Here is a 55,875-nt window from a genome sequence, read left to right on the forward strand (position 1 = left end):
CCTGTACTCGCTGGTCGGCGGCCGGCTGATCGCCCGCGGTCACCCGTCGGACGCGGTGATGGGCGTGCTGTTCGGCGGCGCGGCGCTGCTGGTCCTACCCGTGCTGCTGCCCGGCGACGCGCGCTGGGTCCTCTCACCGCGCGGCGCCGCGGTGGCCGGGTACCTGGCCGCGGTGACGACCTTCCTCGCCTACCGCCTCTTCGGGCACGGGCTGCGCCACACCACCGCCCAGACCGCCACCACGCTGACCCTGGCCGAACCGGCGGTCGCGGCCGTCCTCGGGGTGGCCGTGCTGGGCGAGCGCCTGCCGGTGGCGTCCTGGTGCGGACTGGCCGTGCTCGGCGCCGGGCTGGCCGTCCTCGCCCTGCCCGCCGGGACGCGCCGCCGTCGGCGCTGACGGGTCGGTCCACTCGTCCCGTCCCGTCCCGCCGCGGGCCGGGACGGAACGAATGAACCGACCGCACGTTCCCCGGGACCCACCGGTCAGTCGCTGTCCTCGTCGACGGCCGCGTCCACGGTGTGTCCCACCGCGCGGACCGACACCACCCGGACGGACCGCTTCGTCCACCAGTCCCCGACGGATGCCACCATGCCGATGAAGTACGGATGCTCCTTGTCGAACACGGCGGCTCCCAGCTGCGGGGGATCGCCGACCGGGTCGTCGACGTGCAGCTCCCACCAGGGCCCCCGCTTGCCCAGCACCGTCGCAGGCCGGACCTCTTCGACCACGCGCGGCGGGAGGAGGCGTCCGTCGTACTCCGGGCGCAGCCCTGCGATCCGGACCCGGTCACCGGCCTTGCAGCTCCACCAGGAGAGGACGTCCGCATGCGTCGGGGCCTGCAGCCGGTAGACGGCGATCGCCGGGTAGGCCGCTTCGCCGACGTGGCCTGGCGGAAGGTCGGGGTAGGAGGTGACCCGGGAGACGGCGAGCTCGAATCCCTGCCACTTGACCACATAGCCGTAGTCGGGAGCTGCACTCGCGGGGGCGGCGATGGCCTCGTCCCGAAGCAGGATGCCGTTGCAGGCCCACTCGGCGGCCCGGCCGCCCGGGTCACTGCGGTAGACCGCGACGATGTTGTCGAACAATCCGTCGCACTCGGGCTCGGTCACGGCCTCAGCCTCGCCCTCGGCGTCCGGTGCGCCGTGAGGCTCGTGGCCGGCACCCGGCGACGCCCGTAGCCAGAGCCGGCGGACTCGCGCGATCGTCGCTTCGTTGCTCTCCGGCGCTGGACCCGGGGCCATCGCCAACAGGGCCGCCACCAGCGACACGACACTCGGCCAGCGTGGATCGCCTGCTCCGAGCAACAGCCGGCGGATGCCCTCGTGGCTCACGGTGGCAGGCAGGCCGTCCTGGTCGCGGATCCTGGTACTGATCTGCTTGAGCGGTGGTTTCCCGCCTGTCCGTAGAGCGTGTGCAGCTCGCTGACGAATTCTCGCAGTGGCCCGCGGGGCAGGTCCTTCTCATCGGGAAGTGTGACGCCGGTCAATGGTTCCCCTTCGGCGTTGGCGCTTCAAGCTACATCAACTCCCGTCAACTTCACTGTGGTTCTCGAACGATGACGCGGGTGGACTTCAACTCCAGCCAAGGGAGATCAACTTCGGACTTCCCCGCCGGTAGGCCCCTGATCCTGGTGAATGTCCCCTTTCTCCGATCCGACCGTCCGGAGGGCCTGTTATGGCATTGAACCCGCGTACCCGCTCCACCCGTTCCGTGCCGGAGCGCAGCCACCTCGTCGACGGTGCCGTGCTGCTGCTCCTGCTGGTCGTCTCGGCGGGCGTCTACGCCATGGCCGGGGCGGCCGGGCTGTCGGCCGTCGCCGGTGCGAGCGGCGGCCTCTTCGCCGCGTGGCGGTCGCGGCGCAACTGACGTACGGGTGGACCTGCCTCCGGAGCCGAAGCCGGAGGCAGGAGTTAATTCGAGTGACGGTCGAACCGGGGCGCTGATAGCTTCCGGGTGTGGCAAAGCTGAACCAGATCATCGCCGTCGAAAAGGGCGTCAAGTCGAAGTCGTTCCAGGAGCTGACGCAGGCTCACCAGGACCTGCAGAAGCCCGCGCTGCTCGCCGGCATCTCCCGGACGTACCAGCCCAAGGACGAGGAGGGTGAGCAACTGCCGCCCGAGTCCACCCGGGTGCAGGTGAAGGCCGAGGACGTGCTGCGCTCCACCGCCGCGACGCTGACCCGGCTGTTCGACGTGACCGCGACCAAGGACTGGGCCAACACCGAGGCCCGGGCGGACGTGGTGGTCGACGGACGGACGCTGGTGACCGGCGCGCCGGTCACCTACCTGCTCTTCCTGGAGAAGCAGCTGACGGACCTGCGGACCTTCGTCCGGAAGCTGCCGGTGCTGGACGCCGCCGAGGCGTGGAACCACGACGCCTCCACCGACTCGTGGAAGACCGAGGCGGTGCGCACCATCCGCACCAAGAAGGTCCCGCGCAACCACGTGAAGGCCGAGGCGACGGAGAAGCACCCGGCGCAGGTCGAGGTGTACTACGAGGACGTCGCCATCGGGTACTGGACGACGGTGAAGTTCTCCGGAGCCCTCCCGGCCCGGCGGGTGAACGAGCTCCTGGAGCGGGTCGAGAAGCTCCAGCAGGCCGTCCAGTTCGCCCGCGAGGAGGCCAACGGTGCGGAGGTCACCGACCGCCGGATCGGCGACGCGGTGTTCGGCTACCTGTTCGGGTAGCCCCATGATCGCCCCCGGGTGAGACCGGGGGTGGCGCGAAGAGCGCAAGCTGATACTGAGGTTGAAGCTGACATCGGGGATCAGGTGGAGGTTCGAGTCCTCCCCCCGGCACCACGTGCCGGGGTGGCCCAACACGGCAGAGGCAGCCCCGTGAAACTCAGACTCTCGCTCAAGTCTCAGCATTCGCCGCCGAGCGCCGGATCGACCGGTCAGGGGCCGAGAACGTCGGATGCGGGTTCGATTCCCGCCTGCGCCTCTCCGCGGCGCGGTAGCTTCAACGGCAAAGCACGACGTTGTGAGATTGACCCCTGGCCTTAAACGTGCCGGTGCAGAGCAATTGGGTGGCACACCAGGGGCCCGGGAGCTGGATACCGCTCCCGGGCCCCGTCACGTCCGTGCCGGCCCCGAGCGTGGCCGGCGCCCGGCCGGAGCCGGCTCCGGTGGTGTGTGGTGTCAGGACTCCTTGACGACGACCGTCTTGGCGGCCTTGTCGTGCAGGGCCTGCTGGAGGGGCTTGTCCCACAGCGGCCAGAGGACGTTCAGCAGGGCGAACAGCGAGCCGATGCAGTAGACCGCGCCGGGCAGCGTGTACACGGCGGCGCGGGCCAGATAGCCGCTCTCGGTCGCCTTGCCACCGTGCCCGAGGTCGACGGCCCGCAGGCGCATGGCCTTCTTGCCGAGCGTCTGGCCGCCCTGGGTGATCAGCATCACGGCTTCGTAGCCGAAGGCGAGCAGCGCCGTGGCGACGGAGAGCAGGAAGGAGTTCTTGACGGCGAGGAAGAGCACGATGTTCGGGATCAGCAGCACGGCCACGTCGATCAGCCGGGCCAGCAGCCGCTCGCCGATCGGTGCGAGCTGTCGGCTGCCCGGTATTGGCGCGCTGCCGTAGGGGCCGGTCGGCGGCAGCCAGTGCGGCCACCCGCCCTGCGGCTGGCCGTACGGAGGCTGGCCGTACGGAGGGGGAGTGCCGTAGCCGTCCTGCGGCTGCTGTCCGTACGGCGGCTGCTGTCCGTAGGGGCTCTGGCCGTACGGGGGCTGCTGGCCGTGGCCGCCGGACTGGTCGTAGGGGTTCTGGCCGCTCGGGTAGCCGTACCCCGAGGGATCGTTGCTGCTCATGGTGTGCGCTGCTTCCGTGTTGCGGACGAGGTGTTGCCGCCCGTTCTACCGGGTGGCGCTTCCGGTGGCCGAGGCGGGGGTGGACCCTTCGTCGGCGGACGGCGGGCCGACGGCGCGTCGGGCGCCGCCCGGGTCGGCCTCCGGGAGCGGTGTCCGCCCGGCCGCGGAGGCTCCGACCCCCGACCGCACGGGCTGACGGAACACCACCAGGGCCTGGTCGGGCAGACCTTGCGCCGATGGAAGCGTACATCTACAGGACTGTAGAGTTAAGCCTCGGCAAAGGGCGGCCCGGCCGGTACCGGGTGCGCGTCCGTCGGCCCCGAGCCCGGAGGGGCGACTGTCCGCGCCGGAGGCCCGGGCGGCTGGATAGGGTACGAAGCGCCGGGTGCTCCGCGTGCACCCGCCCCCGCACCGTCGAAGGGACCTCGCCATGCCGGCCGCACCTGCCACCGGACCCACCGCCAGGCCGCCGCTCACCCGGTTCGGACTGGGCACCGCCGCGGTCGGCCGGCCCGGCTACATCACCCTCGGCCGCGACCTCGACCTGCCGGCCGAACGCACCGTCGAGGCGCTGCGCCGGCGCACCCACGACCTGCTCGACGCGGCCTACGCCGCCGGGGTCCGCTACTTCGACACCGCCCGGTCCTACGGCCGGGCGGAGGAGTTCCTCGGCGACTGGCTCGCCACCCGGCCCGAGGCCGCCGCAGAGGTGACCGCCGGCAGCAAGTGGGGCTACACCTACACCGCCGACTGGCGGGCCTCCGGCGTGCCGGTGCACGAGGTCAAGGAGCACACGGTGGAGGTGTTCGACCGCCAGATCAAGGAGACCCGTGCGCTGCTCGGCACACACCTGGACGTCTACCTGGTGCACTCCGTCACCCCGGACAGCCCCGCGCTGACCGATCCGGCCCTGCACGAGCGGCTGGCCGGCCTGGCCGCCGAGGGCGTCCGGGTCGGGCTCTCGACCAGCGGACCGGCGCAGGCCGACAGCGTTCGCGCGGCGCTGGAGGTCTCGGTGGCCGGCCGTCCGCTGTTCGCCGCGGTGCAGTCCACCTGGAACCTGCTGGAGCCGTCCGCCGGGCCGGCCCTCGCGGCGGCCGCCGAGGCGGGCTGGCTGGTGGTGGTGAAGGAGGGTATGGCCAACGGCCGTCTCGCCGACCGCAACGCGACCGGTCCTGACACCGCCGCGCTGCGCGCACTCGCCGCCCGGACCGGCGCGAGCTGCGACGCGCTCGCGCTGGCGGCGGTGGCCGCCCAGCCGTGGGCGGACCTCGTGCTCTCCGGCGCCGCCACCGCCGGGCAGCTCGCCTCCAACCTGGCCGCCGCCGACCTGGACCTCACTCCGGCCGACCTCACCGAACTGTCCGTGCTCACCGAGCCCGCCGAGGCCTACTGGCACACCCGCGCGTCCCTCCCCTGGGCCTGACGGCACGTGCGACCCCCGTAACGGGGGCGGCGCTGTGCCGGGGTGCCCGGGCCCGCCCGGACAACCCCGGCGGCCGTCAGCGCCCGCGCCCGCGCGGGGTGAGTCCGGTGAGGGCCCGGTCGAGGGTGTCCGCGAAGAAGTCGGCGGCCGGGCGGTCGATGCAGAGCGGCGGCTTGATCTTCAGCACGTTCAGGTGGTCACCGGTCGGCTGGACGACGACGCCGAGTTCGAGCATCCGGTCGCAGAGCTCCGCGGTCTCCTCGGGGGCCGGTTCGAGGGTGTCGCGGTCGCGGACGAGCTCCACCCCGAGGTAGAGGCCGGAGCCGTGCACCGCCCCGATGAGGGCGTGCCGGTCCGCGAGGGCGCGCAGCCGGTCCCGCAGGTGGCCGCCGACCCGGACGGCGTTGCCCTGGAGGTCCTCGTCGCGCAGGACGTCGAGGACGGTGAGCCCGGCGACGCTGGAGACCGGGCTCCCGCCGGTGGAGGAGAAGAAGTAGCCCTGGTCGCGGTAGCGCTCGGCGACGGCCTGGGAGGTGATCACGGCGCCGAGCGGGTGCCCGTTGCCCATCGCCTTGGCCACGGTGACGATGTCCGGGACGACGTCCTGCTGCTCGAAGCCCCAGAACCAGGTGCCCAGGCGGCCGTAGCCGACCTGGATCTCGTCCGCGATCGTGAGGCCGCCGTGGCGGCGCACCGCCGCGTAGACCTGCCGGAGGTACCCGTCCGGCAGCGCGACCGCCCCGGCGTTGCCGTAGAAGGACTCGGAGACGAAGGCGCCGGCGGGCCGGCCGGAGGCGGCGAGTTCGTCGACGACCCGGACGGCGTCGGCCGCGTAGCCGACCGCGTCCGCGCCGCGCAGCCGCCCCCGGTACGGGTTGGGCGAGTCCACCGTGTGCACCCAACTCGGTCGGCTGCTCAGCGCGTTGGGGTTGTCGGCGATCGAGGTGGAGACGGCGTCCGAGGCGTACGTCCAGCCGTGGTAGGCCTCGCGCAGGGCGACCACGTCGTGGTGGCCGGTCGCGCCGATGGCCAGGCGGAGGGCCAGATCGACCGCCTCGGAGCCCGAGTTGACCAGGAACACGGTGTCGAGCGGGGTGGGCAGCAGGGCGGCCAGGCGCTCGGTGAACTCCACCACCGAGGCGTAGTGGAAACGCGAGTTGGTGTTCAGCCGCCGCAACTGCCGGGCGACGGCCCGCTCCACGCGCGGGTGCGCGTGGCCGAGCGGCGTCACGTTGTTGACCATGTCGAGGTAGACCCGGCCGTCCGTGGACACCAGGTGGTGCCGCCAGCCGCGTTCGATCCGCGGCGGCTCGTCGTAGTAGTGCTCCTGCACGGTGGCGAACGCCGCGCCGCGCCGGTGGAGGAGCTCGGCGGGCGAGGTGGATGCGCCGGCGGCCGGCAGGCCGATCAGCCCGGCGGGGTCGGCGGTCAGCGCGAGCCACCCCGCCGCGTACTCGGGCCGGACCAGCGCCGGCACCTCGGGGCCGCGCCGGCGCCGCAGGGTGAGGCGGAGCCGGGTACGGGCCGGCAGCGATGCCAGCAGGTCGCCGGCGTTCAGCGGGGAGCCGGCGGGTGCGTCGGGGGCGGTCGGTGTCGCAGGGGCGGAGGGGCAATCGGGGGTGGCGGTGGTCCAGGACAGGTCGAGCAGGTGGAGGCCACAGGTGAGGACCACGCGGCCGGGCGAGGCCGCGACCAGTTCGCCGTCGCGGGGGGCACGCAGCTCGGCCGGCGCGCCGACCCAGAGGTCGACCCCGGTGGCCACGGTGGCGGGCGACTCGGCGGTCAGCGGGGTGGCGGCGGTCAGGCGGGACTGGCCGTAACGGGTGGCCACGGCGGCGCTGCCGCGTGCCAGCAGCGCGGCCGCGAGCCGGTCCTCGATGCCCGGCTCCAGCCAGGCGCCGTGGTCCATCGCGTCGGCCTCGGTCGACAGGTCGAGCAGCACGATCCGGGCGGGGGCCAGGCCCGCGACGACAGGCCGGCCCACCGGCAACGAGGGCGCCGGCCGGACGGGGAGGCCGAGGGCGTCGACGATCAGGGCCGACATCACCGCGGACGGGACTGCGACGGCCTGCTCGAAGATCCGCCACTCGCCCTCCAGAGCCGTGACGGCGTAGGCGTTGTCGCCGTCGACGGCCGCCTGCTGCCGCCCGCTGACGACGAGCGCGGCGGCCCGGAGCACGACCAGCGGCCACAGGGCCGCCGCCTCGTCGGCGGAGAGCGGACGGAGGGCGTGGAAGGCGCGCACCGCGGGCAGGACGTGGTGCGGCTCCGCACCGGGGTGGCGCAGCACGGAGGAGAGGCAGACGGCGAGCTCCGCCACTGCCCAGCTGGTGGTGAGGTCGCCGAAGTCGATGATCCCGTCGGGGAGGCCGAGCGGGCTCTCCGGGGAGCGGACCAGGTTGTCGTCGGTGAGGTCGAGGTGGACCGCCTGGCGGGGCAGGCCGTCGGCCACCACGCCGAGCTCCGCCCAGGCCGCGGCCGCGGCGGCCTCGACGGCGGTGCGCCGCTGCGGCTCGGCGACGTGGTGCACCAGGTCGGCGACCACGCGCTCCGCGTGCTGCGGGTCCCACTGCAGGACGCGGTCCAGGCCGGGGTGGCGGAAGTCGCGCAGTGCGGCGCTGACCCGGCCGGCGATGGCGCCCATGGCCGCCACCGTGCGGGGAGGGAGGTGATGCGGCCCCGAGAGGGCGCCGCCGGGCAGGTACCTCAGCAGCCGAGCGGTGACCGGCCCGTCCGTGGTGGGGACGGTCGCGCTGCGGCGGTCTCCGGCTCGGTCGCGCAGCACGGTCGCCACGCGCAGCTCCGGGTGGGCGCCGGCGATGAGGTCGGCTGCGGTGTCCTGGGCCTCGATCTCGGTGGGGCCGAACGCCGGGTTGGCGATCTTGAGCACGGCCACGGGAGCGCCGGCGTCGTGGTGGAGGAGGAAGTTGGTGTCCTGCTGGCTGCCGAGGGGGTCCGCGCGGACGGTGAGGCCGAAGGACTCGGCGGCGATGCGGTCGGCGTCGTCCGCGGTGATCCGCGGGGCGGGGAGTGCCTTGCGGGCGAAGAAGTCGACGCCGGCGGGGCGGGGGTGGGGGTGCTCGTGGGACATGCTGAGGGTCCTTGTCCGGGGCGGGCACGGCGGGTCGGCGTGCGGTGGGGTGGCACGCCGAGACGGGGCGGGGGCGGTGCGAGGGCGGGCGGGGCGAGGGCGGGCGGCGGCGGAGCCGTCAGCCGACGTCCCAGAGGAAGCGGTGCGTGTGGATCCCGAAGTAGGGGAAGTTCTCGACGGCCGTCACGCCTTCGACGGGACGCACCACGTCGTTGATGAAGTCCAGCAGCTCGGCCGGGCCGGGGCAGACGACCTCGGTGAACAGGTCGAAGGCGCCCGAGGTCAGCACGGCGTAGACGACCTCCCCGTGGCGCGAGAGCGCATCGGCCACCGCACGGGGATCGCCGTCGACGCGGACGCCGAGCAGGGCCATCGCCTGGCCCCCCATCGCCATCGGGTCGGTGACCCCGACGACCTGGACCACTTTGGCGTCGATCAGCCGCTGGAGCCGCTGCCGGGCCGCCGAGGGCGACAGCCCGACCTTCGGTCCCAGGTCGGCGTACGGGATGCGGCCGTCGGTCTGGAGCTCGCGCAGGATCGCCCGGTCGATCTCGTCCACGCCGCTCACCGCCCCGCAGGCCGGTCGGAGCTGCGGGCGGACGCTGCCACGGCGGCGGGCGCCGGCGGCGGGAGGTATCGGTCCATGGCGAGTCCTTTGACGCGGTCCGGTTCGGCCTGGCTCGACTCTACGATCGATTCGAGCGTGATGGCAATGCACGGCGCTCGAATCGATTGCTGCTACGCGTGTAGCGATCGCCTCGGGGTCTGCTGCGCACCCCGTCGTTCCTCGGGGACTCCGGAAACCCGGCCGGACCCGGGCCCGCGACCGGGGCGTCCCGCGGGTGCCGGCAACAGCCCCGGACCGGCTCCTCGGCTTCGGCACTCCCGGGAGCATGTCCGGGCTGGGGCGCCGAGCCCTCGGTGTCAGCCCAGCTCGGCCTTCAGCCAGTGCCGGACCTCCGGGGTCACCGGGTCGGTGATGTCGGTGAAGTCGTCGTGCTTGGTGAGGAACTTGGCGACGTACGGGCAGATCGGCACGATGCGCCGGCCGGTGGCGCGCACGTCGGTCAGGGCTTCCCGGACCAGTACGGAGGCAAGGCCCTGGCCCGCGTACTCCTCGTCGACCACGGTGTGGAAGAACACTCGCTGCGTGCCGTGGTCGCGGTACTCGGTGAACCCGGCGGGCTTCCCGTCGACGAGGATCTCGTACCGGTTGCGTTCGTCGGCGGGCCGGACGACGTGGGTGGCGGACGGCTGGGTCATGGCGGACCTTCCGGAGGTGTCGGCGCGCGGAGCCCGCGCGCGGGGCGGCGTACTGCCGCCCATCATGCCGGAGCCCCGGCCGTAAACGATCACCGCTCCGTTGGTCCGTTGGTCTGATGGTCCGTTGGTCTGTTGGTCCGGCGGGTCTGCGGATGGGTCATCGGCCCGTCGTGGGCCCGGTCCGACCGGACGCCGCGCCCGGGTGAGCAATGCCGCCGCCGTCGGCTGAGTAGGAGTACTCATGACAACCGCCGTGGGGCGGGGCAGGATGCGGTCATGAAGATGATCAAGGGGGCGGGAGTTCGGGTCGGCGTGCCGGCGGCGCTGGCGGCGCTGGCCGTGTCGGTGGCCGGGTGCGGGACGCAGCGGTCGGGGGAGGCCGCCGGCGCCGGCGGCGGACCGGCGCGTACCGCGACCGCGGGGCCGGGCACGCCGCTCGACCCGTCGTGCCCGGGTGAGACGCCCACGCCGACGCCGACGCGAACGTCCACCGGCTCCGCTCCGAACCCGGCACTCGGCGACCACTACGCGGAGAACAACGGATTCAAGGTCCCCCTCCCGCTGCACGGCCGGCACCGTTGCGAGGGGCTCGCGGCCGCGGCCCGCATCAGGAGCGCGCTCGAACCGCTGCGCCTTCGCGGCGACTTCACCCCCGAGAGCAGCCGCAACGCACTCACGTCCCTCGGCTACGCCGAGGGAAAGGTGCAGGTGCACCAGAACGGGCCCGCCGGGATCTCCTTCCTCGTCGACGCCTCGCCGCTCTGCCTGGAGGGCAGGATGGACGCGGCCGTCACCAGGACGGAATCCTTCGGCGGCTACCCCGACCACACCGGCTGTGACGTCCCTTCGGGCGGTCACTGACACCGCGCGGACCCTGAGGCGGTCGAGAGCACCCGTCGCGCATCGGGCCTTCCCGCTCGGTGGGGGCGTGCTCGCCCCCGGAAGCCGGTGGCCGCTACTCGTGCTCGGGGGCGAAGGGGCCCTCGTCGACGAAGCGGCGCAGCTGACGTGCGAAGGCCCGGGCCTCCTCCGGCGGCCAGGCGGCCAGTGAGGACTCGATGCCGGCGGCCATCCGCCGCCTGGTGGCCGACACGACGTCGTGGCCCTCCTCGGTGAGTGCGAGCAGGGTCGCGCGGCCGTCGGCGGGGTCGGGCTGGCGCTGGAGCAGGGCGGCCCGCTCCAGCCGGTCGGCTCGGCGGGTCACGGTGGTGCGGTCCAGGCCGATCTCGCGGCCGAGGTCGGCGGCGCTGCACGCCCCGGCCCGGGCCAGGCCGCTGAGGACGGGGTAGGTGAGCTCGTCTACCGCCTCCCCGAGCCCGGCGGTCAGCCGGGTGTAGAGGTGTGCGCGGGTGCTGCGGCGCAGCAGCAGGCCCAGCGCTTCGGCGATGTCGTGTCCGGTCGAGTTCTCCACCCCTCCAGATTAGCGTGCGCGGCGCACGCTTCTCCTGTACAGTCATAAGCGTGCTTGAGGCACGCATATTCGATCGACCGACGGCGGGGCACCCCCGCACGCAACCGAAGGAATCCCCGTGAACCGCACCGACATCCGCGCCGCCCTGACCGACCTGCTCCTCACCCCGGGCCTCGACCTGGACGAGGCCGCCGACCGGCACTTCGCCCCCGACTACCGCCAGCGCACCGACGGCGAGTGGGCCGACCGCACCGAGTTCCTCACCCACATCGCCCACCTGCGCAAGGTCGTGGCCGGCGGCACGGTGGAGGTGCACGACGAGCTCGTGGTGGGCGACCGCTACGCCGACCGCCACACCGTGGACGTGACCAAGACCGACGGGTCCACCGTCCGTATGGAGGTCTACCTCTTCGGTGAGTTCGCGCCCGACGGCCGCTTCCGCCGGATCGAGGAGACGACCCTCATGCTCGCAGGCGCCGAGCACGACCGGAACCTCGGCAGCGCCCGCTGAACACCGGCCGCCGGGAGCCGACCGTGCGGGGGAGCGGTGGGCGGGGCTCGGTCGGCCCGCTGCTCCTCCTTCGGTCCGGGCCTGCGTCGCGGCCGGGGGGAGTCCGGCCGCGACGAGGTGCACCGCTGCCGCCTCGATGTCAGGTGTCAGCTGTCAGGCGTCAGCGCTGCGGGCCGGGCGGGGTGGTGGTCGGCGGGGCCGTGGCCGTCTCGGTGGGGTTGCCCGGCTCCGGCTCCGGCTTCGGCGGCGCCGGGTCGGGGATGAAGGCCATCGGCAGGGGCAGCTTGGGGGCGCCGCGCAGGGCCTGGTTCATGGCGTCCCGCCAGATCGGCCCGGGCCCGTCGGCCCCGAACACCTCGTCGTGGTGCTTCCCGTTGATGGTGATGTTGCGCATCTCGACGCCGCCCGCAGGGCCGCCGAGCCAGACGGCGGTGGCGAGCTGCGGCGTGTAGCCGCTGAACCAGGCCGCCTTCTTGTGGTCCGAGGTGCCGGTCTTGCCGGCGATCTGCCGGTTGCCCTCCAGGTTGAGCGCGGCGCCGGTGCCGTTCTCGGCGGTCACGCCGTTCAGGACGGTGTTCAGCGCCTGCGCCGTCGAGCCGGAGAACACCTGCTGGCAGTGGCCGGCCGGGGTGGGAACGTCCTTGCCGTCCACCGTGGTGATCCTGTTGATGGCGATCGGGGCGCAGTACTTGCCGCGGGCGGCGAAGGTCGCGTAGACGTTCGCCATGGTGAGGGGGCTCAACTCCTCGACGCCGAGGGCCATCGCGGGGACCTCCTCCAGCGGCTTCCCGCTGGCCTTGGCGTTGATGCCGAGTTTGTTGGCCATCTGCTTGACCGCGCAGAGGCCGATCTCCTGTTCCATCTGCACGAAGTAGGTGTTGACCGAGAGGGCCATCGCCTTCTTGAGCTGGTACGGCCCCTTCTCGTTCGCGGATTCGTTGGGCACCACCGTCCTGGGCCGGGCGTCGTTCCTCCAGGTCCCGTCGCAGGTCTTCATCGTCGGGTATTCGAGCCGGTTCGGCGACGAGTACTCCCGGGTCGCCGGCAGGCCGGCCTCCAGTGCCGCGGCCGCGACGACCGGTTTGAACGTCGAGCCTGGCTGGAAGCCGTTGCCGCCGCCCATCGCCTTGTCGACGTTGAGGTTGACCATCGTCTCGTTCTTGGCCGTCTCCACGCCGTACGGGCGGGTCTGGGCCATCGCCAGGATCTTGCCGGTGCCCGGCTCCATCATGGTCGCGGCGGCCGAGACCGGGTCGGTGACCCGCACGTTGCTGCTGACCGCGTTCTGTGCGGCGGCCTGCTTGTCCGGGTCCAGGGTGGTGTGGATGTTCAGGCCGCCCTGGTCCCAGAACTTCTTCCGCTCGGCGGCGGTCTTGCCGAAGACCGGGTCGTGCTTGACGACCTCGCGGACGTAGTCGCAGAAGAAGCCCATGCCGGCGTTGGCGGTGATGCAGCCGTTCTGCGGCGTCTTGTACCTCAGGCCCAGCGGTGCCTCCTTCGCCTCCTTGGCCTGGTCCGCGGTGATGTGTCCGGCTTCGAGCATCTTGTCGATCACCACGTTGCGGCGGGTCTGCGCCGCTTGCGGGTGCTGCCTCGGGTCGTACGCCGTGGGGTTCTGCACGAGGCCCGCGAGGGTGGCGGCCTCGGCGACGGTGAGGTCCCTGTTGCTCTTGCTGAAGTACCGCTGGGAGGCGGCCTCCACGCCGTAGGCGCCGTTGCCGTAGAAGGTGATGTTCAGGTAGTTGGTGAGGATCTGATCCTTGCTCAGTTCCTCCTCCAGCTTGATCGCGATCTTCAGTTCCTGGATCTTGCGGCCCAGGGTCTTGCGCTGCGCCTCGCGCACGGCGTCCGGGTCGTCGCCGGCCTTCTCGACGTTGACGTTCTTCACGTACTGCTGCGTCAGCGTCGAGGCGCCCTGTGAGGCGGTTCCGCTCTCCGCGTTCTTGCCGAGGGCGCGCAGGATGCCCTTGAGGTCGATGGCGCCGTGCTCGTAGAAGCGGGCGTCCTCGATGTCCACCTGCGCCTTGCGCATGTAGGGCGACATCCGGTCGGCCGCGAGGACGGTGCGGTCGCGCTCGTAGACCTTGGCGATCAGCGCGCCCTTGGCGTCGAAGATCTGGGTCGCCTGGGTGAGCGGCGGCGTCTTGAAGTCGTCGGGGATGTTCTCGAAGCCCTCCGCCGTGTCCATGGCGGTCAGACCGAGCGCCCCGGCCGCGGGCAGGGCGATGCCCGCCAGGAGCACGCCGGAGACCACGCTGACGCCCAGGAAGGTCGCACCGTGGCGGGCCAGTCGAAGCGGCGACGTCCTGGCCGGAGGGACGGCTGGGTCATCGGTGGAATTCCCGGTCGGCGGGATATTTGAGGCCATGTCCGAATGCTAGCCTCCGTATCCAGTGCATCGAACGAATTGCCGGCTGTTTTTGTCGCGACCCTGTAACAGGTGATGCCGCCTTGCTCGCAAGGCATCGAGCGTATACGTACTCACTGGTCGAAGATTGCCGTCGACTTGGCGGTCGGATGTTTTCCGTTGATGGGGTGTGCTCGAATCAGGAATCGCCGGGAGAATTCCGCTGCCCGTCGGCATGTGCCCTGTCGGCTCCGTCCCTTGCCCCTGTGTCCGCGTCCTGGCGCCCGACGCCCCTCCCGTCCAGTGGTCCTGACACTCTTGGAGACGCCGCGGGTGGGGCGAAATGTTGCGTGCACATCGCACCTGGTTGTGTGACGGCCTGTCGTGGCCGCCGTCGGCGGCGCTGCGCCCTCTGTCCGCGCGTGCTCGTGGCCGCCTCGTGTGGCGGCCGGGCTGGCGTCTGCGGGTGGGTCGTCGGGTGGGCCTGTCGGTGGTCGGTCGAGGCCTCGGATCGCGGGCCGTCGGGTCCTTGTGGTTGGCGTGCGCGACCCGCTCAACTAAACGGATGCCTATCCGGTAGTGCTAGCGTATGCATCAAGCGGATAGGTATCCGATTTGGTCGGCGTGATCGTGGGAGGTTGGGGCTGTGGAGCAGCGGGCAGTGGTGACGGCGGGAACCGGCGGCATCGGGTTGGAGACCGCGCTGGGGCTGGCGGCGCGTGGGTTCGCAATGACGGTGGTCGGCCGTGACGCACGGCGGGGTGCAGGCGCGGTCGAGCGGATCTCGGAGGTGTCGACCGGGGGCGAACCCCGCTTCGTGGCGGCCGACCTGGCCTCGCTGGGCGAGGTTCGGGCGCTCGCCGTCCGGCTGGCGGCGGAGGGGCCGCTGAAGGTGCTGGTCAACAACGTCGGCGCGATGTTCGCGCAGCGGCAGCGGACCGTGGACGGGATCGAGGCGACCTTCGCCGTCAACCACCTGTCGCCGTACCTGCTGACCGAGCTGCTGCTGGACCAGCTCCGCGCCGGCGGGCCGAGCCGGATCGTGAACGTCGGCTCCGCGGCCAGCACCCTCGCCAAGCGCACCTTCGCGGCCGTCGAGCCGCCCGGCGGCTACTACGGCTTCCACTGGTACGGCCGGGCCAAGCTCGCCAACCTCGCCTACGCCCTCGACCTGGCCGAGCGGCTTCGCGGCAGCGGCGTCAGCGTCTTCGCGGCCGACCCGGGCGGCGCCGCGACGGATATGACCAACGGCACCCTGAACTCGCCCGCGATCGTCTCGCCGCCCCTGCGCCTGCTGTGGCCGCTGGTGCGCCGGCGGTTCGAGCGCTCCACGGCCGGCCCCGCCTCCGAGGCTGCGCGGTCGTCCGTCGCCGCCGCCACCGACCCCTCGCTCCACGGGCTGACCGGCCTGCTCATCGGCCCGGGTGCGCAGCCCGTCCCGGCCTTCCGCGGCGCCACCGACCCGAAGATCGTCTCTGACGTCCTCCGGCTCAGCCGACAGCTCACGGACCGATGGGTGGGCGTGTGACGGGGCCGCCGAGGTCATGGCGGGTCATCAGGACGCCTGCGGCGCAGCCGCGTCCTTGAGGCGCCCGATCGGCCGGCCGCCGTCAGCGCGGCGGGCGCAACCCTTCCAGCAGGACGTCGAGGTAGAGCTCCCGACGGGCTTCGTCGTAGTCGCCGGAGCGCAGCGCGTGCTCGATGCCGCAGAGCAGGCGGCGCACGTCGCCGGGCCCGAGGTCGCGCCGGACGGCGCCGGTCAGGAGGGCGCGGTCGAGCAGCTGCGCCACGGCCCGGTCCAGCTCCGCCTTCAGGGCCGCCGTCTCCGGCTCGGTGTCGCTGGCGGACTCCAGCACGGAGGCGAAGCCGGTGTCCTCCAGCGCGCGGCCGAGGGTGAACCGCAACAGCCGGTGCAGGCCGGCCAGGGCGTCCTCGTCGTCGGCCGCGGCCCGGGCCTCGGCCACCAGCTCCCGGAACCGTTCGGCCGACAGAGCCTCCATCAACGCGAGGCGGTTGGGGAAGTGCCGGTACACGGTTCCCACGCCCACGCCGGCGAGCCGGGCGATGGTGTTCAGCTGGAGCGAGTCGTCGCCGGCGGCCAGCTGCTCGCGGGCGGCCTGCAGCACCCGGGCGCGGTTGCGTGCGGCATCCGCCCTCAGTACTGGCACCTGCTCGGCCTTCGGCGTCATCGTCCCAGCATAATCGGCCCCTGCCCCGGCCCGGCGAGGAGCGCCGGCCCCGGGGTCAGCCGCTGTCCGCGGAGCGCTGTCCGGGGACGGACCGGCCCCGGTCGTGCTGCAGCGCGCGGAGGTCGGCGAACATCCCCGGTGCTGCGGCCAGCTCGTCGAAGCCGCCCTCCTGGATCACCCGGCCGTGGTCGAGCACCACGATCCGGTGCGCGACCCGGGTGTTCTCCAGGTTGTGGGTGACCAGCACGGTGGCGCAGTTCCTCGCGATCTCGGCGAGCCCGGTGAAGATCCGGTGCTCGGCGCGCGGGTCCATCGCGCTGGTCGGCTCGTCGAGGATCAACAGCGTCCCGCTGCGCGCCCGGTGGAAGGCGGCGGCGGTGACCACCCGCTGCCACTGGCCCTCGCTGATCTCGGCGCCGCCCCAGAACTCCTTGGCCAGCAGGGTGTCCAGGCCGTCGTCCAGCTCGGCGATCACCTCGTCGGCGCCGGTGGCGGCCGCGGCCTGAAGCACGGCCCCGTCACCGTCCTCGCGGGGCTGCCCCAGGGTGATGTTCTGCCGCACGGTCAGCGGCCAGTGTGAGAAGTCCTGCTGCACCAGCGCCGTCTGCCGCCACAGCAGGTCGGGGTCCATCGCACGGGTGGAGACGTCGTCCCAGGTCACCTCCCCGGCGTCGGGCAGGGTGAGGCCGCACAGGAGCTTCATCAGCGTGGACTTCGCCGCCCCGTTGACCCCGACCACCGCGACGATCTCACCCCGGCGGACGTGGAAGTCCACCCCGCGCAGGGCGACCCGGTCCGAGTTCGGGTAGGCGAAGGTGACGCCCTTCGCCTCGATCACCGACGTGGCCGGCGGCGGCGCTGCGACGCCCCGGTCGAGTCGCTGCGCGCGGGCCATCCCGGTGAACCTCTGCCAGTCCCCGACGTACAGCCCGGTGCGGTGGACGGCCGCCGAGTAGTTCGCGGCCGAGTGCAGATCGGCGGCGGCCGACCGGAGCGCGATGACCGCCGTACCGGCCGAGGCGAGGGTGACGTGGCCGTTGGCCAGGAGCCAGGCCAGGCCGCCCCAGACCAGGAACGCCCCGGCGCCGGAGGCGACCGCCCCGTAGAGACCGAGCACCGCGCTGCGCTGCGCGGCGGTGTCCGTGGCGTCGGTGACCTTGGCGGCGGCCCGCCGGTAGATCCGCAGCAGGAACGGCGCGAAGGTGTTGGAGCGGACCTCGGCCGCCGAGCGGCGGTCGCACAGGTGCCAGCGCAGGACGTTCGCCGCACGGCTCGCGCCGAAGGTCGCCATCATCGCCCGGTAGAAGGCGTTGGCCGCCGCCGTGCGCGCGAGGGCCTGCGGGATCACCGCGACCACGAGCAGCGGGAGCAGCACGGGGTGGATCGTGGCGATCACGATGCCGGCCGCCGCCAGGCCTGCGGTGTGGCCGATGACGTCGCGGGTCTGCGAGAGCAGGTCCCGGGTGGCACCGGCGCCCCGGTCGCCCGCGTCCCAGGCGGCCTGGAACCTCGGGTTGTCGTAGGCGACGACCTCGGCGCGGGTGGCGGCGTCGATCAGCTCCAGCTCGGCGGCCCGCGCGATCTTCGGGCCGATCCGCTCGGCGGCCCACTCGCTCGCGATGCGCAGCAGGGCGGCCGTCCCGGTCATCGTGGCGAGGAACACCACGGACGGGACGGAGCGGGTCAGGCGGTCGGCCACGGTGCCGGTGCCGGTCACCAGCTGCGTGATCATCCCGGTGGTGGCCAGCAGGCCGAGGGCCTGGGCGGCGGCCGACGCCACCGCGCAGCCGAGGAGCACGACCAGGGCGCGCCGGTCGGCCTGCCGTCCGAGGCGCAGCGCCAGGACGAGGAGCCTGGGGAGGGCGCGGGCGGTGGCCCGCAGGGTGGTCTTGCTGCCGTCGATGATCTCGGCGTCGCTGCCCGGGGGCTGCCACTCCATCATCGCGGAGTCGTCCGTGCCGTCGTCCGTTGCGGTGGTGGCGAAGGTGCTGGCGGTGGTGCTCAAGCGGCGGCCCCCCCGACGTGAGCTGGTGAACTCAGATGATTTACAAGGAAGTTGATGGCGCTCCAGGGGTCTTCCATGGCGCTGCATCCTGCCGCTGTTCGATCGGGGCGTTCAACCCGGGCGGTTCCGGGCGAGCCTCGGCCGAAGGGTGGGATTTCGATTCCCGGCCGCCGCCCGTCGTTCCCCGGCGGTCCTCGGCCGGCCACGCTGTGACTGCTCACGCTTGTTGGCGATTGCTCACGTCTGTTGGCGAAACCGGCCATGGAGCCGATCAGGTCAGTGCGACGCTTCTAGATAGGTGACACCTGATCGCGACGGTTGACACTGAGGTCTGGAGGCGGGCTGTGCCAGACCCCAACGTGGTTGGAGGTGACTACCAGAGCCAGCGGTCGAGGAACTCGGCCCAGATGTAGCCGTCGAAGGCCGGTGGGTCGATCATCTTGAGCTCCTCCGCGAGCAGGCCCAGTTCGGCGAGAGCCTCCTCTTCTTGGTCGTCCGGATCGCTGAGGATGTCCGACTGGCTGACACGCAGGCCGTAGTGGTGCAGGCTCTGCAGCCACAAGTGGATGGAGGAGTTGGCGAACCATGCCTCACCCCCGGGTAAAACGTAGTAGACCGTCCCCCTCCCGGGTTCGACACCTTCTCCACTCCTGCCCAGGCGGTGACGGCGCCGGAGTAGATCCGGCCTTTGCCCAGCCTCGGTGCGGCCCGTCGGCAGCAGGGTGTAGTTCCACGCGCCGCACTGCTGGTGGGCTTCGATCGGCAGCGCCTTGGCCTCGGCTTTGCTCACCGCGACGCCCAACGAATAGACGCCGGTGTCCAGTTCGGCCTCGATCCGCAGCCCGGTTCGAGCGACTTGGTGGTCCACCGCAGCGGAGACATCGGATCACCGCGCTCATCCGGTTCCACCACTGCCATCAGTGCAGGGAGCAGGCCCGGATCCACCTGCTCTGCCCGCCTGCGTCCACCCCCGGGTCGCCGGACGCGTCCCTGGGCGAGGGCCCGGTCACCCGACTCCAGTTCGAAAACACCGCTGCGGACGGTGGTCTCGCTGTCGCCACTGATCCGCGCGACCGTACGGACGCCGCCGTGCCCGATCAGCCTCGCCTCGGTCGCGAGCAGCAGACGCCGCTGCCGCTCGTCCAGGACCGGGAACAACACCTCGAAACGCGCAGTGAGTTGACGGCGCACGGCCTCCGATATCGCCATACCACTTCAACGACCTCGCAGCGGAAAGGCGACAGGTTGATTCTTTACGGCCGCACCTCATGCGGGCATCGTTTCGATACGCGGCCCGCCAGGACTGGGACAAGACCTCCCGCGCGCTCAAGCCGATCTACACCGCGCCGACTGCCGACGCCGCCGAGGAACGCTTCCCGGAGTTCCAGGAAGAATGGGGCGCCAAGTATCCGGCGATCGTTCGGCTCTGGTCGAACGCCTGGGCCGAGTTCGTGCCGTTCCTGCAGTTCGACGCGGAGATCCGCCGGGTCGTCTGCACAACCAACGCGATCGAGAGCGTGAACGCCCGCATACGCAAGGCCGTCCGCGCCCGGGGGCACTTCCCGAACGAGGCCGCCGCGCTGAAGTGCGTCTACACGGCCGTCATGAGCCTGGACCCCACCGGCCAGGGACGCAAACGCTGGACCATGCGCTGGAAGCCCGCGCTCCAGGCCTTCGACATCGCCTTCGACGGCCGACTCTCCGTCGGCCGCCGGTAACCCACACAGAACGAGATACACCAGTCGCTGGACACACCCGTTGCTCGGCTGGATTCGACACCCACGAGCTGTGCGGGAGGCCCCACTTTCATGCCCTCCCGACCAGAAGATCACCCGACCGAGACGGCAGACTCGAACCCACGATCACCAAGCTCGATTGAGCAACGGCTAGTTCTTCTCACCAACATTCTTCGGCCTCCCGGCCGACGGGTGCTGCTGGAACCCACCAACAAGTGTTCTCACTTGCAACCTACGCAGCCAGGTACTGGACCCGGACCAGCGTGTTCGCACAAATACGCCCCGCAGGACCCGCAGGTGAACTCCGAGTCCCACCACAACGCATCATGCAGGACAAACTGGTTCACTTGCCGGACCGCCATGCTGCCGCACTTGCAACGCGACGCGGTCTTCGCCGCCTGACCAGTCACCAGGGCTCCTCGATGTTCCACTCCCGCGGCAAATCCTCGCCGCAGAAGACGCAGACGAAGTCCTCCTCGCGCACGACGTTGAGCTCCCGGCAGGAGCGACAAAGGCGGAAGACCACCTCGTGCGTGAACCCGGACGGGTGCTGGATCCCGATCCGATCCAGGGCCTCGGCCACAGCCAGCCATGAGCCGACGTCCGGGCAGTAACCGGTCGACTGGTTGGTGACCTCCTCGATCACCCACCGCCCGGACTCCTCACGGAAGCTCATCTCACCGGCGCTCAGCACCTCTCCGCCCCCAGCGCACACCACGTGCTCGCTGCGGCGCGGAGCCAGGCGCACCACCCCGGCGCCATCAACTACGAACGTGAACGGCTCGGCCAACTCTTCCGGGGTCAGCGCCGAGGCCCACTCGCCGAAGTCTGCCAACGAGCGGATACTCCGACCCTCACCCCCCGGCCGGACGAGTGCCTTCAGCTCAGCCGGACCCACATACCGGTACCTCTGCCCCCGCATCTCCACGCGCACCAACCTAATGGTTCACACGGCAGTTGGCGTGCTGGGTCACAGCTCTCCGTGACCGAGGCGAGCCTTGATTCGCCAACTATCGCGAGCGAGACGCGCCAACTGGGCTGTGCAGAACGCGCCGCAAGCAGGCACGATGTCGGTCGCACTCGCCAACAAGCGTGAGCAGTCACAGCCGTGCGCGGTGGCAGGGGGGACGGTGGCTGTCGTGGTTGCGCCGCTCGCAGGCACCCCGGTGGGCCGGGCGGCGGCCGTCTCCGGCCCGGGGCGGGTATTCCCTCGTCGGGAGGAGCGGTCGGCCTCCTGCGGGCCGGGCGTCACCCCGGTCGTCCTCGACGGCATCGACCTGTTCGGCCACCCCGCCGCCGACATCCCGGACGCCCCGGGCCACGACCTCCCCCGGGCCGCCGGCTCGAACTCCAGCGCCGTCGCGGCTGCCTGGCGGCCGTCCGCCTGTGTGTCACCACCGGGTGCGCAGGCGCGGGGTGGGCAGCGGGAGGGCGAGCGGTGCGGGCTTCCGCGCACGCTGGTGAGGGCCGCGCCTGCGCCACACGCGTCAGCGCGAGACGCGGGCCTCGATGCCGTCGAGGAGGAAGTCGAGGCCGGCCCGGAAGGTCTGGTCGGCGTCCAGGTGGGGCCCGTCGCGCACGACCGTGGCCAGCGCGGGGAAGCGGCCCGTCGCGAAGGTCCGCTCCAGGTAGGGCCCGAAGGCGGCCTGCCACTGCTTCTTGTCCATCCCGGTGGCCCGCTCGGCGCGCCGCTCGGTGATCTCCCGGCGTACCGCGCCGATCACGTACGCGTTGACCGCGGCGATCGCCGGCACGGCGGTGTCCAGGTCGACGCCGCCCGTCGCGGCCGCCACGGCTTCCCCGCAGGCCAGCGTGTGCGGCCCGAGCTGTGGCCGTCCACCGATCAGGTCGGCGAGCCATTCGTGCTGGTGGACGGCCTGCCGAGTGGCTTCGGCAAGGGAGTGCAGGACTTGTCGCCAGCCGTCTCCGGCCGGCCGGATCTCGGCGTGGACCGCATCGACCATCAGGTCGAGCAATTCGTCCTTGGTGGCGATGTAGCCGTACAGCCGCATCGGCCCGACGTTCAGCGCGGCGGCGACCTTGCGCAGCGACACCGCCTCCAGGCCGTCCGCGTCGGCCAGTCGGATCGACGCCCGTACGATCCGCTCGCGGCTCAGCGGGGCCGGCGACGGTCGATCCAGCGGCTCCGGCCGCTCCCACACCAACATGCCGCCGACGATACATCGTCAGTGATACGGTGCCGTCGGGGAATACAGTGTATCGACCGATACGGTGAATCGGGGGATGTTCATGACCATCGCCATCGTCGGAGCCGGCCTGGGCGGCCTGGCTCTGGCCCGCGTGCTGCACGTGAACGGCATCGACGCGATCGTCTACGAACGGGAGTCGTCGCGCGGCGCGCGCGGTCAGGGCGGTATGCTCGATCTGCACGCCGGGACCGGGCAGCGCGCGATGCGCGAGGCCGGCCTGATCGACCGGTTCCACGCGATCGCCCGGCGTGCGGGCCAGGACCTGCGCCTTCTGGAGCCGGACGGCACCCTGCTGCTGCAGGAGGACACGCCCGACGACGCCCCGCTCGACCGACCTGAGGTCGACCGCGCCGATCTGCGCACCCTGCTGCTGGATTCCCTCCCCGACCACGTGGTGCGCTGGGGGTGCGCGTTCGAATCCGCCGACGACGGCCTGCTGCACTTCGCCGACGGCACCAGTGCGCCGTACGACCTGCTGGTCGGCGCCGACGGCGCGAACTCCCGCGTCCGTGCGCTGCTCACCGACGCCCGGCCGGTGCACACCGGCCAGAACGTCGTCGAGCTCGGCATCCCCGACATCGACCGCACCCACCCCGGCCTCGCCGCGATGGTCGGACGCGGCAACTACTGGGTGCTCGGCAACGGGCAGTCGCTGTCGGCGCAGCGGAACGGCGACGGCTGCGTACGCATCTACCTCAGCTTCCACCGCACCGCCGAGGACTGGCTCGCCACCAGCGGGATCCCGTTCGACGACCCGGCCGCCGCCCGGGAGCGGCTGATCGACCTGTTCGACGGCTGGGACCCGCAGGTCACCGCACTGATCGCGGCCGGCGGCGACACGATCCTGCCGCGGCCGATCACCACGCTCCCGGTCGGCCTGACCTGGCAGTCGACGCCGGGTGTCACGCTGCTCGGCGACGCCGCGCACCTGATGCCGCCGGTGGGACAGGGCGCCAACATGGCGCTGCTCGACGGCGCCCTGCTCGGCCGCGCGCTGGCCGCGCATCCGCAGGACCATGTCGCCGCCGTCGGGGAATACGAACGCGAGATGTTCGAACGCACCAGCGCCGCCGGCCGGCAGTCCGCGTACGTCCAGGAGATCCTGGCGTCGCCGGACGCCGGCCGGAAGATGCTCGCGTTCTTCCAGCCCGCCTGAAGGCAACCGGATGTGGTGGGTCGCCTTCGGATCCGCTTCTGGCTCACACGTTGGCCCTGGGACGTCGGCGCTGGGACGTCGGCGCCGGTACCGGGGTGCCGGCGCCGGGACGCCGACGATCCCGCTCCGCTGATCGGACTTCCACAAGTTCGTCACAGGAGCGCCGGCCCCTGGCCTCGACGGCCAGGTCCCTGAGAGCATCGTCGCCGGGCATCGGGGAGGTGCCCGGGGACGCGAGCGAGGGGGCGCAATGAACGCGCCGATCAAGGACGCGAGGCCGCCCGGCGGATTCCGGCGGATCGCCGGACCGGTCGCCCGCGGGTTGACCCAGGCCCTGCTACTGCTGGCCGGACTGGCCGGCACGGTGCTCGGCTTCACCTGGTTCGTCGGGGGCTACGACGCGGTGGGCGCCTACCGCCGCGCCCCGGTGTGCGGCACGCCGGCGGCCACGCCCGGCACGGACTGCCTCCTGCACGAGACCGGGAAGGTGACGGCGCGGTTCATCCGCCGCGGCGACGACGACAGCTACGAGCTGACCGTGGCGCGCGAGACGGCCCCTGAACACGGCTACTCGGTCGGCAGGGCCTTCTACGACGACGCACAGGTCGGAGCGGACCTGGACCTGTCGGTCTTCCGGGGGCGCGTGTCCGAACTCTCCTACCAGGGGCACCGGGCCCAGAACCCGATCACACCTTGGCTGACCGCCTTCCAGGTGGCCCTGCTGGCCGGCCTGGGGTCGGCCCTCACCGCCCAGGGCCTGGCCTGGTGGCGTTCCGGCCTCCAAGCGCTCCCCTTCGGCGCCGCCGTCTTCGTCGTCTTCTGCTCGTTCTTCGCCGGCCTCTTCCTCATGTCGGCGCAGTGGCCGTCGGCCGTCACCCTGGGCGTCCCGGTCCTCAGCTGGCTGGTCGTGACCGTCGGGATCGCGGCGGGTGCCATGGGGGAGGACTGACGCGTGCGGCCCCGGGCCGTGCCGAGGGTGACCGGCTCTCGGATTCCGTCGTTCGGTGAGACCGCCGACCGCTGACCGCCGACCGCTGACCGCTGACCGCCGACCGCTGACCGCCGGTGCCAGGCGTGCGGTGGCGGCTGCCCTGCCCGGTGCGCCTGCACGCTGACCTGCTCGTATGCCACCCTGAGGACTTGAGTCGAAAGTCTGTTCGAACTATTTTGGAGGGGTGACCTCCGCAGTTCCGTTCTCCCGTGCCGCCCGCCCCGAGACGGCCCCCGGCGATGCCGAGCGCGCGCCCCGTGAGCTGATGACGCTGCCCGGCGTCTCCCGGGACGTGCGCCGGTGGCGCCTTGTCGAGATCCGGCTCGGCGGGCGGTGGCGGCCCGGGATGCTCACCGTCTGGCGGCGCCCGCCCGGCGGCGCGATGTGGGTGGTGCACGTGCGGTGGGCCGAGGGCGGGGCTGCTCCGGGGGAGGAGGGCTGGGGCTGGTTCCTGTTCGACCCGCAGCGGATCCGCCCGGTGCCCGAGCCCGCGGGCCCGCCGCCGACCGCCGCGCCCTACTCTGGCACCTGGCAGGACGCGGTCGTGGTGCCCCGCGAACTCGCCGGTGCCTCCGATCCCGACGGTGCCGACCGGTGCTGGCGCCTCGCCTGGCTCCGCATGGACGGCGGATGGCGCTCCGCCCTGGTCACGGCCCGGCGCCGCCCGGGGCCGGGACTGCCGTGGATCGCGGACACCCGCTGGGGCGAGGACAGGGCGACGGCCTGGGTGATCGCCGACCCCGCCGTCCTCAGGCCGCACTCGCCTGCCGCCCACTGACCGGGCCGGTCGGCCCGGAAGTCGCCCCGCGGCGGCGGTGGCGTCATCCCGTGCAGGCCGGGCGTCGTCGGGTGCGGGCCGGAACCTACGGGCCCGGGGCGGACGGCTCGGGACGGGTCGGCGGGTCGGCCCGGAGGTGGTCGGCGGCCTCGGCCGCGGTGTAGGACGACGCGAAGGTGAACGCGCGGGGGGAGGGTCCGTGCACCCGCAGGTCCGCCAGGCGGCCCATGGCCTCGTCGAGGCTCGGGCGGTGGCCGGCGGGGACCCACCAGAGGACGAGGTGGGCCTCGACATGCCGGTCGAACCACTCGCGGCGTCGCCGCAGCGCCTCCAGGTGTCCGCTGCGGTAGGCGTAGTCCCACAGGGCCTCCTGGCTCTCCCACACCGACATGTTGACGATGACGTCCTCGCCCGCCGGGCGCAGGCCGGTGGCGTCGCCGGCCCCGTCCTCCACGAGGCGCCAGACAAAGCCCGGGGCGCCGTTCGCGGCGGCGTTGACCGGGTCGAGCAGTTCGACGAACGGCGCGATGCGCGGGTCGTCGATGGGGTGGAGGAGCGTGGCGACGTTGAGTTGGGCCAGGTGGAAGGCGTGCGGGGGTGAGGTCATGGCGTCATCCCAGCATGGCCGGCGTTTCTATGTCAATCAGTATTGTTTTTAGAGATCGCTTCGAGAAGCCTCGACAATCACGCAGCACGCTCCCGGTCGGGAGTCCATGCGGGCGCGGACCGGCCCGTCCGTGCCGAGCAGCCCCTCCAGCAGTGCGAGGTTCATGCCGCACACGAGCGGGGGGAAGCGCTCGGCGACGGCGTGGAACGGGCAGTTGCGCATCCGGACGACGTGCGCGGCCGCCTCGGGCGTCCCCTCTGCCGTCCCCCCGTGGGCACCGGCGTCCTCGGCGTCCTCGGCGCCCTCGGCGGCTTCCAGGTGCGGCTCGTAACCGCGGGCGGCCAGCAGCGCCATCACCTCGTCGAGGTCGCGGCAGGGCGCTGCGGACCCGCGCAGCGACTCGCCGCGGCGGCGCGCGGCCGCGCACAGCCCGACGTCCAGTCCGGCCTGCTCGGCGGCCTCGGCGAGCAGCTCGGCGGCGGTGCGGTAGTCACGGGCCGGCAGGGACACCGACCGCTCGGCCCGCGACCGCGTGTACACCTTGGCGGGGCGGCCCGCCCCCGGCCCCGAGCGGCCCGTCAGCCGGCGGCTGGCGACGTCCAGCAGCCCGGCCTCGACCAGCTTGTCCAGATGGTGCGCGGCCAGCGTGCGTGCCACCCCGGTCGCCTCGGCGGCCTCGTTGCGGCTCACCTCGCGGGCCTGCGCCGTCACGTACTCGTACAGGCGGCGCCGCACCGGATCCTGCAGGGCCGCGATCGCGTCGATGTCCTCCATCGGGCCATTCTAGGAACAATGCAGGTTGGAGATAGAGGGCCGGGCCCGGCCGCCGTGCGCGCTCCGGTCCCGGTCGGCGCGGGGTTCGGTTTTCCGAACCCACGGGTCGGGGGTCTGCACGATCGAATCCCGCTCCTCCCGTGTCCAGGATGAAGGACATGGCTGAAACGACGACGACCACTGCGCTGACCACCCCCACCCCCACCCCCACCCCCGCCGCCGGCGCCGTGCCGGCGCGGGCCGCCGACCTGCACCGCGACTACGGCCGCGGCGCCAACGCCGTCCGCGCGCTGCGCGGGGTGTCGGTGGCGTTCGCGCCCGGCACCTTCACCGCGGTGATGGGGCCCTCCGGCTCGGGCAAGACGACCCTGCTGCACTGCCTCGCGGGCCTCGACCGCCCCACCCGCGGCAGTGTTCACTGGGGCGACACGGAGATCTCGCGGCTGCCCGAGCGCCGGCTGGCGCCGCTGCGCCGTCGGCGCATCGGCTTCGTCTTCCAGACGTTCAACCTGATGCCCGGGATGACCGTGGCGCAGAACGTCGAGCTGCCGCTCCGACTGGCCGGCTCCCGCCCGGGGAGCGGGGCCGTCCGTACGGCGCTCGCCGAGGTCGGGCTCGCCGGGCGTGAACGGCGCCGCCCGGCAGAGCTCTCCGGCGGCCAGCAGCAGCGGGTCGCGATCGCCCGCGCGCTGGTCGCGAGGCCCGACGTGCTGTTCGCGGACGAGCCCACCGGAGCCCTGGACCGTGCCACCGGGCACGACGTGCTCGCCCTCCTGCGCGCCGGGGTCGACCGCGACGGGCAGACCTGCGTCATGGTCACCCACGACCCCGTGGCGGCCGGGTACGCGGACCGGGTCCTGCTGCTGGCGGACGGGCTGCTGACGGAGGAGCTGGAGCGGCCGACCGCGGCGCTGGTCGCGGAGCGGCTCGGCCGGCTGGGCACGGCCGGCGGACCGTTCCCGGCGAGCCGGACGGAGGCGTGAGCACCGTGCCGTCGATCCCCGCCGTCGCCCTCGGCCAACTGCGCCGCCGCCCCGCCGCGTTCGCCGGGCTCGGGGCCGCGCAGCTGCTCGCCCTCGCCACCGTCACCCTGTTCGGCTCGCTGCTCGCCGCCGACCTCACCGCTCCGGCGGGGACGCCCCGGGCCGCCACCGGGCCGGGGGTGACCATCATCGCGGTCGGGTTCGGCGAGATCGCCGTCCTGGTCGCCTTCTTCGTGGTGGTCAACGCACTGGGCTTCGCCCTGCGCCGGCAGCACCGCGAGTTGGCGCTGCTGCGCGCGGCCGCCGCCACGCCACGGCAGATCCGGCGGCTGGTGCGCGGCGAGGTGCTGGCGACCACCCTGCTGGTCGCCCTGCCCGGCTGGGCGCTCGGCCGCCTGGCCGCCGGGAGCTTCCTCACCGCACTGCAGCGGCGCGACATGGCCGCGCCCGCCCTCACGGTGCCCGGCTCACCGCTGCCCGCGCTCGCCGCGCTCGCGGCGGCCCTCCTGGTCGGTCTGGCCGCGTCCGCCGTCGGGGCCCGACTGATCACCCGGCCCGCCCCGGCCGCCGCCCTCACCGCGAGTTCCGCCGAGCCCGGCCGGACGGGAACGGCACGCCTGCTCGCCGGTCTGGCCGCCCTGGGCGGCGGCGGACTGCTGCTGCGACTCGCCGCGACCCGCCCGGCCGACGAGCTGGACAAGGCCGGGCAGGCGGCCCTGCTCGGCTGTCTGGTCCTGCTGGTCGCCACCGCGCTGCTCGGCCCGTTCGCCGCCCGGCTCCTCGTCGCCGGACTCGGCGCGCCGCTCCGGGCGGCTGCGCCGCGCACCGGCTGGTTGGCCGACGCCAACCTGCGCGGCCACGCCCACCGGCTGGCCGCCGCGGTCGTCCCGGTGGCGCTGCTGACCGGGCTGTCCGGCACCATGACGATCATGACAACGACCGCCGAACGGGCCGCGGAGTGCGCCACCGCACACGCCGCGGAGCTCGCCACCGGGCCCGCTGCCTCCAGCGTGACGTCCGCCAACGACGTCTGGCTGCGCCAGGCCGAACTGGCCATGCTGGTGTGCTTCGCCGCCGTGGCCACCGTCAACACCCTGGTGGCCCTGACCGTCGACCGGCGCCGCGAGTTCGCGCTGCTACGGCTGGCCGGGGCGACCCGGCACCGGCTGCTGGCCGTGCTCGGCGTCGAGGCGGTACTGACCGCGGCGGTCGGCGTACTGCTCGGCGCGGGCGTCGCCGCCGCGGCCTCGGCCGCCTTCAGCACGGCGGTCACCGGCACCGTGGTGCCGGCCGTCCCGGCGGGCGCCTGCGGCTGGATCGCCGGCGGGGCGCTCGTGCTGACCCTTCCCGGGATCCTCCTCCCCGCCCTCTGGGCGACCACCGGCCCGGCGGCGTCCCTGGTGGCAGGGGGCGGGCGTGACTGACCGGCAGCTGCCGGGGGCCGCCGGCGCCGCGGCGCAGACGCCCGCGCGGCCGTACCTCTCCGTCCGCGGCGGCGAACTGTTGTTCGCCGCCGCGGGCCTCCCGCTCGCCCTGGCCGGCGGCTTCTACGCCCTCGCGGTCCTGTACGCGGGCACGCTGCTCTCCCTCACCGTCCTCGGGCTCCCGTTCGTCGCCCTGGGCCTCACGGCCGCGCGCGGTCTGGGCGGGCTGCACCGAAGGCTGACGACCCGGCTGCTCGGCGTCGTCGTCGAGCCGCCCCGTCCACGGCACCGGCCGCCCGGTGCGCTCGCGCGCCTGCGCGCCGCCCTGGGCGACACGGTGGCCTGGCGCTCCCTGCTCTACCTGCTGCTGCGCCTGCCGCTCGGGGTGCTGGGCTTCGCCGCCGCCTTCCTGCTGCCGCTCGGCTGCTGCTGGCTGCTGGGCTTCCCGTTCTGGGTCCGGCTGCTGGAGCAGGGCCGGCCCGCCGGCCGGCTGGACGTCGCCGCCGTGCTGCTGGGCGCCGCGCTGGCCGTCGCCGTTCCCGGCGCGATCCGCGCGGCGGGCGCGGCCGAGCGCCGCCTGGCCCGCGGGCTGCTCGGCCCGGCCCGCACCGAGCAGCGGGTCACCCAGCTGGAACACGCCCGCGCCACACTCTCGGCGGCCAACACCGACCGGCTCCGCCGCCTGGAACGGGACCTGCACGACGGCACCCAGGCCCGGCTGGTGGCCCTCGCCATCACGCTCTCCCTGGCCGACGACGCCCTCGATCCCCGGGCGGCGGCCGCCCGCGACGCCGACCGGCTGCGCACCCTGCTCGACCGCGCCCGCACCCAGACCGACGACACCATCGCCGAACTGCGCCGCCTCACCCGCGGCATCCACCCGGTCGCGCTCGACGGCGGCCTCGCCCAGGCGCTGCCCGGCCTCGCCGGCACCGTCCCGGTACCGGTCGCCGTCCGCCTCGACCTGCTCGAACGGCCCGACCCGGCAATCGAGGAGGCCGTCTACTACTGCGCCGCCGAGCTGCTCACCAACGTCGCCAAGCACAGCGGGGCCAGCGCCGCCGAGCTGACGGTGACCTCCGCGGCGGGGCGGCTGCGGCTCACGGTCCGCGACGACGGACGCGGCGGCGCCGCCACCGGCGCCCCACCCGGCGTCGTCGACGGCGCTCGCGGCAGGCAGGGAGGGGCCGCCCGCGCCGGGGCGGACGGCGGAACGGGACTCGCCGGGCTGCGCGAACGGCTGACCGCCGTCGACGGCTCCCTGCACATCGCGAGCCCGCAGGGCGGGCCCACAGTGGTCACCGCCGAACTGCCGGTCGCGCTCTGAGACCGCCTCAGCTCCCGCCCTCCGCCAGATAGGTGAGCACCGCCTTCACCCGGCGGTTGTCCCCGCCGTCCGCCGCCAGGCCGAACTTGGTGAAGACGGCGGCGACGTGCTTCTCCACCGCCCGCTCCGACACCACCAGGTGGCCGGCGATGGCGCGGTTGGAGTGGCCCTGCGCCATCAGCTCCAGCACCTCGCGCTCCCGCGGGGTCAGCGCGTCCACCCGGCTGCGCCGGCCACCGCCCATCAAACCGGTGACCACCTCCGGATCCAGCGCGGTCCCGCCCGCCGCGACCCGCCGCAGCGCCTCCACGAACTCCGAGGTGCGGGCCACCCGTTCCTTCAGCAGGTAGCCGATGCCCGCCGCGCCGCCGGCCAGCAGCCGAGCCGCCCAGACGGTCTCGACGTACTGGGAGAACACCAGGATGCCGACCTCCGGCACGGTGGACCGCAGCTCGATGGCGGCGCGGATGCCCTCGTCCGTGTGGGTGGGCGGCATCCGGATGTCGACCACGGCCACGTCGGGCCGCGTCTCGCCGACCGCGGCCAGCAGTTCGGGGGCCGTGCCGCAGGCCGCCACGACGGTGCAGCCGCGGGCGGTGAGCAACTCGACCAGGCCGTCCCGGAGGATCACGGAGTCCTCGGCCAGGACGACGCGCAGAGGGGAATCGATCATGCACTCATTATTCGGTGGAGGGGCCGGGCAGCCGCATTCGGCCGCCCTCGGCACGGTCGCTTCCGTCCCCGTCTTCGGGGTGGCGGCCGACCCGGTCCGCCGAGGACGCCCGCCGTCCGGTGCTGCGCGCGGCCCGGACGGCCTCGGCCGGAGCCGGGGAGCCACCGTGCCGAGCGGATCCGTCGTGGTCCGGTCCGGTGAAGGGTCGGGGCCGTGGGTGTCGCCGGATCAGCGGAGCGGCAGGGCCAGGTCGGAGGGATCCTCCGGGGTGGAGGCGAAGGCCACGGCGCTGCCGAGCGGGGTGGTGCCGCCGTAGAGGGCGTCGCGGGTGCCGAGGACCAGGGCTAGGCGGTGGCCGGCCGGCACGTCGTAGGCGGTGTCGAAGAGGGTGACGTCGAGTGGGAACGGCCGGCCCGGGGTGCGTCCGCTCCAGCTCTGCGGGCCGTGGGAGATCAGCCGGCCGATGCCGAGGGCGTCCACGTCGTACAGGTAGGCGACCGCCGTGCCGTCCGGGCTGGAGGCGGTGACCGAGGTGTGCAGCCGGGCGGCGCCCCGTACCGAGAGGCCCTGCGGGTACGGCTGTGACTGCCAGGCGCCGGCGGCCGGGCGGGCGAGCAACGGGACGAGAACGGTCGGCGGCTGGTGCAGGGCCTGGTCGACCGCGCCGGACAGCAGCGTCACCCCGGCGCTCGCGCCGGACGGCAGGCCGCCGAGTACGGTCCTCCGCCATTCGCCGGCGGCCGTGCCACCGAGGGCGTCGGCGCCGACGGTCACGTGGTCGGTGCGGGTCGCGACGGACTGCCAGTCGGGGTGGCTCTCGTGGCGGCCGGTCGGGCGGACCTCCAGGTCGACCGGCCGGCGCCGGTCCGCCGGGGCTCCCCTGAGGTGCTGGTCGAGCCAGGAACGGGCGCTGTCCCAGGCCGCGTTGGGGAGCCCGAGCAGACCGGTGAACTCCTGGCTCGCATGGTCGCCCGGGCGCAGCTCCAGACGCTTGGGCACCGTCAGCCGCTGGTAGAAGTCGGTGATCTGGCCGGGGTTGAAGAAGCTGTCGCCCCAGGCGTTGGCCAGCAGGACGGCGGTGCCGTTGGCGTTGATCCGGTCCAGGTAGCGTGCCGGGGAGCGGGTGTCGGCCCAGCGGATGACGCCGGGCAGGGCGCGGTTGTCGAAGAGGTCGTCCAGCACCTGGGCGAACTCGGGGCTCCTGCGGCCGGTCGGGGCCTGGATCCCGGCGAGGACGGCGGCCGCCTGGAGGTGCCGGGTCTGCCCGCTGTACAGCGAGTCGGTCAGATCGGCCCAGCCGCTGAGCGAGGCGACGGCCTTGATCCGCGGGTCGAAGGCGGCGCCGAGCAGGGTGAGTCCGCCGCCCAGGGAGAGGCCGACCATGCCGACGTGCTGCGGGTCGGCGGGCGTCCGGGCGAGGGCCCAGTCGATCACCGCGGAGATGTCGGCCACGTCCTTGGGCCCGGCCACGTCGACCTCGCCGCCGGAGGCCCAGAAGCCGCGCACGGTGTAGGTGACGACGACATACCCGTCCTCGGCGAGCGCGCGACTCTGGGCGACGTACTCCAGGTCGTTCTGCCCCCAGCTGGCGGGCTGCACCACCAGCGGGTAGCGCCCTTGCGGGTCGGCGCCGGGGGTGCCGGGGGGCGGGGTGAAGACGTCGGCCTTCAGGACGACGCCGTCCTTCGCCGGGATGTCGGCCGTCCGGAACCCCGCGGCGCGGTGTGCGGACAGCACCGGTCCGGCCGGGGCGGCGTCCGCGGGCCGCGCAACGGCGCCCGCGCCGAGGGCGACCGCCGCGGCGAGTACCACGCCCGCCGCCCGCTGTGCGCTGCTCCGCCTGGACCGTTCCATCGCTGCCCCTTGAGTTCGAACCGCTCGGCGCTCGAACCACGTGACCTTCGCACCGACGTGACTGGGGATCGTAGCGATCCGGCGGGTCTTCGGAGGAGGCGACGACCGGCCAAACTACTGGCCGGTAATGTTGCTGCGGGGGCGTCGGCCCCGGCGGCCCGGCCCGGACCGCCACCCGTGGTGAGGGACGGGGTTCGGGTGCGGGCCGGGGTCTCGGCGCGGTCGTCAGCTGAGGGTGCGGACCGCGGTGGCGTCGTAGGGGTGCAGGTCCGCGAAACGGCCGGCGAGGACCTTGGCGGCCCACTGCGGGTCCTGCAGCAGGGCGCGGCCTACGGCGACCAGGTCGAACTCCTCGCGCTCCAGCCGGTCGAGCAGGTCGTCGATGCCCTGGACCGGGGCGCCCTCGCCCATGAAGGCCCGGACGAAGTCGCCGTCGAGGCCGACCGAGCCGACGGTGATGGCGGGCCGGCCGGTGAGCTTCCTGGTCCAGCCGGCCAGGTTGAGGTCCGAGCCGTCGAACTCGGGCAGCCAGTAGCGGCGGGTCGAGGCGTGGAAGGCGTCGACGCCGGCGGCGGCGAGCGGGGCGAGGATCGCCTCCAGTTCCCGGGGGGTCTCGGCGAGCCGGGCGTCGTAGTTCTCCGACTTCCACTGCGAGTACCGGAAGATCACCGGGAATCCGGGCGAGACGGCCTCGCGCACCGCGGCGACGAGCTCGGCGGTGAACCTCGTCCGGGCGACCGGGTCGCCGCCGTAGGCGTCGGTGCGGCGGTTGGTGCCCGCCCACAGGAACTGGTCGAGCAGGTAGCCGTGGGCTCCGTGCAACTCGACGCCGTCGAAGCCGATCCGCTCGGCGGCCGCGGCAGCCTCGGCGAACGCGCCGATGACGGCGTCCAGGTCGGTCCGGGTCATCGCCCGCCCCGTTCCCTCGGTGCCGTCCAGCCGCACGCCGGAGGGGCCGATGGCGGGGGCGTCGGCGAACGGCGGGTCGCCCTGCCGGCGCACCATGCCGATGTGCCAGAGCTGCGGAACGATGGTGCCGCCCGCCTCGTGGACGTCCTCGGCCACCCGGGCCCACCCGGCCAGCTGCTCCTCGCCGTGGAAGCGCGGGACGTCGTCGCTCTGGCCCGCGGACTCGTGGCCGACGTACGTCCCCTCGGTCACGATCAGGCCGACGCCCGCGGCGGCGCGGCGGGCGTAGTACGAGCGCACGTCCTCGCCGGGCACGCCGCCCGGGGAGAACCTGCGGGTCATCGGCGCCATCACGATGCGGTTGGGCACGGTCAGCCCGTTGATCGTGACGGGCCGGGACAGGATCTCGGCCGCGCGGGTGGCGGCGGGGGCGGCAGGCTCGGTGACGGTCATGGGCTTCCTCGCGGGTGCCGGCGGTGTGTGCCGGGACGGAAAGGGCTGCCCGTGCCAACCACCTCGACGGCCCCGGCATTTCACCGGCCGCGCGAATCTCGCGGTGATCCGCGTCACGCGGCCGCGGGGCCCCGGCCGTGCGGCGCACTCGCGGCTGCGCGGTCTGCTCCGGCCGGTCGGCGGGACGCGGCCCCGGCTCCGCCGCCGGGCAGGGTGGCGGCGGACCGAGTGCGCCGGCGCGTCCTCGTCGGGCGTGAGCTATCCGGTGACGGGTTGCGGAGCGCCGGAGTGCCGAGTGCGGTGTCCGGAATCGAGTTCCAGACGGGAACCGGTGAAGTCGGCGCGCAGGCGGCGGTCGTGAGTGACGATGACGACCGCGCCCGGGTAGTCGGTCAGCGCTGCCTGGAGGTGTTCGACCAGGGCGGGCGAGAGGTGGTTGGTGGGCTCGTCCAGCAGCAGCAGGTCGACCGGTCGGCTGACCAGGCGGGCCAGTTCGATTCGCCGCTGCTGCCCGTAGGACAGGGTGCCGACCGTGAGCTGCAGATCCGACGGATGGAAGAGACCGAGTGCGAGGAGCGCGTCGGCGTGGTCGTCCGGGGCCCCGGCGCGCCCGTGGGCGAAGGCCTGGAGCACGGTCAGCTCCGGAGCCCACTCGGTGGCGTCCTGCCGCAGGTGGCCGATACGGCCCCGGGTGCGGACCGTGCCCTCGTCGGGTCGCAGTTCGCCGGCGAGGAGCCGCATCAGGGTGGTCTTGCCCGTGCCGTTCGGGCCGGTGACGAGCAGGCGCTCACCGGCTGCGACGTGCAGTGAGGAGAGGCGGAGGCGGTCCGCGACGCGGATGCCGGTGAGTTCGGCCGCGGGCTGCCCGGCCTGCCAGAGCGGTGCGGACCGCGCGGCGTCGACGGTGGCCGTACCGCCGAGGTCGGGAGTGAAGACCAGGGGTTCCGGCGGCGGCGCGACCGGGCGGGCGGTGAGCCGTGCGACGCGCTCCTTCGCATTGCGGACGCGGCTCATGGCGCCGTGGCCGCGTCCCCGGCTGCGGAAGCCGCCGTGGCCGAACACGGACAGGGGCAGCTTGCGCGGGATTCCGTCGAGGCGGGCGACGTTGGTGGAGGCCAGCCTGGTGTTGCGGGCCAGTTCGGTGCGCCAGTCCGCGTACGCGCGCACCCGGTACCGGTGCTCGGCCGCCTTGGTGGCGAGGTACCCGTCGTAGCCGTCGCCGTGGCGGGTGACCCTGCCCTCGGCGATCTCCAGGATGGTCGTGGTGACGCGTTCGAGGAACACCCGGTCGTGCGTGACCGCCAGGACGGTGCCCCGGTGCGCGCGAAGGTGGTCCTCCAGCCAGGCCAGCGCCTGGTCGTCGAGGTCGTTGGTCGGCTCGTCCAGGAGCAGCAGTTCGGGTTGTGACGCGAGGGTGGCGGCCAGCGCCAGCCGTGACCGCTCGCCGCCGGACAGCGTGCCCAGGGCCCGGGCCCGTTCCAGGACGGGCAGACCGAGGCCGTGCAGCGCGATGTCCACGCGGGCGTCCGCCTCGTATCCGGCGCGGGACTCGTAGCGGCCGACCAGTTCCGCGTAGGCGTCCAGGGCCGGGGCGAGCGCCTCCGGGCCGAGGCCGCCCAGCGCGGCCTCGGCCCGGCGCATGCGTAGCTCCAGGTCACGCAGGTCGGCCAGCGCGAGGTCGATCGCGTGCTGGACGGTGGCGTGCGGGGGCAGGGCCAGGGACTGGGCGAGGTAGCCGACGCCTCCGGAGGCGACCACGGTGACCTCGCCGTGGTCGGGACGGTCGGCGCCGGCGACGAGCCGGAGCAGGGTGGACTTGCCCGCGCCGTTGTCGCCGATGATCCCGGCCTTCTCACCGGGCCTGACGGTGAAGGACACGGTGTCCAGGACGGTGCGGTCGTCGAAGCGGCGAGTGACGTTCTGCAGGGAGAGCTGTGAGCGGAGCATGGGCGGGTCCCCCTGTTCTCGGCGCGGCTGCCGGCGGGATCGGGTGGTCGGGGCGTGTGTGTTCGGCGCGTCGGTTGCTGAACGGGAGCGCGCCGGGTACCGGGGCTGCACGACTGTCTGGTCGGCGGGAACGGCCGGGGTGCGTATGAGCGGGCCTCCTTGAGCGGATCGATGACTGGTGAGACGAACCGTCTCGTCTCGTGTTGCTCAACTCTGCAGTACGCGCGGTTCCGCGTCAAGACGAACCGTTCCGTCTCGCCGAGCCCCTGTGTGTGCGGGCCCGGTCGTCGCTCTCGTGTCGCGCCGTCAGGTTGGTCGGCGGTCGGATGGCGGTGCGTTCGGTGGCGTTCCGTCAGGCGGTAGCGGTCCGAGGGTATGGCGATGTCGGAGGCCCGCCCGGAGGTCGGGTGCCTCAAACCGATGACATAGGCTGCCGAACGGCCGCGCGGCCGAGAGGTCCGATGGAAGAGGAGCCGATGGCGCCCCAACGAGACGTCGGAATACCGGGGGCCGTCACTGACGGGACGGCTGGGCCCGGCCTCGGCGGCACGTGGATCTCCGCGCTCTCCTCCGAGGAGTTCGCGGCGATCAAAGGTGTCGGGTTTGATCCGGTCGGGCACGTGTTCGGCGCGGCCGTCTTCAACATCGGGTACACCGGCGTCTGGGGCTGCCCGGGCGCGTGATCGGCCACGGACGGCCGGAAGGCGTCTACTCGCGGTGGGAGTCGTCCTACTCCCTGCTGGTGAAGACGCTGTACGCGGCGCGCACGCTGGCGCTGGCCCGTGCGGTCTCCGGGTGTCGCGCGCTCGGAGGCGACGGCATCGTCGGGGTGGAGCTGAGGGTCGGGGAATTCCCAGCCGGGGGAATGGAGTTCACCGCGTGCGGCACCGCCGTCCGGGCCTGTTCGCGAACCCGGCCGCGCCGGCCCTTCACATCGCACCTGGGCGGCCGGGACTTCGCCAAGCTCGTCCGCACCGGATGGGTTCCCACCGGACTCGCCTTCGGCATCGCCGTCGAGACCCGGCACGACGACTGGCGCAGCCCCGGCCGGATCCGCTGGACCGCCGCGGACCAGAAGGTCGACGGCTACGCCCAGCTGATCAACCACGCCCGCCGCAACGCCCGGAACCGGTCGGCCCTCGACGCCGCCAAGCGCGGTGGTGACGGAGTCGTGCTCGACGACGCGGAGTTGACGGTCAGTGAGGGTGAGTGCACCGCATTCGGATCCTCGCGCGACCTCATCGCGGAGGCGGTCTTCGTCGGCACCTCCATCCCCCGGTTCGGCCGCGCCGGGCGGCCCGCCGGGCCCGGACCACTGACCATCATGAGACTGGAGCGCGAGCACTGAGATGACCGATCGAACGGGGGTGGGGACCGGCCGGGGAAGCCGCGCGGCCGGCTGCGGAGGATGTGCCGGAGGGCGCGATGCGGCGGCTCGCGCAGCTCCAACCGGGGGAGAAGGGCTCGCTCTTCACCTCGGACCTGACGGTGAACGAGTTCCTGCTGGTGCGAGAGGCCGGCTTCCGCCCGCTCGGCCTCGTCCTCGGCTCCTCGGTGTACCGCGTCGGCATCCAGCTCGGCCGGTGGTCGAAGAACCAGGAGCTGACCAAGCTGTCGCAGGCCCTTTACCATGCGCGCGAGTTGGCGCTGAGCCGGATGGAGGCGGAGGCAAGCGCCTTGGGCGCGGACGGGATCGTGGGGGTGCGGCTGGACATCGAGTTCAAGGAGTTCGGTCAGGACATCGCCGAGTTCATCGCGGTCGGTACGGCGGTGAAGGCGGACGGAGCGGACCCGGGGGTGGGCGGTACCTGGCTCAACAACAAGGGCAAGCCGTTCACCTCGGACCTTTCGGGCCAGGACTTCTGGACACTGGTCCAGGCCGGTTACGCACCGTTGGACCTGGTCATGGGGTCCTGCGTCTACCACGTATGACCTGGTCGGTGACCGTTGCCACGCAGCGCTGTTCGCTGCACGCGCCGAGACTGACCACCGCTTCGGCCGCTCCCGCGCCGGCCCCGGCGGACCGGAGGTGTGACGGTGAGTGGCCGGAGCCGGAGCCGGGCGGGGCCCGGCTGCCGGAGTCGGCCGCGGCACCGGTCCGGTACGGGGCCGCAGTCGATCCTTGCGGTACCGGGTGGGCATGACGGAGGATCAGACCGACCCGCCATGATCGACTTCTGCTCGGTCACGGCGGCCGGCCGATTCTCTTCCACCGGGGGGTACCGATGACCACGCACCCAGACCGCAGGCACGACGGCGGCACCGAGGAGGCCGGGCGCAGGCCCGGCCGCCGGGCGCTGCTGGCAGGCATGACCGGGGCGGGGGCGCTCGCGGGCGGCATCGCCCTCGGCGCCCGCAGCGCCTCGGCGGCGCCCGCGGCGGTCACCGCCGGCCCGGCCGACTACGTGGTCGACGTCATCGCCAAGGGCGCCGACGCCACCGGCCGCACGCCCAGCGACGACGCGTTCCGCAGTGCCGCCCTGGAACTGCTCGGGGGCGCCCCCAAGACCGGCTACTCGCCCAAGAAGGTGCTGCTGGTCCCGCCGGGCACGTACCTGCTGACCCGGCCCGACTCGCTGCTGCCGATCACCCACGGCACCGAGAACCCCGGCGTGATCGACGGCATCTCCATCAGCGGGTACGGCAAGCGGCTCTCGCGCGTCGTCTACGCGCCGACCACCCCGAACACGGTCCTCTGGACCAACGACGACCGCTACAAGAACATCCGCTTCAGTGGCCTGACCTTCGAGAGCCGCGACGCCACCGCCACCTTCAACCTCGCGCTCTCCTCCAAGGCGAAGGGCGTCCAGGACACCTGGTACACCGACGTCGAGTGGCACGGCACCTGGAAGGCAGGCATCGTCCTGGACGGGCCGGCCGGCACCTCCAACCTCAACAGCGAGATGGGCTGGGACCACTGCCAGATCAGCGGCTCCTACGCCGACGCCTTCCTGGTGATGGGCGGCAAGCCGGCCGAGGGCCAGCAGGACCAGTTCCTCAACTACTGGTTCCGTGACTGCAAGGTCGAGTTCCAGTCCGGCATCTTCGTGCGCAACGAGCGCGGCGGGTCGATGAACTTCATCGGCGGCTCGTACGTCCTCGTGGACGAGAAGTCGACCGGCACCTTCTTCAAGCTGAACGCCAACAGCCCGCGGAACGACTCGGTGATGCGGCTGTACGCGCAGGGCATCCGCTTCGAGGTGCGCGGCAGTGATCACAAGGTGATCGACTCGGCCTGGTACAAGGGCACCGTCACCTTCGTCTCCTGCGACGACACCGCGAACTCCTTCAAGTCCTTCGCCTCCGGCGCCACCCCGCACGTCTACCGCTTCAACGCGGTCAACCCCTCACGCGGGCCGATGATCCGCTATCAGGACTGTGCCCTGCTCGGCTACCACCACGTGACGACGGCCACCGCCACCACGGCCGGCAAGGTGCTCTACGACGGCTGCCGCTTCGCCGACATGACCACCGCCGCCACCGCCCTGCGCTGGACCGGCCCCGCCCCCTGGTACGAGTTCCGCGACTGCCTCGGAGAGGGCGTCCGCATCCCCGACGTCAAGGGCCCGTAGAGCGCTCGTCCCGGCACCACCGCCGTGGCGCCGCTCGCTCCGGCGCGGGCGGCGGTGGTGCCGGCCGGCCACGCTCCCGGCGGGACTGCCGACCGCCGAAGCGGCCGGGGTGCCGTGGACGGCCCCGAAGCCGTGCTGCCCGGGGCCCGGGAGGCGGCGGCCTGGCGCGGGTGGACCCGCGGGCCCGGCCCGGGAACAGCCCCCGATCGAGCGCCCGTTGCACCGGGCCGGCCTCACCCGGCATGGCCCGGACCGTGTCGGAGCCGCCAACGGGCTGCCGTCCGCACCGGCTGCGGAGAACGCCACTGCGCAGGTCCCGCCGGTGGAGGCGGTCCGTCACCCGGCCCGGGCATGGGAAGATCGTCGACGATGTGCGAGGCGTGCGGGGCCGCTTGAAGCGCGCGCCGTTCGACGCGCGTTCTGCTCTGCGCCGTCCGGAGCCGGGTGGGTGCCGGGTGCCTGGTGTACGAGTGATGGGGGCTTGGGATGTGGCTCAGCGCTTCCGCCGCCGATGCGGCGGTGGCGGACAGGTTCGAGTGGTTCAACGACATCGTCGCCAGCTCCCTGATCCCCGTCGGACTGCGCAGCGACCACGCGGGCGCCTTCGAGGCCGACGTTTCCGTGCTCGACCTCGGCGCGGTGCAGGTGTCGAGGTTCTCCCACGTGTCCCTCGACTCGAAGCGCACCGCCGCGCACATCCGGCAGGGGGACCCGGAGCAGTACCAGCTGGCCCTCGTGACGGGGAACCCGATGTGGATCTCCCAGCAGGGCAACGACTCGGGCCTGATCGCCGGTGACCTGGTGCTCTGGAACAGCTCCCGTCCCCAGGTGGCCGGCTGCGGCGGCGAGGGCGGCCGGTCGAACTCCGTCATCCTGCACCTGCCCCGGACCGCCCTGCCCCTGCGGGCCGAGCAGATGGACCGCCTGCTCGCCACGCGCATCTGCGCGCAGACGGGCCTGGGCGCGATCCTGGCCGGCTTCCTCACCACGCTGACCACCCACGGCGCCGACTGCCGGCCCGAAGACCTGGCCCGGATGGGGCGGATCGCCCTGGACCTGACCGCCGCCTGCCTCGCCGATCAACTCGGCACCCCCGGCGACCTGCCGGCCGAGACGCGGGCGCGGGCCATGCGGGAGCGGATCGACACCTTCATCGACGACAACCTCACCGACCCGGGCCTCACCCCGCACGCGATCGCCGCCCACCACGGCCTCTCCCTGCGGACCCTGTACGAGCTCTTCCGCGACCGGGACGAGAGCGTCGCCGCGACCGTCCGCCGACGCCGGCTCGAACGGTGCCGCACCGATCTCGCCCGCCCCGAACTGCGCGGCCACCCCGTCCAGGCGATCGCCGCGCGCTGGGGCTTCGCCAGCGCCTCCGGCTTCAGTCGCACCTTCCGCGAGGTCTACGGCATCACCCCCACCGAGTACCGTGACCACGCCCTGCACGGTCTGCCGGACGGCCCGTCCTGCCTCGGCGCACGCAACACCAAGGAATCCCGCACACTTCGGATACCCCGGCAGGCCAAGCGCTCCTAGGCTCCTGCCCTACAGGCATCGGCCGTGATCGACGAGGGTGAGGGGCTCCTCCGAAGAACAGCACAAGCCGGCGACCCGCTGCTCCCGGAGCCACCCGGAGGAGGCCTGCGGCACGACACGCCCGGCGCTCGGAAGGCCGCGGCCGACCGGTCGCCGAGCCAAGTGCCGAAACCCTTCGGGTGATCCACTACGCTGATCCGCCGAGACCGGGCCGCGTGCGGGCCGGCGCCGGGCGGCCACGGGGCCGGCGGTGCCGCCGCCGGGCAGGTCGCGGACGAGCGAACGCAGGCAGGAACGGGGGCGGTTGTGGCGGGGTACACGGTCAGACCGGACGAGTTGGACGGCGCCGGCAAGGCGGGCAAGGAGGTCGCCGGGCAGCTGCGCGGGGAGCTCCCGGGCTACACGCAGGAACACTACTCGGACCCGAAGAGCGCGGACGCGCCGAGCAACGGGTTGTACGGCTGGAAGGTCGGCAGCGCCGCCGACCGCTGCTGGGACGTGTGGCACACCCACCTGACCAGGCTGGCCGGCCAGCTGGAGGGCGCGGCGGGCAACCTGATCACCACTGCCGAGAACTATCGCAAGGCCGAGCAGACCGGCGTCCTCCGGCTCGACGGCACGCCCGGGGGTGCACAGTGAGCGAGGAGGTGTACTGGAACAAGCTGCTCTACGCCGACGTCAGCCACCTGCACGCCGCAGCCGACCGGTGGGAATCCGTTGCGCAGAAGCTCACCCATCACGCCGCCGACTGGCGCGCCAAGACCCACCAACGGGTGCTCGACTCCGGCTGGACCGGCGACGCGGCCAGCGCGGCCGAGGCGCAGCTGGGCGTTTTGGAAGGCCAGTTGAAGAACTGTCAGCAGGAGATCGAGAGCATCCGCCTGCGGTTCCGCAATGCCGCCGACGACCTCCTGCTCCTGAAGGCCGACCAGGCCGCGCTGAAGCACGACTGCGAGGCCCAGGGCTTCTGGCTGTTCGAGTCGAACGGCCGGCTGCCCCAGGTCCGCATCAAGATGGAGGACGACGCGAGCGGCTCCCCGGGCATGGTGGGGAACGACCCGGAGTTCCAGAGGCAGCTGAGCGCCCTGAAGGCCAGGCGCCCGGAGATCGAGCAGAGGATCAAGGAGTTCGACGAGCGGATCGGTGGCTCCGACGAGCGTTGGGCGAGCAGCATCGACCACCTCGCCGACGCGGGCCAGAAGGACACGGTCGACGACCGGACCGCGTCGGACGACTTCCTCCACAGCCAGTGGAACAGCGTCATCCCCCCTGAGATCCAGGACAACAAGGACCCGAAGGCCTCCGCGGACTGGTGGAACTCGCTGCCCGAGAGCACCCGCCAGCAGCTGCTCAAGGACTTCCCCGGCGTGATCGGCAACACCGACGGCATCCCGGCTCAGGACCGGGACGCCGCGAACCGGCTCTACCTGCCGCAACTGCGCGAGCAGATGGCCACCCAGCTGGCCGGCGGGCACCCCGACCCCGGGGTGACGCAGGCCAGGCTGGACGGGCTGAACGCCCTGCAGAAGCAGCTCGACACGCCGTCCAACCCGCCGATGATGCTGCTCGGGGTGGGGGGCAAGGGCCCGATCGTGTCCTACGGGAACCCTGACCAGGCGACGAACATCGCCAGCTACGTCCCCGCCAGAGGCGGACTGGACGAGACCTTCGTCAACGGCGACCTCGGCTACGGCCGCCAGCTCGCGGTGGCCGCCCACCAGGCCGATCCCAAGACGTCCACCGCCACCGTGGTCTGGATGAACTACGACCCGCCGCCCCGGGTGGCCGCCACCTCGATCTCGATGACCGGCGGGTCCGGCGGGGGCGACGACGGAAGCCAGCCGTTCAGCCAGTTCCAGAACGGCCTGAAGGTCACCCACGACGGCCGGCAGCCCAACCTGACGGCGATCGGCACCGGCGACCACAACGGCACGCTGATGGGCGCCACCCAGGGCACCGGCTGGTCGGGCAACACCGTGGTGACCGGTGAAAGCGGCTGGTCGGAGGAGATGGAGGTGAGGAACGTCGCGCTGCGCACCGCCGCCGACGCCGATCTCGGCGACCCCGCCACCCTCAAGGCCACCGCCAATGTGGTCACCGGGCACGCCGACCGCAACAAGCCGATGGCGCCGAGGTGAGCGGGGGTTGGGCCGTGGCCCGGGGAGATCACGGGGCCGAGGACCAGGCGGGTGCCGCGAACCGCTGCGAGGCCCTGCTCCAGCACACGCTGGACGCGGTCCGGCCCGCGTTGACCTGGCAGCACGGTGCCCCGGCCGCAGGCGAGGTGATGCCCGGCCACGGGACGCCGGACGGCCCCGCCCGGTGGTACGTCAGCCGTAACCGCAACGTCCTGACGGTGATCTCGCCGGCCCGGCGCGGCGCCCTGCTCGGCGTGGTCGAGCGGCACTGGCGCCGCAGCGGATACACCATCAGCTCGGTCAACGCCGACCACGAGATGCCGGGGATCTACGCCACCGCCGTCGACGGCTACCGTCTGGGGCTGGACTTCGGCACCGCGGGAAACGCCTATCTGACGGCCACCTCGCCCCCGGTCGCCAGGGCCGAGCGGATCGGCCACCCGCCGGGCACTCCGGGCATCGCCCGGTACCCGGGAGGTCACGCGGACCTGGCGCCGGCGCCCTCGGCGTTCTGCCCGTTCTGGTCGGTCCGCGACGGCGGCTGAGCGCGGCGGTCACACCGCCGGCGCCCCACCGGTCGGCCGGGAGGGGCTACCCCCGCGGCACGGCGAAGTGGGTCAGCCCGGCCGACCCCGGGCGCAGCCGCGGCCAGGGCGCGGCCGTCGCGAGCACTGCGATGGCGCTGGTGGGGAACTTCTCCCGGATCCGGTCGAGGTCCGCGTCACGGGCCGCGGCGCCGGGGCCCCGGGATCACGGTCGGCCAGTGCCAGCACCAGTTCCGCCAGGACGGGCTGGTGACCGACCAGCAGGACCGTCCCCGCCGTGGGGGACACCGTGCGCAGTACGTCGACCAGGCCGTTCGCGTCGGCCTCGTACACCCGTGGGTCGTGGACGACCGGCGGTGCCTCCGGCCACTCGGCGGAGGCCAGCTCCCAGGTCTCGGCGGCCCGCCGGGCGGGCGAGCAGATCGCGTGGTCCGGTACCAGCTCGTGGTCGAGCAGCCAGCGCCCCGCCGCCGGCGCGTCCCGGAGGCCGCGGGCGGCCAGCGGTCGCTCCACGTCCCGGACGTCGGGCCACGCGGACTTCGCGTGCCGCAGCACGATCAGTCGCCACATACCCGCACCCCCGTCGTCATGCCCGTAACCTCGTCGTCCCGGTGATGCTCACCCGGCCAGTAGGCCACCGCGAGCGCCGGGCGCGCCAGCGCGGGGGTGTGCTCGTCACCCGGACGAGGTGCAGGCGGTCAGAGAAGTGCGCCGCGCCGCGCCCGTGCCCCCGGGGGTCGGGGGCACTCACCCCGCACCCGGGCCGAATCGTCGCCGGTACGCCGACGGGGCCAGACCCGTCGCCCGGCGCATCGACGCCCGCAGGTTCGCGGCGGTGCCCAGCCCGCTGTTCCGGGCGACCAGCTCGAACCGCGACTCGCCCCGCTCGATCAGCCGGCACGCCAGCGCCACCCGCTCCCGGGTCAGCCACGCCAGCGGGGTCGTGCCCAGCTGCGCCCGGAAGCGGCGGTGCAGCGTCGCCGGGCTGACCGCGGCGCGCGCGGCCAGGTCGGACACGGTGAGCGGCACGTCCAGCCGCTCCTGGGCCCAGGCCAGCACCGGCGCCAGGGACTCGTCCGGGACGGCGGGCACCGGTCGCTCGATGAACTGCTGCTGCCCGCCGTCGCGGTGTGCGGCGAAGACCAGCCGCCGACTGACCGCGTTGGCGACCTCCGCGCCGTGGTCGCGGCGTACGACGTGCAGTCCGAGGTCGAGCGCGGCTGCGCTGCCCGCCGCGGTGAGGATGTCGCCGTCGTCGACGAACAGGACGTTCTCCTCCAGGTGTACCGACGGGAAGCGCACCCGGAAGGCGTCCGCCCACTGCCAGTGCGCGGTGGCCCGGCGCCCGTCGAGGACCCCGGCCTCGGCGAGTGTGAAGGCGCCGCTGCAGAAGCCCACCAGCCGGGCGCCGCGGGCGTGCGCCCGCCGGACGGCGTCGAGCACGGCGGGTCGGCGCGGCACCTCGACATCGGGCCGGTTCGGGACGATCAGGGTGTCGGCGTCGTCGGCCGCCTCCAGGCCCGTGACGCCGGTGAGCGTGAAGAAGCCGTCCCGCATCGCCGTCCGCGGTTGTGGCGAGCAGAGCCGGAAGTCGTAGAGGTCCCGGCCGAGCTCCGGTCGGCGTAGGCCGAACACTTCGGTGGCGCAGCCGAGTTCAAACGGGTTGGAGTTCTCGTCCACGATCACGACGACCCGGTGGAGGTGTTCCCGGGCGGGCGGCTGAGAGGAATCATGCGGCATGTGCGATTCATAGCACTCGTCCCGGTCGCCTCGCCGCGCCAGGATGGGGTCCATGGACGACACGAGCGCCGCGAACCGCGAACCCATCTCCCTCGACGAGGCCCTGGCCTCGTTCGACACCCTCTGGAGCCCCCGCATCGTCACCAGCGTCAACGACTACGACGTGCGCGTCGCCAAGGTCAGGGGCGAGCACCTGTGGCACGCCCACGACGACACCGACGAGTTCTTCCTGGTCCTCGACGGCGAGCTGTTCATCTCCCTGCGCGAACCGGACGGCGAGCGCACCGTCCGCCTCCCGCGCGGCGCCGTCTTCACCGTCCCCCGCGGCACCGAGCACAAGCCCCACGCCCCGGGCGGCGCGGCCATCCTGATGGTCGAACCCTCCGGCACCCCCACCGTCGGCGACCGCCACGACCCCGTCCCCGCCCACGTGGACGCCAGCACGGGCCACCCCCTGACCCCCTGAGGCCGGGCCGCCGCGCCCCGGGCTGCTGCCCAGGGGGCCGTGAGGTAGCACGACCGCAGCCGGGCAGGGTGCCCGCCGCGTGGAGGACGCCGGCGCGCCGGACCGGTCGTGACCCGGCCCGGCTGCGATCCGATCGTGCTCCCGGCCTCGGGCCGGACCCGGGTCGGACTCAGACCCGTTCCCGGTGCGTGCCCGCGGTCAGGGCCCAGATGACGAAGACATCGATGGCGATCATGATGACCGACCAGAACGGGTAGTAGGGCAGCCACAGGAAGTTGGCGATCATGTTCAGGCCTGCGGCGACGACACCGAGGATCCGTGCCCACATCGCGCCGGTGAAGAGCACGAAGCCCGCCACCACGATGATGAGGCCCAGGATCAGGTGCAGCCAGCCCCAGCCGGTGACGTCGAACTTGTAGACGTAGTTGCCGGTGATGACATAGCGGTCGTCGTTGACGATGGCGCCGATCCCCTGGAGGACGGCCATCGCCCCACCGAAGATCATCAGGCAGGCTGCGAAGGCGGTCCAGCCGGTCGCGAACGGCTTCCGGCTGACACCCGCCGATCCACTGCTGACGTTGCTGGCCATGCTCTGGCTCCCTCGGAGAGATGCGTCGCCCGTTTCCGGGCCACCCGGTCGGAGGCCTCCCTCACCAAAGTGCCACGACCGCGATGCGGCTGCTACTCGGAGTTCGCACGCCCCGGCTCGCCGGCTCCGCAGGGGCGGCCCACCGGGGCCGTCCGCCGGGCCGTCCACCCGGGCGGCTCACTGTCCGTGCGGCCCCCGCGGCGGTTGCCTACGGTCGGACACGGCGCCCCGCACGGACGCCCCCGGCCTCGCACGAGGCGCGCACCGAGCATGACGACCCCTGGAGATGACCGGACATGCCCTCTACTTCCGATACCCCCGTCCTCGACACCCTCATGGCCATGACCGCCGACTCGATCGAGCGGTGCGGCATGGCCCCCGACATGATGATCCTCACCCGGATCGCCGCCCTGGCGGCGATGGACGCCCCGGCCGTGTCCTACCTCGCGCACGTCGAACCGGCGATGAGGGAGCACATGACCGCGAGCCAGCTGCAGGACGTGCTGGTCGCGATCGCACCGATCGTCGGTACCGCCCGGGTGATGTCCGCCGCGACCCACATCACCGAGGCACTCGGTGTCGCCATCGCCGTGGCCGAGGCCGACGTCGAGAACGGCATGTAGAGCGCCGCCACCCGGTCCGGCGCCGCCCGGGCGCGTGAGCCCCGGGTGGCGCCGGACTGCTGGTGGGCGCCGTCCGGCCGGCACCGCGGCCCTGCGACGTCCTCGGACGTCCGACGTCCCCGGGGCTCACTCCGGCTGCACGCCGAGGCGCTCGGCCAGGAAGGCGATGATCTCGTCCCGGGCCCGCACGGTGGGGTGGCCGTCCCGGTCGACGAGGTGTGCCGTGACGACACTGTGGGCACAACCGACGACGTCTCGGAAGAAGGACGGCGGGTCCGTGTTCGCCGATCCGGCGTCGAGCACGCGACCGTCGAACGCGTCCCCGAGCAGGGCCCGGTAGGCAGCGAACCGCCGGCCGGTGCACCACCTGTCGTCGGCGAAGCGATAGGCGAGGACCTTCAGTCCGTCCCGTGCCACGCGCTCGGCCACGGCAGCAGCGTCCTCGTCGCTGAGCTCCAGACCGCCGGGGTCGTCGAGCGGGAGCGACGGATGGTTGACCACCGGTGCGACGACGGCGGGTTCGAGAGCCATCGTCAGGGCGAAGTTGCCGGTGAAGCAGAGACCGACGGCGCCGACTCCTGGCCCGCCGCACTCGCCGTGTGCCAGGCGGGCGAGGCCGCGCAGCCACGCGACGACGGGGCTGGTACCGCCACCGGCGAACGCCCGGAACTCGGCGCTGACGCAAGCCCGTCGAGCGACGCTCCCGCCCTCCCCGGCGCGCGGATAGGCACCGTCGACGCCGAAGAGGGAGGGCAGGTACACGGAGAAGCCGGCGTCGCGCACCCAGCGCGCGAACCGCGCGACGTCGGGGCTGATGCCGGGCATCTCGGGCATCACGATGACCGCCGGCCCGGACCCGGAGACGTGCACGGTCTTGTCGACGCCTTCGATGCCGACCGATCTCGGCGAGAAGTCGTCCAGGGGGTCTCGCTGTCCTCGCATCAGTGTCATGACCGAGATGGTGCCGAGTGCCGGCCCCACCGAGAAGCGGCGGCATCGCCAGGTACCCCGGTAATATCGCCATCCGTTCGGAGGCGCCGGAGGAACCGTATGAGTCCACTGCGAGTCGGCGTCCTCGCCTACCCCGGCTGCTTCGCGTCGGAGGTGTACGGCGTCCCCGACCTCCTCGCGATGGCGACTCACGTCGCTGCGGCGTACGGGTCGGTCCAGCCGGCCTACGAGACGTCGGTCGTCTCGCCCCGTCGGCGGGTGATCGCGTCCGGCGGTTCGGCCCTCGACGTCTCGGCGGTGCGCCCGGTGGACGTCCTGATCGTGCCGGGCTTCGAGCTCTCCCCGGCGCTCGATCTGGACACGACGCTCGCGAACCTGCGTCCGGAGGTGGCCTCGATCCGCTCGCAGGCGGCCTCGGGGACCGCGGTCGTGTCGATCTGCGTGGGCGCCTTCCTGGTCGCCGAGGCCGGGCTGCTCGACGGCCGCGAAGCGACCACGTCCTGGTTGTTCGCCGATAGGTTCGCCCGCCGCTACGCCGACGTGCGCCTGCGTCGGGAGAACCTGGTCGTGACCGACCGGGGAGTGACGACCACGGCGGCCTTCGGTGCCATGTACGACTTCGCGCTGCAGTTCGTCCGGGAGCACGACGGCCCTCACGTCGCCCGCAGCACCGCCCGGATCGCCCTCGTCGACGACGCGCGCTCCACGCAGGCCCCCTATGCGGACCCGGCGCTCGTACCCACCGCGGGAAGGGAGTTCTCGCTCGGCGTCAAGCGGTGGCTCGACCAGAACCTCGGCGCTCGCTATGACCTGGCGGCCCTCGCCCGGGAGTTCCACGTGAGCACCAGAACGCTGCTCCGCCGCTTCGTCGCCGAAGCCGGCGAGACGCCACTCGCGTACCTGCAGGCGGTCCGGGTGCGCCGCGCCCGGCACCTGCTGGAGGCGACCGACAGGACGGTCGCAGGCATCGCCGCGGACGTCGGGTACCGCGACCCCGGGACGTTCAGCGGCATCTTCGCCCGACACACGGGGCGGCGCCCGACGGAGTACCGGGCACAGTTCCGTCGGCGCTGAAGCGGCCCGCGCCCCTCAGGCCGCAGCCGTTTGCAGCGGGATCCGTCGGCGGTTCCGGAATCGTCGATCGGGACTCGTCGAAGAATTCATTGCGAATTGAGTCCGGATGTGATCTGCGGCCATCCGAATCTCCTCCGTCGAGGCGCCGGACACATTCGACACGGGAAAGTCAACGTTTACTTTCACGGAATCGGTCTGCATAGTGTCTGGGCGAACCGAGAAGGGGGCTTTTCCTTGTCGCAGATCAGTGACAGCGCCGCACAGCAGGTGGAACTGGAACGGGCGCAGGTGTCCGTCATCGGCGGGCTCTTCGACGAGCGGCTCGCCGGGGCGCGGGCGCAGCTGGGGCAGGTGCTCGCGTCGGCGGCGGGCAGCGCGGGCGAGGTGTACGAGCGGGAGGTGGCAGCCGGGCGGCTGGCGGGGGAGGTGCGCAGGCTGGAGGGAGCCGAGGGCGGGCTGGTCTTCGGCCGGATCGACCTGGCGGACGGGACGGAGCTGCGGATCGGGCGGCTGGGCCTCCAGCGGGACGAGGACGAGCTGCCGGTGCTGGTGGACTGGCGGGCCGAGGCGGCCCGGCCCTTCTACGAGGCGACGCCGGTCCATCCGATGGGGCTGCGACGCCGCCGTCACTTGAGCATGACGGGCCGTACGGTGGTCGGGGTGAGCGACGAGCTGTTGGACGGCTCCGCTCCCACCGCCGGAGACATCGTCGGCGACGGCCCGCTCGCGGCGGCGCTCCAGGCACGGCGAACGGGGCGGATGGGGACGGCGGTGGCGACGCTCCAGGCGGAGCAGGACGCGATCGTCCGGTCGCCGCACCGGGGGGTGACGGTGGTGCAGGGCGGCCCGGGTACCGGGAAGACGGTGGTGGCGCTGCACCGTGCCGCGTACGTGCTGTACGCGTTCCCGAAGGCGGCCGAGCGCGGCGTGCTGGTGCTGGGGCCGAACGCGCGGTTCCTGGACTACATCTCCCAGGTGCTGCCCTCGCTCGGCGAGAACGACGTCGTCCTGGCGACGTGCGAGGAGCTGGCCGGTGTCGTGCCGGGCGCGGTGGACCGGTTCGACGCCGCCCGCCTCAAGGGCGGGGCGGCCCTGGCGGGTGCGCTGGCCGAGGTGGTCCGCGCGCGGCAGGCCCCGGGCGGGGAGTTCACGGTCCGGGTCGGGCAGGAGTGGGTCCGCCTGGAGGAGTGGGAGGTCGCCGAGGCGCGGAAGGCGGCGCAGGCGAGCGGTCTCGCACACAACCCGGCGCGCCGCCGGTTCCGGGAGTCGCTGGTCGACGCCCTGACGAACACGCTGGCGCGCGGCATGGCCGAGACGCTGGAGCGCATCGACGCGGAGGTCGCGCAACTCACCGGGGTCGACCTCGACCGGTTGGCGGCACGGGACCTGCGCAACCTCGGCATCGACGCCGCGCCCGCCACCGGGGCCGAGGAGTTCGACGCCGACGCCGTCCGAGCCGCCCTCCTCGACGACGCGCACGTCGACCGGGCCGTCGAGGACCACTGGCCGCGACTCGTGCCCGGAGACGTGGTCGGCGCCCTGCTGTCGGACGCCGATGCGCTCGCCACGCACCTGCCGCAGCTCACCGACGAGGAACGGGCCGTGCTGCTGCGCGCGCCCGGCGCGCCGTGGGCCGATGCCGACGTACCGCTCCTCGACGAGGCGGCGAGCCTGGTCGACGGCCCGCCCGAGCAGGTCTTCGGGCACGTCGTCGTCGACGAGGCGCAGGAGCTGACCGCCATGCAGTGGCGGACGGTCGTGCGGCGGTGTCCGGGACGGTCGATGACGCTGGTCGGCGACTTCGCGCAGGCGGGCCCGGCCACGGTCGCGCGGGACTGGAACGAGGCGCTCGGCCAGCCCGTCGGCGGGCGCTTCGACCTGCGGACGCTGACCGTCAGCTACCGGACCACGCAGGAGATCCTGGCCACCACCGGGGAACTGCTGAGCCGGATCGCGCCGGGCCAGCCGCCGGTCCGCTCGATCCGTCGTGGTGACGCGCCCCGCACCGTCGCAACGGCACCGGAGCGGCTCGTCACCGATCTCCTCCGCGAGCTGCGGGCGCAGGCCGCCGCGCACCCGGGCGAGCTGCTCGGGGTGATCTGCGCGGACGGAAGGACGGAGGAGCTGGCGGCCGCGGGGGTCGAACGGTACGCCCGGCTGGTACCGGCCTCCGAGGCGCGCGGCCTGGAGTTCGACGAGGCCGTCGTGGTCGACCCGGGCGGGATCGTCGCCGCCCGCCCCGCCGGCGAACGGGACCTCTACGTCGCTCTCACCCGCGCCACCAAGCGCCTGTGCACGGTCACCGTCCAGCCGGCCGGCGGGTAGGAGCGCGGGGTGCCGCGCAGGAAGTCGGCCGCCCGGCTTCCTGCGCGGCACCCGCCGGGCCTGGGCCGTGGCCAGGGACGCCGTCCGTGGCCTGAACACCTCCGGCGGCTCCGCTCGGCTCGAACCCGTCAGGTCACGCTGTCACCCACACCGTCGCCCACGCCGCCGCCCTGACCGCGCCTCACGAGCCGAGCGCCCGGAGGGGCCGGGGGCCTCCGCACGCCCCGGCGGCGGTGCCTCCCCTCGCGGCGGCCCTTCCCGGGTCGGGCCGGGAACGGCGGCGAAGGGCGGACGTCACCAGTGCATCAGCGCCGCCTCGCCGGCGCCCCACGCGGAGTAGATGCGGGCCCGCAGGAGGTAGTTGCGCCCCTGGAAGAGCTTGACGTCCAGGCGGGCGTTGCGGTCCTCGCCGCTGTCGTCCTCGGCGGTGACGTACCGCAGCTCGCCGTTGACCCGCTCGAACAGGGCCATCAGCACGTCGGCGTCCCCGAAGGTGCCGATGGAGTACTTGCGCGTCTCGGTCGGTGAGATCGCGAAATCGACCTGGTCGCCGACTCCGGTCGGGAGCTGCACGGATTCGCGGGGCTTCAGGAGGCGGGGCTGGGCGACGAGCGCCGGGTACCAGGCCAGAACGTCCTCCTTGTCGGTCGCCGACAGGGACAGCGGCTCGGGAATGCCCTGGAGACGGAGCTGCTTCGGCCGCCTGATCCATCCGGGCGAGATGGGGTACTCCATGACCGAGTCCTTGTCGAACATCGAGCCCTCGACCTCGGCCGGGTCCAGCTTGCGGATGATGTTGAAGAAGGTCGTGGCCCGGTCCCAGCGGTTGGGGGGCTGGGCGAGGGCCGCGTAGACCACCTCGTCGTTCCAGTCGATCCCGGCGTTCGGGTTCTGGTGCTCGTGCTCGAAGCCCAGGACGTGCCCGAGCTCGTGCAGCGCGGTGGCACGGCCGGAGGCGTCCGTCAGGTCCCAGCCGTAGCTGGTGGTGGGCTCGCGGCGCGGGACCTGCAGCACGTCCCGGCCCACGGCGGACTCCGACTTGTCCCCCTTGAAGCTGATCCGGACCTCGGCCTCCGAGCTGTCGTCCACCTCTCGGAAGTCCAGACCGATGCCGAGATCCTTCCACTCCGTGACGGCGTTGCGGACGGCGTCCGGCTGGCCGGGCGGGCGATCGGGGCCGCCGGTGTCGAGGAAGCAGTAGTGCAGGACGGTACCGTTCAGCCACCGTTTCCGAACGGTGCGTATCGCGCTGGCGCGAGCCGGCGCCAGGCCTAACCGGGGAGCCGGCGTTGCGGACGGTCTTACGGAACAGAACTTCGGCGCCGGATAGGCCGCCGCCATCTTGCCACCAGCCATGAGGAAACCCTCCCGTCTACGAACCACCGCACGAAAGCGGGCGGTTGAGGTCGCCGAGCCGGCTGTCGGGCCTTTGGGAAGTCTTTCCATCATCGTCTCGCCGCGGGGGGCATACCACAACCCTCCGTCGGCGTCCACATGGGGCGAAATGCCGGAATGCGGAGCCTGCGGCGGCCGTGACGGGCCATCGGCCACCCTCCGCACTTGAACGACTACGCGCGACGCCGTGTCATCGCGCCACTGCGATGGGTGGTGGCGCAGCGTCTTCGTGGCGGAACCGTTTTGCCTGCCAAGCCTGTGAGGCTGTACTGTTTCTTCTGCCGACGCGGGGTGGAGCAGCTCGGTAGCTCGCTGGGCTCATAACCCAGAGGTCGCAGGTTCAAATCCTGTCCCCGCTACGAGAATGAACGGCCCGGAACGAACTGTTCCGGGCCGTTCTGTTCATGTGCGCGTGGAACGCGTTCGGGAACCGCGGCGGCTTCGGGGCCCGTCGGTCCGAGGTGCACTGTCCGGGTGGCCCGGGACCGCGGGCCGGATCATCGAGCGGATCCCCCGCGACCGCTCAGGAACCTCCGGACCGGCTCACCGGGCCAGGCGCGCCACGGCCAGGGACAGCGCGCGGTCGAGTGCCGCCTCGGCGTCGCACGGCACGTCGGGCCGGACGCCGGTGCCCTCCCAGTTGGTGCCCGAGACCGGGTTGACCGCGCGGGCGACGGGCACGCTGAGCTCCAGGTGCGGGTGGACCGTCCAGCCGTCGCGCGGATGTGCGCCGCCCCGCGTGGCCTCCCCGACGACCTCGGCGCGCCCGAGCTGTTGCAGGTCGTAGGCGAGCTCCTCGGCCGCTGAGAAGGTGCTTCCGCTCGTCAGCACGAAGAGCGGCTTGTCGGCGCCGAAGCGGGCACCCGGGACGAACGGGGGCGACCAGGACTGTGCGGCCGCCTCCCCCTGCCGCGAGAGCATGGTGTTGAGGTGGGTACGGCCGTCGAGCAGGTAGCCGCAGACGAAGGCGACGGTGTCCGGATCGCCACCGGTGTTGCGGCGCAGGTCCAGGATGAGGGCTCGGGCGGGTGCCACCAGTGAGAGCGCCGCGGCCAGTGGCTGCGCCGCCCAGTCCAGCGGGAATATCTTGGGTGCGATCTCCAGGACCGCGACGCCGGCGTCGAGGAGCTCGACGCGCGGAACACCGCTCAGGGAGGCGTCGAATTCCCTCCGCATCGCGGCGAGTACAGCCTTGCCCTGCTCGTGCGGCACCGGCACGGCGTGGTACTTGAGGGCCAGGTGCAGGTCGCCGTTGGCGGACCTCAGGTCCGCGGTGACGGCTTCGGCCAACTCCTCGGCGGATTCGACCCGGTAAAGGCCCTCGGCACTCCGGCTCCGCAGCAGCGACGCCAGTTGCCGGGCGACATCGGGGAAGACGTAGTTCCCGGCGACGAGGTCGGCGATCGACTCGACGACGGCGGCGGTGTCCAGTGCGGGTGACGGTGTGGTGGAGGTCATGGGAGGGAGTAGACCAGCGACTTGCCAAAGCGTCAAACACACTTAACGCTTGATCGGGTGAGCCGACAACCAGGTGAAGACCTCCAGCGGATCAGCACTCCCCTTCAGCACACCGCACTCGCCCACCCGATGCGCCAGCGCCTGCTCTTCGCCCTGAGCGCCCGGCCGTCGACGATCAGTCGGCTCGCCGTGCAGCTGGGGGTGAACAAGGGCAGCGTCTCCCACCACCTCAGGGTGCTGTGCGGGGCGGGGCTGGTCCAGGACGCGGGAACACGACGGGTGCGCGGCGGCACCGAGAAGTACTACCGGCGGACCGCCGAGCGGCTCCTGGTCGCCGAACCGCAGGCCGAGGGCACGGCCGCGCTGCTCGGAGCCATCGCCCAGGAGCTGGACCGCTCACCCGTCGACCACCTCCTGACCGTGCGTCACCTCCGGCTCGGCCCGGCCAAGGCGGCGCGGCTCGCCGAGGCGCTGGCCGCACTGGTCGACGAGACGGAGGAGGACGGGGAGGGCGAGCCGGTGCACGGTCTCCTGGTGACGCTCTACCAGCAGGCCGGCGGGTAGGACCAGTGGGGATGTCGCCCGGCACCCCGGCGGGCCGGGGTGCAGACGAGGCCCGGACCCGCCGTCGTCGAGTGGACGGGGGTTCACCGCGGGCCGGGTTCGGCCGGGCGGTGGGCGACGGCGAGCAAGTGCATGCTGGTGAAGACGAGTTCGGGGTGGGCGTCGGCGAAGCGGGCGGCGGCGAGGGCGGCTTCGAGGGCGTCCGCGCCGAGGTCCCTGGCTCCGGTGTGGCGTTCCTCGGTGCGCAGGGCGGTGAAGGCGGGGCCCTGGACGCCGTACACCGCCGGCTCGGACAGGCCGGCCCGACCGGCTTCGTCGAGGAGTTCGGCGGGGGAGTGGTAGTAGCTGGTGGGCCCGTCGGCGCGGTGGAGCAGGCCGGTCGTGGCGACGTCCAGGGCAGCGGTCGCGGCGGGGTCGAGCAGCCTGGCGTACCGGTTGAGGGCGGCCGCGGCGACCAGGCCGCCGGGGCGGACGACGCGGAGGGCCTCCTGCCAGGCACGCACTCGATCGGCGGCCTCCGGCAGGTGGTAGAGCGGCCCGAGGAGCAGGACCGCGTCGAACGAGGCGTCACCCTGCGCGAGTCGACGCGCGTCGCCGACGGTGGCGGTCAGGCCGAGGTCGCGGGCCTGGCGGACGTGCCGCTCCACCGCGTCGACGACGACCACGTGGTGGCCGTCGTCGGTGAGCCACCGGGCGTGGACGCCCGGCCCGCCGCCGACGTCCAGGACCGCCGCGGGCGGGGGCGGGAGGTGGGCGCGCAGGATCTCCCGGGTGCGGAGCAGTTCGAGGGTTCCGATCGTTCGGCCGGAGGTGAGGCGGCCGGCCTCGTCGCCGTCCGCGTAGAACGCGGCGAGGCCGAGGAGCGGCGCGTCGACCGGTCGGCCGTCCACGATGCCGGGCGGGGCATCGGCCGGTCCGTCGGGCGGTCCGTCGGATCGATGCCGCGTCATCGGGGTCCCTTCGTGAACTCCCGGCCGCGGACGGGGGATCCTCCGGCGTGGCGTGGCGTGGCGCGGCGTGGCGTGGC

General features: G+C 73.0%; 52 protein-coding genes, 1 tRNA gene and 1 pseudogene (1 of these 54 cut by a window edge). 28 read left to right on the forward strand and 26 right to left on the reverse strand.

Features of this window, described 5'->3' with window-relative positions; genetic code table 11:
• Positions 1–397: the 3' portion of a DMT family transporter gene (locus ACF9IK_RS35100; protein WP_395298099.1), read on the forward strand. Its footprint begins 605 nt before the window's first position; only the last 397 of its 1,002 coding nucleotides appear in the window; the start codon falls outside the window, past its left edge; it ends in the stop codon at positions 395–397.
• 86 nt (positions 398–483) lie between these two features.
• On the opposite strand, the gene ACF9IK_RS35105 is transcribed toward ACF9IK_RS35100, so the two are convergent.
• Positions 484–1,110 carry a hypothetical protein gene (locus ACF9IK_RS35105; protein ID WP_395298100.1) on the reverse strand — a complete coding sequence of 209 codons (627 nt, stop codon included), beginning with the start codon at positions 1,108–1,110 and terminating at the stop codon, positions 484–486.
• A gap of 565 nt (positions 1,111–1,675) precedes the next feature.
• On the opposite strand from ACF9IK_RS35105, the gene ACF9IK_RS35110 reads away from it, so the two are divergent.
• A complete protein-coding gene (locus tag ACF9IK_RS35110) occupies positions 1,676–1,867 on the forward strand; it encodes a hypothetical protein (protein ID WP_395298101.1) in 192 nt (63 codons plus the stop codon).
• An 89-nt stretch (positions 1,868–1,956) separates the two neighbouring features.
• Positions 1,957–2,688, forward strand: a complete 732-nt coding sequence (locus ACF9IK_RS35115; protein WP_395298102.1) for a hypothetical protein — start codon at positions 1,957–1,959, stop codon at positions 2,686–2,688.
• A 453-nt stretch (positions 2,689–3,141) separates the two neighbouring features.
• On the opposite strand, the gene ACF9IK_RS35120 is transcribed toward ACF9IK_RS35115, so the two are convergent.
• Positions 3,142–3,804, reverse strand: coding sequence for an RDD family protein (locus ACF9IK_RS35120; RefSeq protein ID WP_395298103.1), 663 nt, complete (start codon positions 3,802–3,804; stop codon positions 3,142–3,144).
• A 430-nt stretch (positions 3,805–4,234) separates the two neighbouring features.
• On the opposite strand from ACF9IK_RS35120, the gene ACF9IK_RS35125 reads away from it, so the two are divergent.
• Entirely contained in the window at positions 4,235–5,230 is a 996-nt protein-coding gene (locus tag ACF9IK_RS35125; RefSeq protein WP_395298104.1) for an aldo/keto reductase, read from the forward strand.
• A gap of 76 nt (positions 5,231–5,306) precedes the next feature.
• On the opposite strand, the gene ACF9IK_RS35130 is transcribed toward ACF9IK_RS35125, so the two are convergent.
• From ACF9IK_RS35130 to ACF9IK_RS35140, 3 genes are all read right to left on the reverse strand, one after another.
• A complete protein-coding gene (locus ACF9IK_RS35130) occupies positions 5,307–8,321 on the reverse strand; it encodes an aminotransferase (RefSeq protein ID WP_395298105.1) in 3,015 nt (1,004 codons plus the stop codon).
• A gap of 118 nt (positions 8,322–8,439) precedes the next feature.
• Positions 8,440–8,880: an Lrp/AsnC family transcriptional regulator gene (locus ACF9IK_RS35135; protein ID WP_395298106.1), complete on the reverse strand. Its 441-nt coding sequence runs from the start codon at positions 8,878–8,880 to the stop codon at positions 8,440–8,442.
• A gap of 365 nt (positions 8,881–9,245) precedes the next feature.
• Positions 9,246–9,584: a GNAT family N-acetyltransferase gene (locus ACF9IK_RS35140; protein WP_395298107.1), complete on the reverse strand. Its 339-nt coding sequence runs from the start codon at positions 9,582–9,584 to the stop codon at positions 9,246–9,248.
• A gap of 276 nt (positions 9,585–9,860) precedes the next feature.
• On the opposite strand from ACF9IK_RS35140, the gene ACF9IK_RS35145 reads away from it, so the two are divergent.
• Positions 9,861–10,445 carry a hypothetical protein gene (locus ACF9IK_RS35145; protein WP_395298108.1) on the forward strand — a complete coding sequence of 195 codons (585 nt, stop codon included), beginning with the start codon at positions 9,861–9,863 and terminating at the stop codon, positions 10,443–10,445.
• A 94-nt stretch (positions 10,446–10,539) separates the two neighbouring features.
• Here ACF9IK_RS35145 and ACF9IK_RS35150 read toward each other — a convergent pair whose 3' ends face one another.
• A complete protein-coding gene (locus ACF9IK_RS35150) occupies positions 10,540–10,995 on the reverse strand; it encodes a MarR family winged helix-turn-helix transcriptional regulator (RefSeq protein ID WP_395298109.1) in 456 nt (151 codons plus the stop codon).
• Positions 10,996–11,113: 118 nt separating this feature from the next.
• On the opposite strand from ACF9IK_RS35150, the gene ACF9IK_RS35155 reads away from it, so the two are divergent.
• On the forward strand, positions 11,114–11,506 hold the full coding sequence (locus ACF9IK_RS35155) for a nuclear transport factor 2 family protein (protein WP_395298110.1): 393 nt from the start codon (positions 11,114–11,116) through the stop codon (positions 11,504–11,506).
• A gap of 160 nt (positions 11,507–11,666) precedes the next feature.
• On the opposite strand, the gene ACF9IK_RS35160 is transcribed toward ACF9IK_RS35155, so the two are convergent.
• Positions 11,667–13,874, reverse strand: a complete 2,208-nt coding sequence (locus tag ACF9IK_RS35160) for a transglycosylase domain-containing protein (protein WP_395298111.1) — start codon at positions 13,872–13,874, stop codon at positions 11,667–11,669.
• Positions 13,875–14,499: 625 nt separating this feature from the next.
• On the opposite strand from ACF9IK_RS35160, the gene ACF9IK_RS35165 reads away from it, so the two are divergent.
• Positions 14,500–15,381 carry an SDR family NAD(P)-dependent oxidoreductase gene (locus ACF9IK_RS35165; RefSeq protein WP_395298112.1) on the forward strand — a complete coding sequence of 294 codons (882 nt, stop codon included), beginning with the start codon at positions 14,500–14,502 and terminating at the stop codon, positions 15,379–15,381.
• Between the two features lie 82 nt (positions 15,382–15,463).
• Here the strand turns inward: ACF9IK_RS35165 and ACF9IK_RS35170 are convergent, their stop codons facing one another.
• From ACF9IK_RS35170 to ACF9IK_RS35185, 4 genes are all read right to left on the reverse strand, one after another.
• Positions 15,464–16,042, reverse strand: a complete 579-nt coding sequence (locus ACF9IK_RS35170) for a TetR/AcrR family transcriptional regulator (RefSeq protein WP_395298113.1) — start codon at positions 16,040–16,042, stop codon at positions 15,464–15,466.
• A gap of 55 nt (positions 16,043–16,097) precedes the next feature.
• Positions 16,098–18,047, reverse strand: coding sequence for an ATP-binding cassette domain-containing protein (locus ACF9IK_RS35175; RefSeq protein WP_395298114.1), 1,950 nt, complete (start codon positions 18,045–18,047; stop codon positions 16,098–16,100).
• Between the two features lie 373 nt (positions 18,048–18,420).
• Positions 18,421–18,915, reverse strand: coding sequence for an ISAzo13-like element transposase-related protein (locus ACF9IK_RS35180; RefSeq protein ID WP_428846390.1), 495 nt, complete (start codon positions 18,913–18,915; stop codon positions 18,421–18,423).
• Complete coding sequence (locus ACF9IK_RS35185) at positions 18,834–19,256, reverse strand: hypothetical protein (RefSeq protein ID WP_428846391.1); 423 nt, start codon at positions 19,254–19,256, stop codon at positions 18,834–18,836. Before ACF9IK_RS35185 ends, ACF9IK_RS35180 begins: the two co-directional genes overlap by 82 nt.
• Before the next feature lie 53 nt (positions 19,257–19,309).
• On the opposite strand from ACF9IK_RS35185, the pseudogene ACF9IK_RS35190 reads away from it, so the two are divergent.
• A pseudogene (locus ACF9IK_RS35190) lies at positions 19,310–19,765 on the forward strand (transposase); the annotation flags it as partial.
• A gap of 424 nt (positions 19,766–20,189) precedes the next feature.
• Here ACF9IK_RS35190 and ACF9IK_RS35195 read toward each other — a convergent pair.
• Positions 20,190–20,705: a hypothetical protein gene (locus tag ACF9IK_RS35195; protein WP_395298774.1), complete on the reverse strand. Its 516-nt coding sequence runs from the start codon at positions 20,703–20,705 to the stop codon at positions 20,190–20,192.
• A 565-nt stretch (positions 20,706–21,270) separates the two neighbouring features.
• Positions 21,271–21,951, reverse strand: coding sequence for a TetR/AcrR family transcriptional regulator (locus ACF9IK_RS35200; protein ID WP_395298115.1), 681 nt, complete (start codon positions 21,949–21,951; stop codon positions 21,271–21,273).
• A gap of 82 nt (positions 21,952–22,033) precedes the next feature.
• On the opposite strand from ACF9IK_RS35200, the gene ACF9IK_RS35205 reads away from it, so the two are divergent.
• The 3 genes from ACF9IK_RS35205 (at position 22,034) to ACF9IK_RS35215 (ending at position 24,918) form a co-directional block, all read left to right on the forward strand.
• Complete coding sequence (locus ACF9IK_RS35205) at positions 22,034–23,149, forward strand: FAD-dependent oxidoreductase (RefSeq protein WP_395298116.1); 1,116 nt, start codon at positions 22,034–22,036, stop codon at positions 23,147–23,149.
• Between the two features lie 250 nt (positions 23,150–23,399).
• Positions 23,400–24,098: a hypothetical protein gene (locus ACF9IK_RS35210; RefSeq protein ID WP_395298117.1), complete on the forward strand. Its 699-nt coding sequence runs from the start codon at positions 23,400–23,402 to the stop codon at positions 24,096–24,098.
• A 226-nt stretch (positions 24,099–24,324) separates the two neighbouring features.
• The gene (locus ACF9IK_RS35215) at positions 24,325–24,918 is read left to right on the forward strand and encodes a hypothetical protein (protein ID WP_395298118.1); all 594 of its coding nucleotides are present in this window, start codon (positions 24,325–24,327) and stop codon (positions 24,916–24,918) included.
• A gap of 85 nt (positions 24,919–25,003) precedes the next feature.
• Here the strand turns inward: ACF9IK_RS35215 and ACF9IK_RS35220 are convergent, their stop codons facing one another.
• Both ACF9IK_RS35220 and ACF9IK_RS35225 read right to left on the reverse strand, forming a co-directional pair.
• Complete coding sequence (locus tag ACF9IK_RS35220) at positions 25,004–25,525, reverse strand: DUF3291 domain-containing protein (protein ID WP_395298119.1); 522 nt, start codon at positions 25,523–25,525, stop codon at positions 25,004–25,006.
• A 48-nt stretch (positions 25,526–25,573) separates the two neighbouring features.
• Complete coding sequence (locus ACF9IK_RS35225) at positions 25,574–26,299, reverse strand: helix-turn-helix transcriptional regulator (protein WP_395298120.1); 726 nt, start codon at positions 26,297–26,299, stop codon at positions 25,574–25,576.
• Between the two features lie 158 nt (positions 26,300–26,457).
• Between ACF9IK_RS35225 and ACF9IK_RS35230 the strand changes: the two genes are divergently transcribed.
• Genes ACF9IK_RS35230 through ACF9IK_RS35240 form a run of 3 tightly spaced genes read left to right on the forward strand, consistent with a single transcriptional unit; the run spans position 26,458 to position 30,033 of the window.
• Positions 26,458–27,282 (forward strand): ABC transporter ATP-binding protein, encoded by an 825-nt coding sequence (locus ACF9IK_RS35230; protein ID WP_395298121.1) that lies wholly within the window; start codon positions 26,458–26,460, stop codon positions 27,280–27,282.
• Complete coding sequence (locus ACF9IK_RS35235; RefSeq protein WP_395298122.1) at positions 27,279–28,706, forward strand: FtsX-like permease family protein; 1,428 nt, start codon at positions 27,279–27,281, stop codon at positions 28,704–28,706. Before ACF9IK_RS35230 ends, ACF9IK_RS35235 begins: the two co-directional genes overlap by 4 nt.
• On the forward strand, positions 28,699–30,033 hold the full coding sequence (locus tag ACF9IK_RS35240) for a sensor histidine kinase (RefSeq protein WP_395298123.1): 1,335 nt from the start codon (positions 28,699–28,701) through the stop codon (positions 30,031–30,033). The genes ACF9IK_RS35235 and ACF9IK_RS35240 overlap by 8 nt, the downstream gene beginning before the upstream one ends.
• A 7-nt stretch (positions 30,034–30,040) precedes the next feature.
• Here ACF9IK_RS35240 and ACF9IK_RS35245 read toward each other — a convergent pair whose 3' ends face one another.
• The 4 genes from ACF9IK_RS35245 to ACF9IK_RS35260 form a co-directional block, all read right to left on the reverse strand.
• A complete protein-coding gene (locus ACF9IK_RS35245; protein ID WP_395298124.1) occupies positions 30,041–30,706 on the reverse strand; it encodes a response regulator transcription factor in 666 nt (221 codons plus the stop codon).
• Positions 30,707–30,934: 228 nt separating this feature from the next.
• Positions 30,935–32,560 (reverse strand): CocE/NonD family hydrolase, encoded by a 1,626-nt coding sequence (locus ACF9IK_RS35250; protein WP_395298125.1) that lies wholly within the window; start codon positions 32,558–32,560, stop codon positions 30,935–30,937.
• 225 nt (positions 32,561–32,785) lie between these two features.
• Positions 32,786–33,922, reverse strand: a complete 1,137-nt coding sequence (locus ACF9IK_RS35255) for an NADH:flavin oxidoreductase (RefSeq protein ID WP_395298126.1) — start codon at positions 33,920–33,922, stop codon at positions 32,786–32,788.
• Positions 33,923–34,180: 258 nt separating this feature from the next.
• Positions 34,181–35,869, reverse strand: a complete 1,689-nt coding sequence (locus tag ACF9IK_RS35260) for a TlrC/CarA/OleB/SrmB family ABC-F type ribosomal protection protein (protein WP_395298127.1) — start codon at positions 35,867–35,869, stop codon at positions 34,181–34,183.
• A gap of 476 nt (positions 35,870–36,345) precedes the next feature.
• Here ACF9IK_RS35260 and ACF9IK_RS35265 point away from each other — a divergent pair, with 476 nt between their 5' ends.
• The 8 genes from ACF9IK_RS35265 (at position 36,346) to ACF9IK_RS35300 (ending at position 43,663) form a co-directional block, all read left to right on the forward strand.
• Entirely contained in the window at positions 36,346–36,552 is a 207-nt protein-coding gene (locus ACF9IK_RS35265) for a hypothetical protein (protein ID WP_395298128.1), read from the forward strand.
• A complete protein-coding gene (locus ACF9IK_RS35270; protein ID WP_395298129.1) occupies positions 36,549–37,217 on the forward strand; it encodes a heavy metal-binding domain-containing protein in 669 nt (222 codons plus the stop codon). Before ACF9IK_RS35265 ends, ACF9IK_RS35270 begins: the two co-directional genes overlap by 4 nt.
• A 77-nt stretch (positions 37,218–37,294) precedes the next feature.
• The gene (locus ACF9IK_RS35275; protein ID WP_395298130.1) at positions 37,295–37,801 is read left to right on the forward strand and encodes a heavy metal-binding domain-containing protein; all 507 of its coding nucleotides are present in this window, start codon (positions 37,295–37,297) and stop codon (positions 37,799–37,801) included.
• A 293-nt stretch (positions 37,802–38,094) separates the two neighbouring features.
• Entirely contained in the window at positions 38,095–39,441 is a 1,347-nt protein-coding gene (locus ACF9IK_RS35280; RefSeq protein ID WP_395298131.1) for a hypothetical protein, read from the forward strand.
• 486 nt (positions 39,442–39,927) lie between these two features.
• On the forward strand, positions 39,928–40,980 hold the full coding sequence (locus ACF9IK_RS35285; RefSeq protein WP_395298132.1) for a helix-turn-helix domain-containing protein: 1,053 nt from the start codon (positions 39,928–39,930) through the stop codon (positions 40,978–40,980).
• 306 nt (positions 40,981–41,286) lie between these two features.
• Entirely contained in the window at positions 41,287–41,619 is a 333-nt protein-coding gene (locus ACF9IK_RS35290) for a type VII secretion target (protein WP_395298133.1), read from the forward strand.
• The gene (locus tag ACF9IK_RS35295; protein WP_395298134.1) at positions 41,616–43,118 is read left to right on the forward strand and encodes an alpha/beta hydrolase; all 1,503 of its coding nucleotides are present in this window, start codon (positions 41,616–41,618) and stop codon (positions 43,116–43,118) included. Before ACF9IK_RS35290 ends, ACF9IK_RS35295 begins: the two co-directional genes overlap by 4 nt.
• Positions 43,119–43,132: 14 nt before the next feature.
• Entirely contained in the window at positions 43,133–43,663 is a 531-nt protein-coding gene (locus ACF9IK_RS35300) for a hypothetical protein (RefSeq protein ID WP_395298135.1), read from the forward strand.
• A 72-nt stretch (positions 43,664–43,735) separates the two neighbouring features.
• Here the strand turns inward: ACF9IK_RS35300 and ACF9IK_RS35305 are convergent, their stop codons facing one another.
• The gene (locus tag ACF9IK_RS35305) at positions 43,736–44,233 is read right to left on the reverse strand and encodes a SixA phosphatase family protein (RefSeq protein WP_395298136.1); all 498 of its coding nucleotides are present in this window, start codon (positions 44,231–44,233) and stop codon (positions 43,736–43,738) included.
• A 177-nt stretch (positions 44,234–44,410) separates the two neighbouring features.
• Positions 44,411–45,403, reverse strand: a complete 993-nt coding sequence (locus ACF9IK_RS35310; protein WP_395298137.1) for a GlxA family transcriptional regulator — start codon at positions 45,401–45,403, stop codon at positions 44,411–44,413.
• 52 nt (positions 45,404–45,455) lie between these two features.
• On the opposite strand from ACF9IK_RS35310, the gene ACF9IK_RS35315 reads away from it, so the two are divergent.
• The gene (locus ACF9IK_RS35315; protein WP_395298138.1) at positions 45,456–45,869 is read left to right on the forward strand and encodes a cupin domain-containing protein; all 414 of its coding nucleotides are present in this window, start codon (positions 45,456–45,458) and stop codon (positions 45,867–45,869) included.
• A gap of 169 nt (positions 45,870–46,038) precedes the next feature.
• Here the strand turns inward: ACF9IK_RS35315 and ACF9IK_RS35320 are convergent, their stop codons facing one another.
• Positions 46,039–46,458, reverse strand: a complete 420-nt coding sequence (locus tag ACF9IK_RS35320; protein WP_395298139.1) for a DUF7144 family membrane protein — start codon at positions 46,456–46,458, stop codon at positions 46,039–46,041.
• A 296-nt stretch (positions 46,459–46,754) separates the two neighbouring features.
• On the opposite strand from ACF9IK_RS35320, the gene ACF9IK_RS35325 reads away from it, so the two are divergent.
• Positions 46,755–47,081, forward strand: coding sequence for a carboxymuconolactone decarboxylase (locus ACF9IK_RS35325; protein ID WP_395298140.1), 327 nt, complete (start codon positions 46,755–46,757; stop codon positions 47,079–47,081).
• A 126-nt stretch (positions 47,082–47,207) separates the two neighbouring features.
• Here the strand turns inward: ACF9IK_RS35325 and ACF9IK_RS35330 are convergent, their stop codons facing one another.
• Positions 47,208–48,032 carry a dienelactone hydrolase family protein gene (locus ACF9IK_RS35330; protein ID WP_395298141.1) on the reverse strand — a complete coding sequence of 275 codons (825 nt, stop codon included), beginning with the start codon at positions 48,030–48,032 and terminating at the stop codon, positions 47,208–47,210.
• A 99-nt stretch (positions 48,033–48,131) separates the two neighbouring features.
• Between ACF9IK_RS35330 and ACF9IK_RS35335 the strand changes: the two genes are divergently transcribed.
• Positions 48,132–49,106, forward strand: coding sequence for a GlxA family transcriptional regulator (locus ACF9IK_RS35335; protein WP_395298142.1), 975 nt, complete (start codon positions 48,132–48,134; stop codon positions 49,104–49,106).
• Positions 49,107–49,340: 234 nt separating this feature from the next.
• Positions 49,341–51,431: a HelD family protein gene (locus tag ACF9IK_RS35340; RefSeq protein WP_395298143.1), complete on the forward strand. Its 2,091-nt coding sequence runs from the start codon at positions 49,341–49,343 to the stop codon at positions 51,429–51,431.
• Positions 51,432–51,725: 294 nt separating this feature from the next.
• Here the strand turns inward: ACF9IK_RS35340 and ACF9IK_RS35345 are convergent, their stop codons facing one another.
• On the reverse strand, positions 51,726–52,787 hold the full coding sequence (locus ACF9IK_RS35345; protein WP_395298144.1) for a hypothetical protein: 1,062 nt from the start codon (positions 52,785–52,787) through the stop codon (positions 51,726–51,728).
• A 324-nt stretch (positions 52,788–53,111) separates the two neighbouring features.
• Here ACF9IK_RS35345 and ACF9IK_RS35350 point away from each other — a divergent pair.
• Positions 53,112–53,185, forward strand: a tRNA-Met gene (locus ACF9IK_RS35350).
• Between the two features lie 184 nt (positions 53,186–53,369).
• On the opposite strand, the gene ACF9IK_RS35355 is transcribed toward ACF9IK_RS35350, so the two are convergent.
• Positions 53,370–54,284 carry a S41 family peptidase gene (locus tag ACF9IK_RS35355; protein WP_395298145.1) on the reverse strand — a complete coding sequence of 305 codons (915 nt, stop codon included), beginning with the start codon at positions 54,282–54,284 and terminating at the stop codon, positions 53,370–53,372.
• A gap of 57 nt (positions 54,285–54,341) precedes the next feature.
• Here ACF9IK_RS35355 and ACF9IK_RS35360 point away from each other — a divergent pair, with 57 nt between their 5' ends.
• Complete coding sequence (locus ACF9IK_RS35360) at positions 54,342–54,848, forward strand: ArsR/SmtB family transcription factor (protein WP_395298146.1); 507 nt, start codon at positions 54,342–54,344, stop codon at positions 54,846–54,848.
• 83 nt (positions 54,849–54,931) lie between these two features.
• On the opposite strand, the gene ACF9IK_RS35365 is transcribed toward ACF9IK_RS35360, so the two are convergent.
• A complete protein-coding gene (locus ACF9IK_RS35365; RefSeq protein ID WP_395298147.1) occupies positions 54,932–55,798 on the reverse strand; it encodes a class I SAM-dependent methyltransferase in 867 nt (288 codons plus the stop codon).
• Positions 55,799–55,875: the final 77 nt, after the last annotated feature.

This window comes from Kitasatospora hibisci (assembly GCF_043950205.1).
GTDB classification, from domain to species: domain Bacteria; phylum Actinomycetota; class Actinomycetes; order Streptomycetales; family Streptomycetaceae; genus Kitasatospora; species Kitasatospora hibisci.

Coding starts and splice junctions, on each gene's coding strand:
- ACF9IK_RS35310 (WP_395298137.1), bottom strand. CDS start 45,403: ATGCCGCATGATTCCTCTCAGCCGCCCGCCCGGGAACACCTCCACCGG.
- ACF9IK_RS35280 (WP_395298131.1), top strand. CDS start 38,095: ATGACCACGCACCCAGACCGCAGGCACGACGGCGGCACCGAGGAGGCC.
- ACF9IK_RS35355 (WP_395298145.1), bottom strand. CDS start 54,284: ATGACCTCCACCACACCGTCACCCGCACTGGACACCGCCGCCGTCGTC.
- ACF9IK_RS35365 (WP_395298147.1), bottom strand. CDS start 55,798: ATGACGCGGCATCGATCCGACGGACCGCCCGACGGACCGGCCGATGCC.
- ACF9IK_RS35320 (WP_395298139.1), bottom strand. CDS start 46,458: ATGGCCAGCAACGTCAGCAGTGGATCGGCGGGTGTCAGCCGGAAGCCG.
- ACF9IK_RS35140 (WP_395298107.1), bottom strand. CDS start 9,584: ATGACCCAGCCGTCCGCCACCCACGTCGTCCGGCCCGCCGACGAACGC.
- ACF9IK_RS35260 (WP_395298127.1), bottom strand. CDS start 35,869: ATGCTCCGCTCACAGCTCTCCCTGCAGAACGTCACTCGCCGCTTCGAC.
- ACF9IK_RS35220 (WP_395298119.1), bottom strand. CDS start 25,525: ATGACCTCACCCCCGCACGCCTTCCACCTGGCCCAACTCAACGTCGCC.
- ACF9IK_RS35195 (WP_395298774.1), bottom strand. CDS start 20,705: ATGCGGGGGCAGAGGTACCGGTATGTGGGTCCGGCTGAGCTGAAGGCA.
- ACF9IK_RS35160 (WP_395298111.1), bottom strand. CDS start 13,874: ATGGCCTCAAATATCCCGCCGACCGGGAATTCCACCGATGACCCAGCC.
- ACF9IK_RS35110 (WP_395298101.1), top strand. CDS start 1,676: ATGGCATTGAACCCGCGTACCCGCTCCACCCGTTCCGTGCCGGAGCGC.
- ACF9IK_RS35265 (WP_395298128.1), top strand. CDS start 36,346: ATGGCGCCCCAACGAGACGTCGGAATACCGGGGGCCGTCACTGACGGG.
- ACF9IK_RS35210 (WP_395298117.1), top strand. CDS start 23,400: ATGAACGCGCCGATCAAGGACGCGAGGCCGCCCGGCGGATTCCGGCGG.
- ACF9IK_RS35230 (WP_395298121.1), top strand. CDS start 26,458: ATGGCTGAAACGACGACGACCACTGCGCTGACCACCCCCACCCCCACC.
- ACF9IK_RS35330 (WP_395298141.1), bottom strand. CDS start 48,032: ATGACACTGATGCGAGGACAGCGAGACCCCCTGGACGACTTCTCGCCG.
- ACF9IK_RS35145 (WP_395298108.1), top strand. CDS start 9,861: ATGAAGATGATCAAGGGGGCGGGAGTTCGGGTCGGCGTGCCGGCGGCG.
- ACF9IK_RS35125 (WP_395298104.1), top strand. CDS start 4,235: ATGCCGGCCGCACCTGCCACCGGACCCACCGCCAGGCCGCCGCTCACC.
- ACF9IK_RS35250 (WP_395298125.1), bottom strand. CDS start 32,560: ATGGAACGGTCCAGGCGGAGCAGCGCACAGCGGGCGGCGGGCGTGGTA.
- ACF9IK_RS35200 (WP_395298115.1), bottom strand. CDS start 21,951: ATGTTGGTGTGGGAGCGGCCGGAGCCGCTGGATCGACCGTCGCCGGCC.
- ACF9IK_RS35345 (WP_395298144.1), bottom strand. CDS start 52,787: ATGGCTGGTGGCAAGATGGCGGCGGCCTATCCGGCGCCGAAGTTCTGT.
- ACF9IK_RS35305 (WP_395298136.1), bottom strand. CDS start 44,233: ATGTGGCGACTGATCGTGCTGCGGCACGCGAAGTCCGCGTGGCCCGAC.
- ACF9IK_RS35185 (WP_428846391.1), bottom strand. CDS start 19,256: ATGGCGATATCGGAGGCCGTGCGCCGTCAACTCACTGCGCGTTTCGAG.
- ACF9IK_RS35275 (WP_395298130.1), top strand. CDS start 37,295: ATGCGGCGGCTCGCGCAGCTCCAACCGGGGGAGAAGGGCTCGCTCTTC.
- ACF9IK_RS35335 (WP_395298142.1), top strand. CDS start 48,132: ATGAGTCCACTGCGAGTCGGCGTCCTCGCCTACCCCGGCTGCTTCGCG.
- ACF9IK_RS35205 (WP_395298116.1), top strand. CDS start 22,034: ATGACCATCGCCATCGTCGGAGCCGGCCTGGGCGGCCTGGCTCTGGCC.
- ACF9IK_RS35120 (WP_395298103.1), bottom strand. CDS start 3,804: ATGAGCAGCAACGATCCCTCGGGGTACGGCTACCCGAGCGGCCAGAAC.
- ACF9IK_RS35130 (WP_395298105.1), bottom strand. CDS start 8,321: ATGTCCCACGAGCACCCCCACCCCCGCCCCGCCGGCGTCGACTTCTTC.
- ACF9IK_RS35315 (WP_395298138.1), top strand. CDS start 45,456: ATGGACGACACGAGCGCCGCGAACCGCGAACCCATCTCCCTCGACGAG.
- ACF9IK_RS35225 (WP_395298120.1), bottom strand. CDS start 26,299: ATGGAGGACATCGACGCGATCGCGGCCCTGCAGGATCCGGTGCGGCGC.
- ACF9IK_RS35325 (WP_395298140.1), top strand. CDS start 46,755: ATGCCCTCTACTTCCGATACCCCCGTCCTCGACACCCTCATGGCCATG.
- ACF9IK_RS35255 (WP_395298126.1), bottom strand. CDS start 33,922: ATGACCGTCACCGAGCCTGCCGCCCCCGCCGCCACCCGCGCGGCCGAG.
- ACF9IK_RS35245 (WP_395298124.1), bottom strand. CDS start 30,706: ATGATCGATTCCCCTCTGCGCGTCGTCCTGGCCGAGGACTCCGTGATC.
- ACF9IK_RS35170 (WP_395298113.1), bottom strand. CDS start 16,042: ATGACGCCGAAGGCCGAGCAGGTGCCAGTACTGAGGGCGGATGCCGCA.
- ACF9IK_RS35285 (WP_395298132.1), top strand. CDS start 39,928: ATGTGGCTCAGCGCTTCCGCCGCCGATGCGGCGGTGGCGGACAGGTTC.